At 60.6% G+C, this 57,671-nt stretch carries 49 protein-coding genes (2 of these 49 cut by a window edge); 34 read left to right on the forward strand and 15 right to left on the reverse strand.

Going from position 1 to position 57,671, the window contains the following annotated elements; all coding sequences use genetic code 11:
- On the forward strand, window positions 1-1,223 hold the 3' portion of the coding sequence (locus tag E4021_RS14110; protein ID WP_136460018.1) for an amidohydrolase family protein. The gene continues 73 nt to the left of window position 1, outside the view; only the last 1,223 of its 1,296 coding nucleotides appear in the window; the start codon falls outside the window, past its left edge; it ends in the stop codon at window positions 1,221-1,223.
- A 166-nt stretch (window positions 1,224-1,389) separates the two neighbouring features.
- The gene (locus tag E4021_RS14115) at window positions 1,390-4,011 is read left to right on the forward strand and encodes a DUF5686 and carboxypeptidase regulatory-like domain-containing protein (RefSeq protein WP_136460019.1); all 2,622 of its coding nucleotides are present in this window, start codon (window positions 1,390-1,392) and stop codon (window positions 4,009-4,011) included.
- A gap of 70 nt (window positions 4,012-4,081) precedes the next feature.
- On the opposite strand, the gene hisH is transcribed toward E4021_RS14115, so the two are convergent.
- The 3 genes from hisH to E4021_RS14130 all read right to left on the reverse strand — a co-directional run bounded on the left by hisH (window position 4,082) and on the right by E4021_RS14130 (window position 7,066).
- Window positions 4,082-4,672, reverse strand: a complete 591-nt coding sequence (gene hisH / locus E4021_RS14120; RefSeq protein WP_136460020.1) for an imidazole glycerol phosphate synthase subunit HisH — start codon at window positions 4,670-4,672, stop codon at window positions 4,082-4,084.
- Window positions 4,673-4,802: 130 nt separating this feature from the next.
- A complete protein-coding gene (gene kbl / locus E4021_RS14125) occupies window positions 4,803-5,993 on the reverse strand; it encodes a glycine C-acetyltransferase (RefSeq protein ID WP_136460021.1) in 1,191 nt (396 codons plus the stop codon).
- Window positions 5,994-6,100: 107 nt separating this feature from the next.
- Window positions 6,101-7,066 (reverse strand): NAD-dependent epimerase/dehydratase family protein, encoded by a 966-nt coding sequence (locus E4021_RS14130; protein ID WP_136460022.1) that lies wholly within the window; start codon window positions 7,064-7,066, stop codon window positions 6,101-6,103.
- A 162-nt stretch (window positions 7,067-7,228) separates the two neighbouring features.
- Between E4021_RS14130 and E4021_RS14135 the strand changes: the two genes are divergently transcribed.
- A complete protein-coding gene (locus E4021_RS14135; RefSeq protein WP_136460023.1) occupies window positions 7,229-7,726 on the forward strand; it encodes an Lrp/AsnC family transcriptional regulator in 498 nt (165 codons plus the stop codon).
- 120 nt (window positions 7,727-7,846) lie between these two features.
- Here E4021_RS14135 and mnmG read toward each other — a convergent pair whose 3' ends face one another.
- The gene (gene mnmG / locus E4021_RS14140) at window positions 7,847-9,712 is read right to left on the reverse strand and encodes a tRNA uridine-5-carboxymethylaminomethyl(34) synthesis enzyme MnmG (protein ID WP_136460024.1); all 1,866 of its coding nucleotides are present in this window, start codon (window positions 9,710-9,712) and stop codon (window positions 7,847-7,849) included.
- A 289-nt stretch (window positions 9,713-10,001) separates the two neighbouring features.
- On the opposite strand from mnmG, the gene E4021_RS14145 reads away from it, so the two are divergent.
- The 6 genes from E4021_RS14145 (at window position 10,002) to nqrF (ending at window position 16,625) form a co-directional block, all read left to right on the forward strand.
- Window positions 10,002-11,621, forward strand: a complete 1,620-nt coding sequence (locus E4021_RS14145; protein WP_136460025.1) for a Na(+)-translocating NADH-quinone reductase subunit A — start codon at window positions 10,002-10,004, stop codon at window positions 11,619-11,621.
- A 55-nt stretch (window positions 11,622-11,676) separates the two neighbouring features.
- Window positions 11,677-13,080: an NADH:ubiquinone reductase (Na(+)-transporting) subunit B gene (locus tag E4021_RS14150; RefSeq protein ID WP_136460026.1), complete on the forward strand. Its 1,404-nt coding sequence runs from the start codon at window positions 11,677-11,679 to the stop codon at window positions 13,078-13,080.
- An 18-nt stretch (window positions 13,081-13,098) separates the two neighbouring features.
- A complete protein-coding gene (locus tag E4021_RS14155; protein WP_136460027.1) occupies window positions 13,099-13,845 on the forward strand; it encodes an FMN-binding protein in 747 nt (248 codons plus the stop codon).
- Between the two features lie 8 nt (window positions 13,846-13,853).
- Complete coding sequence (locus E4021_RS14160) at window positions 13,854-14,618, forward strand: NADH:ubiquinone reductase (Na(+)-transporting) subunit D (RefSeq protein WP_136460028.1); 765 nt, start codon at window positions 13,854-13,856, stop codon at window positions 14,616-14,618.
- Window positions 14,619-14,674: 56 nt separating this feature from the next.
- Window positions 14,675-15,289, forward strand: a complete 615-nt coding sequence (gene nqrE / locus E4021_RS14165; protein WP_136460029.1) for an NADH:ubiquinone reductase (Na(+)-transporting) subunit E — start codon at window positions 14,675-14,677, stop codon at window positions 15,287-15,289.
- A 61-nt stretch (window positions 15,290-15,350) separates the two neighbouring features.
- The gene (gene nqrF, locus E4021_RS14170; protein ID WP_136460030.1) at window positions 15,351-16,625 is read left to right on the forward strand and encodes an NADH:ubiquinone reductase (Na(+)-transporting) subunit F; all 1,275 of its coding nucleotides are present in this window, start codon (window positions 15,351-15,353) and stop codon (window positions 16,623-16,625) included.
- Between the two features lie 326 nt (window positions 16,626-16,951).
- On the opposite strand, the gene E4021_RS14175 is transcribed toward nqrF, so the two are convergent.
- The 3 genes from E4021_RS14175 to fabG are packed head-to-tail and all read right to left on the reverse strand — an operon-like array spanning window position 16,952 to window position 20,045.
- Window positions 16,952-18,559, reverse strand: coding sequence for a glycosyltransferase (locus E4021_RS14175; RefSeq protein WP_136460031.1), 1,608 nt, complete (start codon window positions 18,557-18,559; stop codon window positions 16,952-16,954).
- 2 nt (window positions 18,560-18,561) lie between these two features.
- Window positions 18,562-19,266: a glycosyltransferase family 2 protein gene (locus tag E4021_RS14180; protein ID WP_136460032.1), complete on the reverse strand. Its 705-nt coding sequence runs from the start codon at window positions 19,264-19,266 to the stop codon at window positions 18,562-18,564.
- A gap of 47 nt (window positions 19,267-19,313) precedes the next feature.
- Window positions 19,314-20,045 carry a 3-oxoacyl-[acyl-carrier-protein] reductase gene (gene fabG / locus E4021_RS14185; protein ID WP_136460033.1) on the reverse strand — a complete coding sequence of 244 codons (732 nt, stop codon included), beginning with the start codon at window positions 20,043-20,045 and terminating at the stop codon, window positions 19,314-19,316.
- 90 nt (window positions 20,046-20,135) lie between these two features.
- Here fabG and E4021_RS14190 point away from each other — a divergent pair, with 90 nt between their 5' ends.
- The 5 genes from E4021_RS14190 (at window position 20,136) to E4021_RS14210 (ending at window position 26,012) form a co-directional block, all read left to right on the forward strand.
- Window positions 20,136-20,447: a YbaB/EbfC family nucleoid-associated protein gene (locus tag E4021_RS14190; RefSeq protein WP_136460034.1), complete on the forward strand. Its 312-nt coding sequence runs from the start codon at window positions 20,136-20,138 to the stop codon at window positions 20,445-20,447.
- A 38-nt stretch (window positions 20,448-20,485) separates the two neighbouring features.
- Window positions 20,486-22,381 carry a cation:proton antiporter gene (locus E4021_RS14195; protein WP_136460035.1) on the forward strand — a complete coding sequence of 632 codons (1,896 nt, stop codon included), beginning with the start codon at window positions 20,486-20,488 and terminating at the stop codon, window positions 22,379-22,381.
- A 280-nt stretch (window positions 22,382-22,661) separates the two neighbouring features.
- Window positions 22,662-23,066, forward strand: coding sequence for a hypothetical protein (locus tag E4021_RS14200; protein ID WP_136460036.1), 405 nt, complete (start codon window positions 22,662-22,664; stop codon window positions 23,064-23,066).
- A 34-nt stretch (window positions 23,067-23,100) separates the two neighbouring features.
- A complete protein-coding gene (locus E4021_RS14205; protein ID WP_136460037.1) occupies window positions 23,101-24,672 on the forward strand; it encodes an NAD(P)/FAD-dependent oxidoreductase in 1,572 nt (523 codons plus the stop codon).
- The gene (locus E4021_RS14210) at window positions 24,672-26,012 is read left to right on the forward strand and encodes a glycosyltransferase 87 family protein (RefSeq protein WP_168797612.1); all 1,341 of its coding nucleotides are present in this window, start codon (window positions 24,672-24,674) and stop codon (window positions 26,010-26,012) included. Before E4021_RS14205 ends, E4021_RS14210 begins: the two co-directional genes overlap by 1 nt.
- A gap of 256 nt (window positions 26,013-26,268) precedes the next feature.
- Here E4021_RS14210 and E4021_RS14215 read toward each other — a convergent pair whose 3' ends face one another.
- Window positions 26,269-27,687: a CCA tRNA nucleotidyltransferase gene (locus E4021_RS14215; protein WP_136460039.1), complete on the reverse strand. Its 1,419-nt coding sequence runs from the start codon at window positions 27,685-27,687 to the stop codon at window positions 26,269-26,271.
- Window positions 27,688-27,762: 75 nt separating this feature from the next.
- Here E4021_RS14215 and E4021_RS14220 point away from each other — a divergent pair, with 75 nt between their 5' ends.
- Window positions 27,763-29,610 carry a lamin tail domain-containing protein gene (locus E4021_RS14220; protein ID WP_136460040.1) on the forward strand — a complete coding sequence of 616 codons (1,848 nt, stop codon included), beginning with the start codon at window positions 27,763-27,765 and terminating at the stop codon, window positions 29,608-29,610.
- On the opposite strand, the gene E4021_RS14225 is transcribed toward E4021_RS14220, so the two are convergent.
- Window positions 29,553-30,872, reverse strand: a complete 1,320-nt coding sequence (locus tag E4021_RS14225; protein WP_168797613.1) for a serine hydrolase domain-containing protein — start codon at window positions 30,870-30,872, stop codon at window positions 29,553-29,555. The genes E4021_RS14220 and E4021_RS14225 overlap by 58 nt on opposite strands.
- 46 nt (window positions 30,873-30,918) lie before the next feature.
- On the reverse strand, window positions 30,919-31,698 hold the full coding sequence (locus tag E4021_RS14230; RefSeq protein ID WP_168797614.1) for an acyl-[acyl-carrier-protein] thioesterase: 780 nt from the start codon (window positions 31,696-31,698) through the stop codon (window positions 30,919-30,921).
- A 37-nt stretch (window positions 31,699-31,735) separates the two neighbouring features.
- Here E4021_RS14230 and E4021_RS14235 point away from each other — a divergent pair, with 37 nt between their 5' ends.
- From E4021_RS14235 to htpG, 8 genes are all read left to right on the forward strand, one after another.
- On the forward strand, window positions 31,736-32,221 hold the full coding sequence (locus tag E4021_RS14235) for a hypothetical protein (protein ID WP_246050308.1): 486 nt from the start codon (window positions 31,736-31,738) through the stop codon (window positions 32,219-32,221).
- Between the two features lie 286 nt (window positions 32,222-32,507).
- Window positions 32,508-34,094 (forward strand): DUF6089 family protein, encoded by a 1,587-nt coding sequence (locus E4021_RS14240; RefSeq protein ID WP_262712779.1) that lies wholly within the window; start codon window positions 32,508-32,510, stop codon window positions 34,092-34,094.
- A 311-nt stretch (window positions 34,095-34,405) separates the two neighbouring features.
- Window positions 34,406-35,350 (forward strand): tetratricopeptide repeat protein, encoded by a 945-nt coding sequence (locus E4021_RS14245; protein ID WP_136460044.1) that lies wholly within the window; start codon window positions 34,406-34,408, stop codon window positions 35,348-35,350.
- A gap of 64 nt (window positions 35,351-35,414) precedes the next feature.
- The gene (locus tag E4021_RS14250; protein ID WP_136460045.1) at window positions 35,415-37,355 is read left to right on the forward strand and encodes an OmpA family protein; all 1,941 of its coding nucleotides are present in this window, start codon (window positions 35,415-35,417) and stop codon (window positions 37,353-37,355) included.
- 19 nt (window positions 37,356-37,374) lie between these two features.
- Window positions 37,375-38,064 (forward strand): hypothetical protein, encoded by a 690-nt coding sequence (locus E4021_RS14255; protein ID WP_136460046.1) that lies wholly within the window; start codon window positions 37,375-37,377, stop codon window positions 38,062-38,064.
- Window positions 38,064-39,053: a succinylglutamate desuccinylase/aspartoacylase family protein gene (locus E4021_RS14260; RefSeq protein WP_136460047.1), complete on the forward strand. Its 990-nt coding sequence runs from the start codon at window positions 38,064-38,066 to the stop codon at window positions 39,051-39,053. Before E4021_RS14255 ends, E4021_RS14260 begins: the two co-directional genes overlap by 1 nt.
- 13 nt (window positions 39,054-39,066) lie before the next feature.
- On the forward strand, window positions 39,067-39,648 hold the full coding sequence (gene nadD / locus E4021_RS14265; RefSeq protein ID WP_136460048.1) for a nicotinate (nicotinamide) nucleotide adenylyltransferase: 582 nt from the start codon (window positions 39,067-39,069) through the stop codon (window positions 39,646-39,648).
- Between the two features lie 87 nt (window positions 39,649-39,735).
- Window positions 39,736-41,622 carry a molecular chaperone HtpG gene (gene htpG / locus E4021_RS14270; RefSeq protein WP_136460049.1) on the forward strand — a complete coding sequence of 629 codons (1,887 nt, stop codon included), beginning with the start codon at window positions 39,736-39,738 and terminating at the stop codon, window positions 41,620-41,622.
- 3 nt (window positions 41,623-41,625) lie between these two features.
- Here htpG and E4021_RS14275 read toward each other — a convergent pair whose 3' ends face one another.
- Complete coding sequence (locus E4021_RS14275) at window positions 41,626-42,207, reverse strand: VOC family protein (RefSeq protein WP_136460050.1); 582 nt, start codon at window positions 42,205-42,207, stop codon at window positions 41,626-41,628.
- A 64-nt stretch (window positions 42,208-42,271) separates the two neighbouring features.
- On the opposite strand from E4021_RS14275, the gene E4021_RS14280 reads away from it, so the two are divergent.
- The 3 genes from E4021_RS14280 to E4021_RS14290 all read left to right on the forward strand — a co-directional run bounded on the left by E4021_RS14280 (window position 42,272) and on the right by E4021_RS14290 (window position 45,997).
- A complete protein-coding gene (locus E4021_RS14280) occupies window positions 42,272-42,874 on the forward strand; it encodes a hypothetical protein (protein ID WP_136460051.1) in 603 nt (200 codons plus the stop codon).
- 198 nt (window positions 42,875-43,072) lie between these two features.
- Window positions 43,073-44,584, forward strand: a complete 1,512-nt coding sequence (locus tag E4021_RS14285; RefSeq protein ID WP_136460052.1) for an SUMF1/EgtB/PvdO family nonheme iron enzyme — start codon at window positions 43,073-43,075, stop codon at window positions 44,582-44,584.
- A 90-nt stretch (window positions 44,585-44,674) separates the two neighbouring features.
- Window positions 44,675-45,997, forward strand: coding sequence for a UDP-N-acetylmuramoyl-tripeptide--D-alanyl-D-alanine ligase (locus E4021_RS14290; RefSeq protein ID WP_136460053.1), 1,323 nt, complete (start codon window positions 44,675-44,677; stop codon window positions 45,995-45,997).
- Here the strand turns inward: E4021_RS14290 and E4021_RS14295 are convergent.
- Window positions 45,994-47,862: a cation:proton antiporter gene (locus tag E4021_RS14295; protein ID WP_136460054.1), complete on the reverse strand. Its 1,869-nt coding sequence runs from the start codon at window positions 47,860-47,862 to the stop codon at window positions 45,994-45,996. The two genes, E4021_RS14290 and E4021_RS14295, sit on opposite strands and share 4 nt — an antisense overlap.
- Before the next feature lie 83 nt (window positions 47,863-47,945).
- Here E4021_RS14295 and E4021_RS14300 point away from each other — a divergent pair, with 83 nt between their 5' ends.
- From E4021_RS14300 to ppgK, 3 genes are all read left to right on the forward strand, one after another.
- Entirely contained in the window at window positions 47,946-48,236 is a 291-nt protein-coding gene (locus E4021_RS14300) for a hypothetical protein (protein WP_136460055.1), read from the forward strand.
- Window positions 48,237-48,267: 31 nt separating this feature from the next.
- Complete coding sequence (locus E4021_RS14305; protein ID WP_136460056.1) at window positions 48,268-49,143, forward strand: peptidylprolyl isomerase; 876 nt, start codon at window positions 48,268-48,270, stop codon at window positions 49,141-49,143.
- A 65-nt stretch (window positions 49,144-49,208) separates the two neighbouring features.
- Window positions 49,209-50,006 (forward strand): polyphosphate--glucose phosphotransferase, encoded by a 798-nt coding sequence (gene ppgK, locus E4021_RS14310; protein WP_136460057.1) that lies wholly within the window; start codon window positions 49,209-49,211, stop codon window positions 50,004-50,006.
- A 31-nt stretch (window positions 50,007-50,037) separates the two neighbouring features.
- Here ppgK and cysS read toward each other — a convergent pair whose 3' ends face one another.
- The 3 genes from cysS to E4021_RS14325 all read right to left on the reverse strand — a co-directional run bounded on the left by cysS (window position 50,038) and on the right by E4021_RS14325 (window position 52,940).
- The gene (cysS, locus tag E4021_RS14315; RefSeq protein WP_136460058.1) at window positions 50,038-51,531 is read right to left on the reverse strand and encodes a cysteine--tRNA ligase; all 1,494 of its coding nucleotides are present in this window, start codon (window positions 51,529-51,531) and stop codon (window positions 50,038-50,040) included.
- Between the two features lie 149 nt (window positions 51,532-51,680).
- Entirely contained in the window at window positions 51,681-52,295 is a 615-nt protein-coding gene (locus E4021_RS14320) for a DNA-3-methyladenine glycosylase family protein (protein ID WP_136460059.1), read from the reverse strand.
- A 108-nt stretch (window positions 52,296-52,403) separates the two neighbouring features.
- The gene (locus E4021_RS14325; protein WP_136460060.1) at window positions 52,404-52,940 is read right to left on the reverse strand and encodes a flavin reductase family protein; all 537 of its coding nucleotides are present in this window, start codon (window positions 52,938-52,940) and stop codon (window positions 52,404-52,406) included.
- Window positions 52,941-53,116: 176 nt separating this feature from the next.
- Here E4021_RS14325 and E4021_RS14330 point away from each other — a divergent pair, with 176 nt between their 5' ends.
- The 5 genes from E4021_RS14330 to E4021_RS14350 all read left to right on the forward strand — a co-directional run.
- Entirely contained in the window at window positions 53,117-53,875 is a 759-nt protein-coding gene (locus tag E4021_RS14330; protein ID WP_136460061.1) for an MbnP family protein, read from the forward strand.
- The gene (locus E4021_RS14335) at window positions 53,876-54,940 is read left to right on the forward strand and encodes a cytochrome-c peroxidase (RefSeq protein ID WP_136460062.1); all 1,065 of its coding nucleotides are present in this window, start codon (window positions 53,876-53,878) and stop codon (window positions 54,938-54,940) included.
- 22 nt (window positions 54,941-54,962) lie between these two features.
- Entirely contained in the window at window positions 54,963-56,078 is a 1,116-nt protein-coding gene (locus E4021_RS14340) for a cytochrome-c peroxidase (protein WP_136460063.1), read from the forward strand.
- Between the two features lie 48 nt (window positions 56,079-56,126).
- Window positions 56,127-56,723 carry an LURP-one-related/scramblase family protein gene (locus E4021_RS14345; protein ID WP_136460064.1) on the forward strand — a complete coding sequence of 199 codons (597 nt, stop codon included), beginning with the start codon at window positions 56,127-56,129 and terminating at the stop codon, window positions 56,721-56,723.
- Between the two features lie 111 nt (window positions 56,724-56,834).
- Window positions 56,835-57,671 carry the 5' portion of an Sb-PDE family phosphodiesterase gene (locus tag E4021_RS14350; RefSeq protein ID WP_136460065.1) on the forward strand. The gene runs 300 nt beyond the window's last position, so the window shows 837 of its 1,137 coding nt (coding positions 1-837); it begins with the start codon at window positions 56,835-56,837; its stop codon lies off the right edge, out of view.

The following is a 57,671-nucleotide window of genomic DNA, read 5'->3' on the forward strand; positions in this document are numbered from 1 at the left end:
ACCCCACCCCCGCCCCCCAGCAGCGTGAACCGCTGGCCGTGACCGGCGCCACCCTGCACGTCGGCGACGGCACCGTGATCGACAACGCTACCCTGCTGGTGGCCAACGGAAAGATCGAGGCCGTCGGCACCGGACTGTCCGTACCCAACGGCTACCGTACCGTCGATGCCACCGGCAAGCACGTTTACCCCGGCCTGATCGCCCTGAACAGTCAACTGGGCCTGACCGAAATCGGTGCCGTACGGGCCACCAATGACCAGCGCGAGGTAGGCACTTTCAACCCCAACGCGCGGGCCTTGATCGCCTTCAACACCGATTCCCAGGTCATCCCCACCGTGCGCAGCCGCGGCGTACTACTGGCCCAGGCCACCCCCGAGGGCAGCCTCGTGAGCGGACGCAGCAGTATCATGCAGCTCGACGGCTGGAACTTTGAGGACGCGGCCGTACTGGCCGACGACGGCATCCACGTCAACTGGCCGAACCGCAACAGCTACAACTGGCAAACGGGCGACCTGCGCCCCAATGAGCGCTACGACGAGCAGGTACGGGAACTGGAGACCTTCCTGCAGCAGGCAATCGGCTACTGCCAGAACCCTGGCGAGGGAACGGCTCGGCTGCTGAAGTTCGAGGCTTTCTGCGAGGCGGTGAACGGCAACAGCAACGTATACCTGCACGCCGACGAAGCGCGGGACATCCAGGCCGGTGTGCTGCTCTTCAAGAATATCGGTGCCAAGCCGGTGATCGTGGGCGGCTACCAGGCCTACCTCGTCACCGACTTCCTGAAGCGGCATGAAGTACCCGTGATCCTGAGCAGTACCCAGGCGCTTCCTGACTCCCAGGACGACGCCATCGACCAACCCTACCGCAACCCCGCCCTCCTGGCCGAGGCCGGTGTCGATTTCGCCATCAGCCACGAAGGCTACTGGCAACAGCGCAACCTGCCCTTCGTGGCCGGACAGGCGGTGGGCTTCGGACTCGACTACGAAAAGGCCGTGCAAGCCATGACCCTGGCCCCCGCCCGCATCGTGGGCATCGACCAGGACTACGGCAGCATCGCCACCGGAAAGTCGGCCACCTTCCTGATCGTCTCCGGCGACCTGCTCGACATGCGCAGCAGCGAAGTGGAGGAGGCATTCATCGATGGCCGCTCCATCAACCTCGACAACAAGCAAGCGGAACTGTACCGCAAGTTCAAGGAAAAGTACCGGCGGGAAACCCGCTAGGGCCTCGCAAGATGCAACCGACCGGCAGCCCGCCGACCCGTACGGGCGGCGGGCTGTCTGTTTTGGTCGATGCTCCGACCCCGTACATCCATTAGGCAGCTGCCGGGCGAAACCGCATGGCCCGGGTGACCTATTTTAGACGACCAAGCCAACAACCCCCTCCCCTATGATCCGCTGCCTTACCCTTATTTTTCTTTTGGTGGGGGTCATGGCGCAGGCGCAGGTACTCACCGGCCGGGTAACCGACGAAGCCACCGGAGAGCCCCTGCCCTACGCTTCGATCTACGTGCAACAGACGGGCACCGGCGCTACCACCAACGCCGAAGGGCGCTACGAGCTTCGCCTGCGGCCGGGCAACAACACCATCGTCTTTCAGTACCTGGGCTACCAGACCCGGGTGGAGCAGGTGGGAAGCGGACGCGGCAGCCTCGACGTACAGTTGCGGACCGAGGCCCTGGACCTCCAGGAGGTGCAGGTGCTGAGCGGCGGGGAAGACCTGAGCTACAGCGTGATTCGGCGGGCCATCGCGAAGGCCGACTACCACCGCAACCAAGTGGACCGCTTCACCGCCGACGTGTACCTGAAGGGGATCGGCAAGGTGGACAAGATCCCGGGCATCATTCGCAAGCTGGCCCCAAAAGAGGATCGCGCCGAGATCGACGAGGTGGTCGGTCGCAGCTTTACCAGTGAAACCGCCAGCCGGATCACCTACGAACGCCCCAATACCTACACCGAAGAGGTCTTGTCCCGCTACGTAGTCGGGGAAGAGGACTTTGAGGTGAGCGGGTACGTGTTTTCGAGCTTCTACGCGCCCGAGGTGGGCGGGATAGTCAGTCCGCTTTCCCCCAAAGCCTTTGCCTATTACAAATTTGAGCACGATGGGGTCTTCGCCGATCAGGGCGAGTTGATCAACAAGATCCGGGTCATTCCCCGCAGCCGGGGCGAGGGCGTTTTTGAAGGGGATGTGTACATCGTTCAGGACGACTGGTCGCTGCATAGCCTGGACCTGAGGACCTACCACACCGGATTTACCATCGACATTAAGATCAACTACAACGAGGTCGAGGACCACATCTGGCTGCCGATCACCACCGCCATCGCGGCTCAGGGTGGCCTGCTGGGGATAAAGCTCAGCGTCAGCTACATCGCCTCTACCAGCAACTACGAACTGACCCTCAATCCCGACCTGGGGGGCTACGTCGAAGTGATCGACGAAAAGACCCAGCCGGAGGCCGCCGCCGTCACCCGCCGCGAAAACCGGGTCAGCGGCTACGAAAACACCCTCGAGGAGGGCGGCGAGCTTACGCGCAAGGAACTCCGCACCCTGATGCGGCAGTACGAAAAGGAAGAGCGGGAAGAACAGGAAGCTCCAGAAGTGGTCAGCAACTACACCTTCAAGGACGACAGCGTCAAGACCATTCGCGACTCCGCCGCCTGGGAAGCCATTCGGCCCATCCCGCTGACGGCCGAGGAGATCGCCGGCTACCGGTACCAGGACAGCGTGGCCCGGGTAGCCAAACTGGACAGCATGGCCGCATCGCGCGGACAACCCACGTCCGGTAAGGACAAGAAGAAAAAACAATCGCTGCCGGCGCTGCTGCGATGGGACGTAGCCCCTGACGTGGTCTTCAATCCGGTAGAGGGCTACGGATTAGGCGTGCAATTGACGCGGGCCATCAACCGGACGGTGACCCAGGATACCTCCACCTACCAGGTGCGCCGGGGAAACCTCATGATTCGCTCCCGCTACGGCTTCGCCTGGAAAAGACTGAGCTGGGAGGCGGGCTACAGCAATTGGAACAACGAAAAGGCCAAGGGCCGGTATTCCCTGCGGGGCGGCCGGTACCTCAGCCAGTTCGATGCCTCCCCGGCCATCGACCCCCTCATCAACAGTTTTACCGCGCTGCTCTACGGCAACAATTACGCCAGGCTCTACGAGCGGGCCTACGGGCAACTGGACTACCGCAAGCGCTTCAGCGACGCCTTCCGCATCAGCGGGGGCATCCGGTACGAAGACCGCCGAGCGGTGTCCAACCAGACGAATCACCGCTGGGGGGGCGACGAGGAGTTCGTGTACGCCACCAATAATCCCTCCAATGAGGAGCGGGGCGAAATCACCGACGTAAGCAACGCCGCCATCGTGCGGGTCGGCGCGGCCTGGCGGCCCGGACTGAAGTACACCGTCCGCAACGGCAAGCGGAACCTGGTTGCCAATTCAGCACCTACCCTGGAGCTGCTGGTGGAAAGCGGATTCCCGTCGGTGGGGGACAGTAAGTCCGACTTCACCCGACTGGAGGGCAGTTACCGGCACCGTTTTCAGGCGGGGCCGCGGGGTGCCGTGAATTTACTCTTGCGTGCCGGGGCTTTCGTGGATAAGACCTACGTGGATTTCCCCGACTTCCGTCACTTCGCCACTTCGGAGATCCTGCTCACCCGCCTCGATCCCATCGGCAGCTACCGGCTGCTCCCCTACTACCGGAACAGCACCGCGGAGGAGTACGCGGAACTCTACGCGCATTATCAGTTCAGGAAGTTGCTGCTCACCCGCATCTGGCAACTCCACCTGATGGGATTGAAGGAAGACCTGTTCGTTAATTACCTACATACCCCGACCTCCGGGCACTACACCGAATTGGGCTACTCGCTCGACAACATCCTGCGGGTACTTCGGCTGGAGTTCGTCACCGCCTTCCGCGACGGGCGCTACGACGACTTCGGCGTGCGGTTGAGTATTACCACCACCTTCTTTGGTGAGGGCGGGGATGACAGGGATGCGGCCGAATTTTAGGATATCAACCACCCGCGGATAACCTTGCCGGTAATCCGAATGAAGCACCCGTCCTGTCTACCCTCGGCCCCTACACCGCCAGGAAATCCCGGATAATGCGCTCCCCCACCGCGGCAGATTTCTCCGGGTGGAACTGGGCGGCGTAAAAATTGTCGCGCCGCATCATGGCCGCGAAGTCCATGCCGCAGTATTTCGTGGTGGCCACGGTATCCGGGCCGGTCTCTACGTAATAGCTGTGGACGTAGTAGCAGTGCTGTCCGTCGATCTCCGGCGAGAGCCACTCCCCCTTGCCATTTAGCCGGATCTCGTTCCAGCCCATGTGGGGCACCTTTTCGCCGGGGCCCGGCCGAAATTGCCGCACCCGCTCGGGGAAAATGCCGAGGCACTCCACATCGCCCTCCTCGCTGTGACTGCACAGCAACTGCATGCCCACGCACACTCCGAAGACGGGTTGGGTGAGGGAGCGGATCAGGTCGGCCAGGCCGCTTTCGTTCAGGTGGGCCATGGTAGAGGCCGCGTGGCCCACGCCGGGAAAGATCACCTTGTCGGCGGCACGGATCCGGCCGTGGTCGGCCGTCAGCTCGTGCTCCACGCCGATGCGCTCTAGTGCGTAGAGGACCGAGCGGATGTTGCCGGCGTTATAATTGATGACTGCTACCATACACGTATTAGCTAAAGGGGGCAAAGATACGGCAGGACGCGGCCGCGCCTTCAACGGCGGGCCAAGGCCACCTGGTGACGGGCCGCTACACGCGTGGTAAGGCGGTTCGGAACCGCCTTACGGCCAGGGCCTACTTGGCGAGTACCCCCAGTTCCTTACCTACCTCCACGAAGGCTTGGACGGCCCGATCGAGGTGCTCCCGCTCGTGGGCGGCGGAGAGCTGTACACGGATCCGTGCCTTGCCCTTCGGGACTACTGGGTAGAAGAACCCGATGACGTAAATGCCTTTTTCCAACAGGCGGGCGGCGTATTGCTGGGCCAGTGGAGCCTCGTACAGCATGACCGGTACAATAGGGTGGTCGCCGGGGATGATATCAAAGCCCGCTTCGGTCATGGCCTGGCGGAAGTACTTCGTGTTCTCCGTCAGTTTGTCCCTCAACTCGGTGGAGGCGCTGAGCATGTCGAGCGCGCGGATGGAGGCGCCCACGATGGCCGGGGCCAGGGTGTTGGAGAAGAGGTAGGGGCGGGAGTGTTGCCGTAGCAGGTCTACAATCTCCTGGCGTGCCGCGGTAAATCCGCCCGAGGCGCCGCCCAGGGCCTTTCCGTAGGTACCGGTGATGATATCCACCCGGTCCATGACGCCGCGGTACTCGTGTACGCCGCGGCCGGTTTTGCCGATGAATCCGGTAGAGTGGCATTCATCGATCATGACCAGGGCCTCGTACTTGTCGGCTAGGTCACAGATCTTGTCCAGCTGGGCAATGGTACCGTCCATCGAGAAGGAGCCGTCGGTAACGATGAGTTTCCGGCGACTTCCCTCGGCGGCTTTCAGTTGTTCTTCCAGGGATTCCATATCGTTGTGATCGTAGCGGAAGCGTTTCGCTTTGCACAGGCGAATCCCGTCGATGATGGAAGCGTGGTTTAAGGCGTCAGAGATGACGGCATCTTCGGCGGTCAGCAAGGGCTCGAACAGGCCCCCGTTGGCGTCGAAGGCCGCCGCGTAGAGAATACTGTCTTCCATGCCGAGGAAGTCGGCCGTCTTACGCTCCAGTTCCTTATGAATGTCCTGGGTACCGCAGATGAAGCGCACGGAAGACATCCCGAAGCCGTGGCTGTCGAGGGTTTCGTGGGAAGCCTTCAGGAGCTCGGGGTGGGAAGAGAGGCCCAGGTAATTGTTGGCGCAGAAATTCAGTACATCGGGGTTCTCCTCGGTGTCAATCTCCGCCCCCTGGGGCGTGGTGATGACGCGCTCCTCCTTGTACAGGCCGGCGGATTTGATATCGGCAATTTGTTCCTGGAGGGATTCTTTCAGATTATACATGTGGGGTAGTTTGTGACATTCATCGTTGAATGTGGAGGATACGAAAACTTGCGCTAAGGGGCTGGGTTCAGTGGCGAAAGTGGAAAGGAGGTTGCGGAGACTGGGCTTCAGTCCTTCACTTCGGAATTCGCCTCGGCCCGCTGCAGCAGGTTGTCCAGCATCGTAGCGCAGATGCGGTCCAGGTCGTAAGCGGGTTTCCATCCCCAATCGTTCCGGGCCGGGCCGTCGTCGATGCGGTCGGGCCAGTCGGCGGCGATGTTCTGGCGGAAATCAGGGGCGTACCGCACTTCAAAGTCGGGCAAAATTTTCTGGATCGCCTCCGCCACGTCGGCCGGCGAGAAACTGCAGCCGCTCAGGTTGTAACTGGTACGGACCTTGATCGATGCCGTCGGGGCCTCCATCAGTTCCAGGGTGGCCCGGATGGCGTCGTCCATATAGATCATGGGTAGGGTGGTGTCCGACTGCAGAAAGCAGGAATACGGCTGCCCCGCCGCGGCGGAATGGAATATCTCCACCGCGTAATCCGTAGTACCTCCGCCGGGGGCGGATTGGTGGCCGATGATGCCCGGGTAGCGGAGCGAGCGCACGTCCAGCCCGTAGCGCTCGAAGTAGTACTGCGCCCAGTTTTCCCCCGCCGCCTTGCTTATGCCGTATACCGTGGTCGGGTTGAGTACGCTGTGGTTTGGGGTGCACGACAGGTCGGCATGGTGGCCGAAAACAGCAATGGAACTGGGGTAAAATACCCGCTCGACACCCTCAGTGCGGGAAACTTCCAACACATTGAGCAGGGAATCCATATTGACCCGCCAGGTATGCAGGGGGTTTAGCTCTCCGTTGGCGGACAGGATGGCGCCGAGGTGGTAGATCTGGGTGACGCCCTCCCCGCGGACCAGCTGCCGCAGACTCTCTTCGTCGGTAGCATCAAGCAGGGAGAAACGGCCAGTGGCACCGGCGAGGGGCGGCCGGATGTCGGTAGCAATTACGTTATCGTGGCCGTAGCGCTCACGTAAAACCGGAACAAGTACGGTCCCCAGTTGGCCATTGGCACCGGTAATCAACACGGTTGGTAGCATAGAATCAGGTAGTTCCGAAACGGAAATTTTCGCTAAAGGTAGCGATGCACCGTAATTTCGACCCTAATAAAGCCTCCAGGAAGGAAATTTATGGGTATAGTCGCCAAAAACCGCTTTTTTTAGTGCGCAACCGTCGTGATTCACCTCTCAACCATAAAGTAAATGGCAGGATCCCCTCCCGATACCAAATACCACACCGCCGCCGACCTTGACGCAACGGATCTGGCCATCCTGCGCATCCTGCAAACGGACGCGAAGAAAACGGCCAAAGAAATCGCGGCCGGACTCAACCTCACCCCCAGCCCGATCTACGAGCGAATCAAGCGGCTGGAGGAAAGGGGCTTCATCAAGCAGTACGTGGCCATCCTCGACAAGTCCCGCTTCGATTACCCCGTCACCTCCTTCTGCCAGGTCAGCATGCGCTACCACGACAAGGAGTTCATCGAAAAATTTGAGGAACAAATCCAGGCCCTCGAGGAGGTACAGGAGTGCTACCATATGGGCGGGGAGGTAGACTTCATCCTCAAGATCAATTGCCGGAGCCTCGAAGACTACCACGAGTTCATCAAGTTCAAACTCTCCAAGATCGAGAACATCGGGGTGCTCACCTCCTCTTTCGTGCTGAAGGAAATCACTAACAGCGTTGCCCTGCCTATATAAGTGCGGGCGCGACCGCGGGTGCCGGGGTTAACCGGGTAAGGCTGGGTTCCGGGGAAGGCGGAGCTGACGTACGCACGCTTGGCGAACGCATCTTACTTCGCTGCCTGAGGTAACTTGGTGCTAGCGGCCGAGGTGTACTAGCAGGACGCTTACGTCGGCCGGACTAACCCCGCTGATGCGGCTGGCTTGACCGATAGTGACGGGCTTGAGTTGGTTCAGTTTCTGGCGGGCTTCCTTGGACAGGGCGGTGAGTTGCTCGTAGTCGAAGGCCTTGCCGAGTTTGATACCTTCAAGGCGACTCATCTTCTCTACGGCCTGTCGTTCGCGCTCGATGTAGCCCTCGTACTTGAGGGTGACCTCGGCGAGATTGACGGTTTCGGCGTCGTAGGGCGCGAGGAATTCGCGCAGGGCGGGTACCGCTCCGGCCAGTCCTTCCAGGCTTACGCCGGGGCGGGCCAGGATGGAATCGAGTTTCACGCCCTGTTTGAGGGGGGCGGTGCCTACTTCTTCCAGGTACCCGTTGATCTGCTCCGGGGTGATGCTGTGCTGACGCAATTCACCGGAGATCGCGGCTACGCCGTCCACCTTGTTTTGCACCCGCGCTTGCCGCCCTTCCATATTACCGACGCCGAGGGCGGCGGCCATGGGGGTGAGGCGGAGGTCGGCGTCGTCTTGCCGCAGCAGGATGCGGTACTCGGCCCGGCTGGTGAACATGCGGTAGGGCTCCTCGGTGCCTTTATTGATGAGGTCGTCGATGAGGACGCCGATGTAGGCGTCGCTGCGCTTCAGGATGAAGGGGTCGCGCTCCTGGACGGCGAGGGCGGCGTTCATGCCGGCGATGAGGCCCTGGCAGCCGGCTTCCTCGTAACCCGTAGTACCGTTGATCTGGCCGGCAAAGAAGAGGCCGGGTACCAGCCGCGTCTCCAGCGTGGGACCGAGTTGGGTGGGGGGGAAGAAGTCGTACTCGATGGCGTAGCCGGGACGGAACATCTTCATATTTTCGAAGCCGCGCACCTTGCGCAGGGCCTTGTACTGTACGTCCTCGGGCAGGCTGGAGCTGAAGCCGTTGACGTAGATCTCGCAGGTGTTGCGGCCCTCGGGCTCGACGAACAACTGGTGCTGGTCGCGGCCGGCAAAGCGGTCGATCTTGTCTTCGATGCTGGGGCAGTAGCGGGGCCCGAGGCCGCGGATGCGCCCGTTGAACATGGGGCTGCGGTCGAAGCCCTCGCGGAGGGTCTCGTGGACTTCCGGGCTGGTGTAGGTGACGTGACAGGGCAGTTGATCTACCAGGGGGGGAGTGTCGGTATAGCTGAAGCGGCCCGGGTTCTCGTCGCCTTCCTGGACGGTCATGACGCTGTAGTCGAGGGTGCGGCCGTCGAGGCGGGCGGGGGTGCCGGTCTTCATGCGGCCGGCCTCAAAGCCCAGTTCTTGTAGTTGCTCGGTAAGTCCCTTGGCGGAACGTTCACCGGCGCGGCCACCGCCGAACTGCTTTTCGCCGATGTGGATGGTGCCGTTCAGGAAGGTGCCGTTAGTGAGGACTACGGAGCGGGCGGGGATCTCCATGCCCAATCCGGTGTAGACGCCGCGGGCCCGGCCGTCCTTGACCAGGATGCCGGTGACCATCTCCTGCCAGAAGTCAATATTGGGGTGTGCCTCCAGCTTTTCGCGCCAATTGAGGGCAAAAGCCATGCGGTCGCTCTGCGCGCGGGGGCTCCACATGGCGGGGCCTTTGCTGCGGTTCAGCAGGCGGAACTGCACCATGGTCTCGTCGGTAACGATGCCGGAGTATCCGCCCAGCGCGTCGATCTCGCGGACGATCTGTCCCTTACCCACGCCGCCCATCGCGGGATTGCAACTCATCTGGGCGATGGTCTGCATATTCATGGTGGCCAGCATTACCTTGGCGCCGAGGTTGGCGGCAGCGACCGCGGCTTCGCAGCCGGCGTGACCGGCACCGACCACAATTACGTCGTAGGTTGGAAACATAGGATTCTCTTTGGGGGTGTCCAGGAAACGCCCTGCGAATCGGCAAAGTTACGGAGTGCCAGAGGGTTGTACCACATTTAGGTAAGGATAAACGTGCCGGCGAGCCGTGCTAAATGGATTCAATCTAAATAAGCCCGTCAACTTAACAACTAAAATGCATGGGTGGCCTAGATGTTGGCGATGTCGTAACTTTGCGGCCATTCATAAAGGCAGGCAGTGATTGCCGGCTTTTTCTACCGTCGGTCGCCTCCGGTGACCGAGTCATTTGTACAACCGCACGCTTCCGCGTATGAAAATCCTAAAGAGACCGGCCGGCTTGATTCTCCTCCTGCTGGCCGCGCTTTCGTTCCAGTCGCAGGACGGAGTGGCTGGCAGCAACCTGCTGTTTTACGGCCTTGCTGCCCTGGCCCTGATCATCTTCTTCTACATCGTTGTCAGCGTGGCCGATAACTTCATGGTTATCGAGTCCAAGCAGATCGGCGTAAAGGATACCGGTTCCATGGGATTGTTTCCCTCTTTCCGGGAGATCTTCCGCCCCAAGAAACCGGAGTACCTGGAGAAGGCCCACGTGTACACCCTCACCAAGGGATACGATATCCCGATGGCGGGTGAGCCCCGGGAAGAGATCCGCGAACCCAAGGTTACGCGCTTCGCCCTCACGCCACCCGATTTCTTCGGCCTTATGCCCATCCCCAAGATGCTGGTCGAGGAAGGAGACACGGTGAAGGCCGGCGATCCGATTTTCTTCGACAAGAAACTTAACCGCATCAAGTTTGCCACGCCCGTAAGCGGGGAGGTCATCGCCATCAATCGGGGCCTCAAACGGTCGATCGCCGAAGTGGTCATCCTGGCCGATAACGAGCAGCAAAGCCGCGATTACACTCTGCCGGCCGCTACCGCATCGCGGGAGGAGCTGGTGGAATTTCTGCTGGAAAGCGGTGCCTGGCCGGCCATCCGGCAGCGCCCCTACAACGTGGTGGCCGATCCCGACGTCGTGCCCCGCGACATCTTCATCTCCACCTTCGATACCTCACCCCTGGGTCCGGACCTGAAACTGACCGTTCGGGGACGCATGGATGTATTCCAGGCCGGTATCGATGTAGTGCGCCGCCTCACCAACGGTCTGGTTTATCTCGGGCTCGACGGACGCGGGGAAGACCCCTCGCCCTTTGAGGCGATCAACGGCGCCGAGAAGCGCTACTTCCGCGGTGCCCACCCGGCGGGGAACGTCGGTGTACAGATCCACCACATCCATCCCTGCGGGGCGGGTGAAAACACCGTATGGACGCTCGGCGTGGAAGAGGTACTCCTCATCGGTGAGCTGTTCAAGAACGGCCGTTACGACACCACGCGCCTGGTGGCCCTGACGGGTAGTTCCTTCAGCGATCCTTGCTACGTAAAGACCTACGCCGGAGCCAACATCGCTGAACTCCTTTCCGGTGCCGGTGAGGATATCGCGGAGAACGCCCGCGTCATCAGTGGCGACGTGCTTTCGGGTACGCAGAAGAGCACCGACGGTTTCGTAGGCTTCTTCGACAATCAGATCACTGCCATTCCGGAAGGCAACGAAGCCGAGATGTTTGGCTGGTTACTGCCTTTGAAGCCACGCGCCTCCATCTCCCCCACCATCCCGGTCCTGAGCGACGACATCGAGATCACGACCAACACCCACGGTGAGAAGCGGGCTTTCGTCGTAAACAACGACTACGAGCAGGTAATGCCGATGGATATCTACCTGACCCAACTCATGAAATCGATCCTCGTCAACGACCTGGAAAGCATGGAAGGACTGGGCATTTACGAACTGGTGCCGGAAGACGTGGCGCTGGCGGAATTCGCCTGCGTCTCGAAGCAACCCCTGCAGCAGATATTGCGTCAGGGTCACGACACCATGATTGAGCAAGGATAACTATAGAAATTGCCGGGCTGTTAGCATTCGCTAGTCCGCACACATAAAGCTTCCCATGAAAGCACTTCACGATTTTGTCACCAAGTTCGAGCCGGATCACAGCAAGTCGCCCTTCCTGGCAACGACCTACGACGCTTTCTACACCTTCCTTTTCCAGCCGCCGACCGTAACCAAGGGAGGCGTGCACGTGCGGGACGGCATGGACCTCAAGCGGCTCATGGTATGGGTGGTGCTGGCGCTGCAACTGCTCTACGTCTTTGGTACCTGGAACATCGGTCACCAGCACTTCCTGGCACTCGGCAAGTACTCCGGATTGCTGGAGGGCTTCCACCTGAAAGTGGTGTACGGCCTGATCCAGATCATTCCGATCTTCGTGGTCACCCACATTGTCGGCCTCGGCATCGAGTTTCTCTACGCCGCCAAGAAGGGCCATTCGGTCGAGGAAGGATTCCTCGTTTCCGGAGCCCTTATTCCCTTGATCATGCCGCCGGACATCCCCCTGTGGATTCTGGCCGTCTCCGTTGCCTTTGCCGTAATTTTGGGTAAGGAAGCCTTCGGAGGTACGGGTATGAACATCTGGAACATTGCCCTGCTTTCGCGGGTGTTCATCTTCTTCGCTTACCCGACCACCATTTCCGGTGACGAAGTGTGGGTTAGCGGCATCGAAAAAGTAGACGTGGGACTGTACGCCAGTGAGGCCTACAACTGGGCCCACCACGTGTTCGACTGGATCTTCGCCGGCTTTGGCTGGTCGACCTTCGGTCAGGGTGGTGAACTCGTAGCCGACGGCTGGACCGGCGCCACCCCCCTCGGCATTGCCGCCAAGGAAGGTTGGGAGGGCGTTGAGGCCGTCTACGACCAGAGCAGTATTTTCTGGGGCACCATCCCCGGATCCATCGGTGAATCGAGCGTACCCCTCATCCTGATCGGTATGGCCTTCATCATGTTTGCCCGCGTGGCCGACTACCGGATTATCGTAGGTGGCCTCATCGGTTTCATGGTCGGTGGCCTGATGCTCAACGCCATCGCTCCCGCCGAGCTTACCCCGGACACCCCGGGTATATTCAAGTTCATGGCCATCCACCCCCTGCGGCAGATGATCATGGGCAGCTTCCTGTTCGCGATCACCTTCATGGCGACCGACCCCGTCAGCAGCGCCGATACCCCCACCGGAAAGTGGATATACGGATTCCTGATCGCCTTCATCGGCCTCATCATCCGGGTACTCAACCCGGCTTACCCCGAAGGCTGGATGCTTTCCATCTTGCTGCTGAACACCTTCGCTCCCCTGATCGACCACTACGTCTACCAGGCCAATATCAAGCGCCGCGCCAAGCGGACCGCCGCCATGGCCAAAACCCGCGATGAGCTGATCACTAAGCGGAATGAGGATGTGGAGATCTTCACGCCCCAGAACGCCGAAGGCTACCGACCCGTCGGAAACGTTGGCAACTACTAATCTAAACTCCACTCAATTATGAGTACGAAATACATCTACACCTTCGGCGTCATCATGACCGTGGTCGTGGCCCTTACGCTGGCCGGATTCCGGACGGTGACGGCCGAGTCCGCCGCGCGCAACGAGGACATCTTCAACAAGCGCGAGATTCTGGCTACCGTAGCCGAACCCCTGGCCGAAGCGGGGTCGCCGATCAGTACCCTGACCGACGAGGAGGTACTCGAGATCTTCAACGAGCAGGTAGAGCAGATCGTCGTTAACTCCTCTGGAGAGGCGGTGGCCGACGTTGAATTCAGCGCCATCGACCTGGCCAAGGAATACAAGAAACCCGAGGAACAGCGGCTCTACCCCATCAATATTTTCAACATCGACGGCGATCGCTATTACGTGTTCAGCGTAAGGGGAAACGGACTCTGGGACGCCATCTGGGGCAACATTGCCCTGGCTTCCGACCTGAATACCGTGACGGGAGCCAGCTTCGACCACGCCGGTGAAACCCCTGGCCTCGGTGCCGAGATCAAGGACAATGCCGGCTGGAAGTCCCAGTTCAAGGGCAAGAAGATCTACAACGGCGACGAATTCGTGAGCATCCTCGTGCGTAAGGGCGGTGCTATCGATCAGGAGCATGAGGTTGACGGCCTCAGCGGAGCCACCGTTACCGCTGATGGCGTGACCAAGATGCTGTACAACGGCCTGAAGGCCTACCAGCCCTTTATTGAAGAGCAGCGTGCGGAAGCGAATGCTACCAGCATGAACCTAAAGTAAATCCTACCATGGCAGAATCTACTGAACTCAAAACCGGCGTCGTAGCTGACCCCAAGAAGCCGGCCGGGGAGAAAGACCCCTTATTCGGTAAGAAGGAGAAGATCCTGATCACCGACCCCCTGCTGGACAATAACCCCATCACCATCCAGGTGCTCGGCGTGTGCTCGGCCCTGGCCGTGACCTCCCTGGTCTACCCCTCGCTGGTAATGGCCGTCGCGGTGGTTTTCGTAACCGCCTTCTCCAGTTTGGCTACCTCCCTGATGCGCAACATCATCCCGAAGGCAGTACGTCTGATCGTTCAGCTGGTCATCATCGCCACGCTGGTAACTCTGGTGAACGAAGCCCTTAAGGTGCTTGCTTTCCCCGTTTACAAGCAGCTGTCGGTGTACATCGGCCTGATCATCACCAACTGTATCGTGATGGGACGCCTGGAGGCTTTTGCCATGGCCAACAAGCCCTGGCGCGCCTTCCTCGACGGAGTGGGCAACGGCCTGGGTTACGGACTTATCCTGGTGGCCGTGGGCGTGGTACGCGAACTCTTCGGCAAGGGTAGTCTCTTTGCCGGATCGCCGATCGCCATGAACATCATCGGCCCCAGCGGCGACACCACCCAGTACTGGATCAACACCGCCGCGGACAGCGGGCTGGGAAGCTTCTTCGGCTGGTACGCCAACAACAACCTCATGGTACTGCCGGCGGCTGCCATGTTCGTGATTGCCGTCTTCATCTGGATCCAGCGGAGCTACAACTCCAAGCTGGTCGACGTTTCCTAGACGGGGGATATTCCCGCCATCCTCCCCCCTCTTCCACACTTTAAATTCCTCACCCCATGGGCGAATTTCTGAATATCTTCATCAAGTCGGCCTTCATCGAGAATATGGTCCTGGCCTACTTCCTCGGGATGTGTTCCTTCCTGGCCGTCTCGAAGACCCTCTCCACGGCTACCGGTCTCGGCATGGCCGTCATCTTTGTACTCGGCATTACGATGCCCATCAACTGGCTCATTAACGAGTACATCCTCATTCCCGCCGAATTGGAGTTCCTGCGCTTCATCCTCTTCATTGCCGTAATTGCTTCTACCGTACAGCTGGTAGAAATGGTGGTGGAGAAGTTCAGCCCCGGCCTCTATGCGGCCCTCGGTATCTTCCTTCCGCTGATCACGGTGAACTGCGCCATCCTGGGCGGCAGCCTCTTCATGGTAAGCCGGGAGTACAACCTGAGCGAGTCGATCGCATTCGGACTGGGCGGCGGCTTCGGCTGGTTCCTGGCCATCATTGCCCTGGCGGCTATCCGGGAGCGCATCCGCTATAGCAACGTGCCCCCCGCTATGCGCGGACTGGGCATGGCCTTCCTGATCACTGGCCTGATGGGCATTGCCTTCCTGAGTCTTACCGGTATCGACCCTGCCGTCTTTGCCGGCTGGAGCGGTAATGTCGCCGAATAGTTTTACCCAGAACTGATGAACCGTCGGCCCGCGGGCTGGCTTACCTATAAAATACGGTCTCATGATAACCATAGGATTAGCGGTAGTAGTTTTCACCATCATCGTGCTGGCCCTCATCACGATGTTGCTGGTGGCCCGCCGCCGCCTCGTCCCCCAGGGAGAGGTCAGTATTATCGTAAACGGTGATAGAGACAACCCCCTCCGGGTACAGCCCGGCAATACCCTGCTGACGGCCCTCTCCGACAAAAGCGTCTTCCTCCCCTCTGCCTGCGGCGGTGGCGGAACCTGCGCCATGTGCGAATGCCACATCACCAAGGGCGGCGGCGACGTGTTGCCCACCGAACTCAACCACCTTACCCGCCGCGAAGTAGCCGAAAACAAGCGCCTCGCCTGTCAGGTAAAGGTGCGCCAGGATATGGAAATCCAGATCCCGGAAGAGATCTTCGGCATCAAGAAGTGGGAATGTACTGTTGACCGGAACTACAACGTGGCCACCTTCATCAAGGAATTCGTGGTGCGGCTGCCGGAAGGAGAAACCCTCGATTTCGAATCGGGCGGTTACATCCAGGTTGACGTACCCAAGTGTGAAGTGCACTTCAAGGACTTTGACATTACCCCCCACCCGGTCTTCCACAAGGGAGCCCCGGCCGACAAGTTCAAGCCTGACTGGGACAAGTTCGGCATGTGGGATTTCGTCATGAAAAACGACGAAGAGCAGTTCCGCGCCTACTCCATGGCCAACCACCCGGCGGAGGGCGACATCATCATGCTCAACATCCGTATCGCGCCCCCGCCCTTCGACCGGCAGAAGAACGCCTACATGGACGTGAACCCCGGCGTGTGCTCCAGCTACGTCTTCAACCAGAAGCCCGGCGACAAGGTGACCATCTCCGGTCCCTACGGTGAATTCTTCATCAAGCCGACGGAAAAGGAAATGGTATACATCGGCGGTGGTGCCGGTATGGCCCCCCTGCGGAGCCACCTCTTCCACCTATTCCATACCCTCAAAACCGACCGTAAGGTCAGCTACTGGTACGGCGGCCGCTCCAAGGCCGAGCTCTTCTACACCGAGGAGTTCCGCGCCATCGAGGAGGATTTCCCCAACTTCAAGTACCACATCGCCCTCAGCGACGCCCTGCCCGAAGACAACTGGGACGGTATGACCGGATTCATCCACCAGGCCGTGCTCGACAACTACCTCAAGGATCACCCCGAACCCGAAGAGATCGAATACTACCTCTGTGGTCCGCCCCTGATGCTTCAGGCCGTCCAGAACATGCTGGACGAACTCGGCGTACCCGAGGAGAACATCGCCTTCGACGACTTCGGCAGCTAGTACAAAGCTGCCTCCGGCAGCGCCAGTAAAATGCTGCCTCCGGCAGCGCTGACGACAGCCCGCCAAGATCTTTCTTGGCGGGCTGTCGTGATTCAGGTCAGGAAGTGGGGGCAATGGTTTTCCAACCGCGTTGGAACCCTGCACTTCAGGTAGCGCCGCGTTTTAAGCTGGCCTGGGCATCACCCTGCGGCTTCACCGGGGACACGCTTTGTGGTTTCGGGCTGGTGGGCTGTTGGGGCTTGCTTTGGTCGCTTCGTTAATTCAAACGGTACCCTTCCGCCGCTGCCTGAGGCAGCGTTGTACTTGCGCTGCCATGAGGCAGCATCCTACTTAGCCAACCCCAAATGCTTCACGCTATAGTAAAAGATGGCCCCATAACCCAGTGCCAGCAGCGCGTGAAAAACAATGAAAGTGGTATTCTGAATGTAAAGGCCACCGGCAACCGCAAACAGGAAATACAGGGAGAGCACGCCTTCCCCCACGGTGACCCAGTTGAACTGGCCGGAAAGGTATTTGCGGGCCTGTAGCTTGTCGCGCACGGAACTGATGTTGAACTTGGGTGTGCGGACAAACGGGCTCTTCTTGCCGCGGTAGCCCTGCAGCACGGCTACGGAGTTATGCAGGGAAAGACCCATACTCAACGCCAGGAACAGCGGAAAGAGAAAGAGAAATTTCAGGGCCGCCTTGCCGTATCCCGCTTCCTTATTGGCGACGCTCTGTACGTTGGCGGCGTAGTACACCCCAATTACCGAGAGCAGACCGACCAAAAAGACCACGAAGAAGTTCTTGTTGAACCCCACATCGGCCAGTTCGCCGAGCAGGAAGAGCAGCGGTACGCTGAAAACGCCGCACAGAAAAACGAAAAGGAAGATGGAGCTCGCCAACAGGTGGGCTGAGGCGTGCACCTTGTGTCGGAATGGCAGGCCACTCGACCACACGGCGGGGAGCATCTTGCGGGCCGTTTCGGCACCTCCTTTCATCCAGCGGTGCTGTTGACTCTTGAAGCTGTTCATTTCCACGGGCAGTTCGGCCGGGCTGCCCACGTTTTCCAGGTAGCGGATCCGGTACCCCGCCAGTTGGCTTCGGATGCTCAGGTCGAGGTCTTCGGTGAGGGTGTCGGGTTGCCAGCCGCCGCCGGCTTCGATGGCTTCCCGCCGCCATACGCCGGCCGTTCCGTTGAACTGCAGCAGGTGCCCGCCCTTCATGCGGCCCACCTGTTCCACGGTAAAGTGTACGTTGAGTTGCAGGGCCTGCAGGCGGGTGATCAGGCTATAGTCCTGGTTCAGGTGCTCCCAGCGGGTCTGCACCACGCCCACCCGCTTGTCGGCAAAGTGCGGAATGGTGCGGCAGAGGAAATCGGGCTGGGGCACGAAGTCGGCATCGAAGATCGCCAAAAATTCCCCCTTCGCCTCCGACATGGCATCGCGCAGGGCACCGGCCTTGAACCCCTGTCGGCGGGGTCGGATGATTTGCCGGATCCGGTAGCCGCGGGCCCGATAGGCCCTGACCTTTTCGGCCACCAGTTCGACGGTTTCGTCGGTACTGTCGTCGAGAATGTGGATCTCGTACCGGTCACGGGGGTAGTCAAAGGCGGCCACGGCATCGATAAGTCGACCGATCACGTAGTATTCGTTGTAGATCGGCAGCTGAACGGTCACGAAGGGGTAATGGGGCGGCGCCGGCGCGGGTGCCAGGGCAACATCCGAACCGCAATGGGCGCCGGCAGCGGAGGTGCCGGCATAGGAAGAGGCGGTCGCCAGCCGTGGCGCGGCCTTGCGTCCGTTGGCCAACTGAGCGAAGGATACCGGACGGTCGGTGGGGTCCTCCCCGTGCTTGTAGTGGTATAGCAGGTTGAACTGCAGCAGGCAGTACACCGTGATGTAGAGCAGACTGATCGTATAGATACCCAGAACCACAAAGGCAAGCACGGTCATGATCAGATGAGTTTAAAGATGGTCCAGAGTATCTTATGTCCGGCCAGGAAAGTCCCCCGCACCGTGCCCGATATCTTGGACGTGCCGATGCGGCGGCGGTAGCGAACGGGCACTTCAGTGCACTTCAGGCCGGCTTTCGCCGCGCGCACCTGCATTTCCACCGTCCATCCGAAGTCGGGATCCTGCATGCCCAACGCCCGCAGGGCCGGGTAGCGGATAGCACGGAAGGGACCCAGGTCCGTAAACTCATAACCGTAAAACAGGCGAATAAGATTCGTAGCCAGCCAGTTACCGAAGATCTGGGGGAAGGTCATGCTGCCGGATTCCACCTGGCCGCGGGCGCGCGAGCCGATGACGAGATCGTAGCCTTCGTCCATGATCGGGGCGATCAATTCGGTGAGGTCCTCGGGGTAATCGCTGTGGTCACCGTCAAGAAAAACCACGATATCCGGCTGCTCGGCCGGGGGGCGTGCGGCAATGTGGCGCATCCCGCGCAGACAGGCGGAGCCGTAGCCCGCCCGCGGTTCGCTGACGACCGTTGCACCCGCGGCCGCGCCCACCGCTGCGGTACGGTCGCGGCTGTTGTTGTCGCATACGATGACCTCCCGCAAGAGGTGATGGGGGAGTTCCGCTACCACCAATCCAATGCTGGCCTCCTCATTATAGGCGGGGATAATAACGTCGATAACGGGGGCTGGCGCGGGCAAATTCACTATTTCCGCAAAGATACGACCCCGGTGACGGCCCGGTTTTCCTAGCTCAGTCCACCGTCCACGCTGATCACCTGCCCGGTGACGTAGCTGCTCAGGTCAGAACCCAGGTAGATGCAGGCGTTGGCGATCTCTTCCGGCGTGCCGAAGCGCTTGAGGGGGATGTTGGAGAGGTAACCTTCGCGGACCTTTTCCGGAAGCTCGTCGGTCATGTCGGTCTCGATGAAGCCCGGGGCGATCACGTTGCAGCGGACGTTGCGGCTGCCCATTTCCTTGGCGATCGACTTGCTGAAGCCGATGATGCCGGCCTTGCTGGCGGCGTAGTTGGCCTGTCCGGCGTTGCCCTGGATGCCGACGATGCTCGACATATTGATGATGCTGCCCCCGCCGCGCATCATGGTGCGCAAGGCGTGCTTGGTGAGATTGAAGACGGACTTCAGGTTGTTGTCCATGACCGTGTCCCACTGCTCCTCGTTCATGCGCAGCATGAGGGTGTCGCGGGTCACACCGGCGTTGTTGATGAGGATGTGCAGGCCGCCCATATCGGCGACGACGGTCTTGATGAGTGCTTCGGCCTGGGCGTAATCGGCCGCGTCGCTCTGGTAGGCTTTGACGTTTTCGCCGAGTTCCTCGACCAGGGCGTTGGCCGGTCCGGCGGAACTGCGATAGGTGAAGGCTACCCGCGCACCGGCGGCGGTCAGGGAACGGACCAGGGCGGCACCGATGCCACGTGATCCTCCGGTGATGAGGGCTACTTTTCCGTCGAGTAAGCTCATGGGGGCGTATCTTTTTTTGGTGGGGGCCAAAGGTAGGGTAAACTTAAGCGAGCGCCCCGGCCTTTTAGTAGCTCACCAAATAGTGCAGCCATGTTCGGAGATATGATGAAGCAGATGGAAGAGATGCAGGCCAAGATGCAGGAGCAACTGGCCCAGCAGTCCTTCGAAGCCGAGGCCGGCGGCGGCGCGGTACGGGTCAAGTGTGACGGTACCCGCACGATCCAGAACGTTAGTATCGACCCCGAGCAGGTAGATCCCTCTGATCTGGAGGCACTCGAAGACCTCATCGTGGTCGCCACCAACCGCGCGCTGGAGAAGGCCGCGGAGTACGAGGCCAAGCAAGCCGGTGGCATGATGGACAATATGCTGCCCGGCGGGCTGGGTAGCCTCCTTGGCGGATAAGTCTTACTTTTCAGGGAGAAAATCCCACCGGATAATTTATGGAAGAACTTGCGGGGATCATCATACTTGGAATTTTCGCCCAGTGGTTTGCCTGGCGCGTAAAGATTCCCGCTATCCTGCCCCTGATCGTTATCGGGTTACTGGTGGGTCCCCTGTCGACCCTCTTTACGGCCGACGGCAGCAAACTGATCAGTCCCATTTTCGAAGTCGGGCTGAACGAGGAGCCGGGGAGGGGACTCTTCCCGGGGGAGTCGCTGTTCTATTTCGTAAGTCTGGCCATCGGAGTCATCCTCTTTGAAGGGGGATTGACGCTGCAGTTTCGCGAAGTGCGGGAAACCCAGCGGTCGATCCTGCGGCTCATCTCGCTGGGCAGCCTGATCACTTTCGTGGGTGCAGGACTGGCCGCGCACTTCATCATGGATCTGGGCTGGAGCATCAGTTTTCTCTTCGCGGCCCTCATCATCGTTACCGGGCCGACCGTGATCGCGCCTATTCTGCAGAACATCCCGCTGAACCGCAACGTCAGTACGGTCCTGAAGTGGGAGGGTATCCTGATCGACCCCCTCGGGGCCCTGGTGGCGGTGCTCGTGTTTGAGTTCATCAGCTCTACGGAGCACGGCATCGGCTTTACGACCGAGGCCCTACGCACCTTCGTACAGATCGTCATCTACGGTGGCACCCTCGGTTTTCTGGCGGGCTACGGCCTGTTCCACATCATCAAGCGGGAGTTGGTGCCTCACTATCTGCTCAATGTATTCATCCTGGCCTACGTCCTATTCATCTTCGTGCTCAGCGACCAGCTGGCCCACGAATCCGGACTGCTTGCCGTGGTGGTCATGGGACTGGTGCTGGCCAATAAGGACGTGCCGCGCATCAAGGAGATTCTGTCGTTCAAGGAGTCGCTGAGCGTACTGCTGATATCGATCCTCTTCATCCTCCTGGCGGCCAACATGAATATGTCGGAACTTCGGCTGCTCACGGAAGACTGGCGTCCCCTGGCCCTGTTCGGCTGCGTCATTCTGGTACTGCGGCCGCTGAGCGTCTTCATCAGTACGGCCCGGGGCAACCTGAGTACCAACGAAAAACTCTTCATCAGCTGGGTGGGCCCGCGGGGCATCGTAGCGGCGGGTATAGCCTCCCTGTTCGGACTAAAGCTGGCGGCCGACGGTGTACCCGGGGCCGAGTACATCACTCCACTTGTCTTCATGATCGTACTCGGAACGGTGTTGATCAACGCCACCACCGCCCGCCTGGTCGCGCGCCTGCTGCACGTGATCCAGGACACCTCCAGCGGGGTGCTGGTACTGGGGGCCAATGATTTCGCCATCACCATCAGTGAGTACCTCAAAAAGCAGGGTCGCGAAGTTTTCCTCGTAGACAGCAACAGCAGCAACATCCGCCGGGCGCAGGAGAGAGGACTGCGCGGTATCGTGGGCAACATCTACAATTCTGATCTCAGTGACGAATACGACCTGCTCGACGTGGGGTACATGCTGGCCCTGACCGGTAGCAACGACGTAAACTCCTACGCCATCAACCGCTATGAAGACATCTTCGGTGAGCGGGGCGCCTACCGCCTGATCACGGCCGATGAGATGAAGTCGCCGGGCGCTACGGCCGACCACGAGCACATTTTCAGCCACACCGACGACTTCATCAACCTCAGCGAGGCTCACCGCGAGGCCGGCGTGATCCACGAACGCAAGTTGTACAGCCAGCGGGAGCTGGTTGATCTCCTCCTGATCGCCGCCGAGGAAAAGTATTCCATTCCGCTATTCATCAAGTCTCCCGACGGGTCGCTGAACGTGGTTCCCTACGACCCCGAAACCCTGGATGTGGACTCCGGCGGCTACCAATTGGTTTATCTGGGCGTGGAGCTACCGAACGTCAAAACCAATCAGCAGACGGTCACGGAAGAGCAGGGCAAGCTTTAGAACTTGTTTGGGCTTTACCATTTGACCTAATAAACGGTCCCTTTCCGCTTTGTCCTTCGTTGCTGAAAATGCCTATGTAGGTGGGCTACGATCTACTTTAAGCGCCTCGGCAACCCAAAGAGTGACTCCTTTTCAATCAGAGAAGGAAAACCCGTCCAAGCTCTATTTAGTATCTTCGGGGTTTAGCACCTAAAGAACTGTGGTCCGGAAGCACCAAACCAACTCCGCCCGCCGTTCCTGACCTACCTACCTGGAGTTTAGCCATATGCAATACATAATTATGTTAGTCCTTATGGGCTGCGCCTCGGTTTCCTTTGCACAGGATCCCGCGGACATATTCCATAAGACCGTCGATGTCGACGCCGTCAACCAAATTTCCTTTGACGTATATCCCAAGGATCAGGTGGAATTCCGATCCTGGCCGGGAGATGACCTGCTCATAGAAACGACCGTGCAGATCAAGAACGTCAAGCAGGATATCCTCGATTTCTACATGCGACAGAAGCGGTACGTCCTCAAACCGCAGGTCACCGGCGATGAGATGCAACTCGTCAGCTACGATAAGAACCGCCGCATGGTCAAGGGGACGGAGGGCACCGCCGCCGAAGAGGTGGTCATCGTCGTCTATCTCCCGGAAGACTTCACCCCGGCCGGTGACCGACAGTATACCCGCATAAGCCGGTAACCAGGCCCGGTGGGAGTGCGTAACTTTGCCCTCCATGCCGACCACCCTCGAAATAAAGCTTCCCCCCGCCGACCTGCAGGACCCGGCCGCGCTCCGGCGTGCCGTCAGCCGGCAGGGCAAGATTCCCGAGCAAGCCATTGCGGACATTGCCGTCAACCGCCGCAGCATCGATGCCCGGGGGGCTACGCCAGTTTTCCGGCTTCGCGTCGACGTATGGCAGCAGGGGGAGGAAGTAACCCCTGAATCCCCTCCCGCCCTTCACCTGCGCGACGTATCGAAAGCGCCGGCCGTGGCCATTGTAGGCTGTGGGCCAGCGGGAATGTTCGCGGCCCTGGAACTGATTGAACTTGGTCTTCGACCGATTATCCTTGAGCGGGGAAAGGACGTACGCGAACGCCGGCGCAGCCTGCGGGCGATTCAGCAGGAGGGGGTCGTGGATCCCGACAGCAATTACTGCTTCGGGGAGGGCGGCGCCGGAACCTACAGCGACGGCAAGCTCTACACCCGCAGCCTCAAGCGGGGCAACTACCTCAAAGCCCTGCAAACCCTCGTCGCCCACGGGGCACAGGAGGATATCCTGATCGACGCCCACCCCCACATCGGCTCCAATAAACTACCGGGCGTGGTGGCAAATATGCGGCAGACCATCCTCGACCACGGTGGGGAAATCCGCTTCGGTCACCGCGTCGATGACCTGGAGTACACCGATGACCTGACCGCCCTGATCGTAACCAACCCCGAGGGGGAATCGTACCGCTTCAGCGCATCGGCCTACATCCTGGCCACGGGGCATTCGGCCCGGGATATGTACACCCTCCTGCACCGCCGGGGCCTCCAGCTTGAGGCCAAGCCTTTCGCCCTCGGCGTACGCATCGAGCATCCGCAGCCCCTGATCGACCGGATTCAGTACGGGCAGGAGCAACGAGACGAAAATCTGCCCGCCAGCAGCTACAAGCTGGTGACCCAGGTCCGCGACCGGGGGGTATTCAGTTTTTGCATGTGCCCGGGCGGACTGGTCGTACCCGCCGCCACGGCCCCCGGCGAGATCGTGGTCAACGGTATGAGTCTCTCGCGCCGCGACAGCCCCTACGCCAATTCCGGCACCGTGGTGGCCGTGGAGATAGAAGACCTGGCGCCCTACGCCGCGGAGGGCATCTTCGCCGGTATGGCTCTCCAGCAAGCCGTGGAGCGGGCCATGTTCGCGAGCGGCGACGGCAGCCAACGGGCGCCGGCGCAGCGACTTACCGATTTCGTACAGGGCCGGGTATCGCGCGACCTTCCGGACACCAGTTACATACCCGGACTGCATCCCGCCCCCCTGCACGAACTGCTGCCCTCCAGCATTTACGACCGCCTACAGGAGGGCGTTCGCGCCTTCGGTCGAAAGATGCGGGGCTACTTCACGGAGGAGGCAAACGTCATCGGTACCGAAAGCCGCACCTCATCGCCGGTACGCATTCCCCGCGACCGCAAGACCTACCAACACCCCCAGGCGGCCTCACTATTTCCGTGCGGGGAGGGGGCGGGCTTCGCCGGGGGCATCCTGAGCGCCGCCATGGACGGACAGAACGTGGCCCGCGCCGTGGCCGCAAAGGTATTGGCGTAGTGCGGGCGGCGGCCCGGCTGCTGGGGGCGGTGCTGCTTACGCTGGGGGTGGTTTACCTGGGTTTCGCGGTGGACCGCACGGATTTCTGGTCGCTGTTCGGAGCCTTCACGGTGGCATTCGCCGGCTACTTGCTGGTGGTTCGCTTCGTGGGGGAGGATCGCGTGACGTCCTGGATTGTTCTAGGTATTCTGCTCCGCGTGGCTTTGGTTTTCGCCTTTCCCCGCCTGAGCGACGACGTCTACCGCTTCATCTGGGACGGCCAGCTTCTGGTAGCCGGGGAGAACCCCTTTGCGCACCCCCCCGCTCATTATCTGGAGGACACCGCGGCGGCGACCGGCCCTGATACGGCCCTGTTCAGTCGGCTGAACTCTCCGGATTACCATTCGGTATACCCGCCCGTCGCCCAAGCGGTCTTTACACTGGCGGCCTGGATCAGTCCGGGAAGTTGGTACGGTGCCGCCGTGGTCATGAAAGTGGTGCTGTTGCTCGCCGAACTGGGCACGCTCTGGCTGCTGCTGCGATTGTTGTCGGGGTACGGGCTCCCGCGTTCCCGCCTCTTGCTTTATTGGCTCAACCCGCTGATCCTCGTCGAGATTGTGGGTAACCTGCACTTTGAGGGGGTCATGCTCTGTTTTCTCTTGCTTTCGCTCTACCTGCTCACGCGCAGCAGGTACGGCGCGGCCGCGGGTGCAATGGCCTTCTCCGTGGCCAGCAAACTCCTGCCGTTGATGTTGCTCCCCTTCCTGCTGCAGCGCCTGTGGAAGCGACCGTTCTGGACCTATTTCCTCACCTTCGGGGCGGTTACTATGGCCCTTTTTCTGCCCTTGCTGATAGGAGGCGGGTTCCTGAGCGGATTCGGCAACAGCCTGGACCTCTACTTCCGCAAGTTTGAGTTCAATGCCAGCCTGTATTACCTGCTGCGCAGCTACGGGTTCTATGAAGTGGGGTACAACCAGATCGCCCGTTTCGGCCCCCTGCTTGCCCGGGTGGCGGCCCTGACCATTCTGATCATAGCGCTGGCCGACCGAAAGACCGACTGGCGCTCGCTGCCCGGAATGTGGCTGGCGGCCTTCGTGATATACCTGCTCTGCGCCACTACCGTACACCCCTGGTACCTGGCCGCGCCGATCGTACTGTGTTGCTTTACGCCCTGGCGTTTTCCGCTTGTGTGGTCGTACCTTATAATGTTAACTTACACCAGTTACACCACCGTACCGTACCGGGAGAACCTCTGGCTGGTGGGGGTAGAGTACTTGCTCGTGGCCGCATTCTTCCTCGTGGAACGCGGGTACCGCACAAAAGAAAGGCCCGCGCGAATCTCGCACGGGCCCCGATTGTAGCTTTCAGACTACCGGAATAACTGGAATTTAGTGCGCGTAATGCGCAGGGATATAGTACAAACCTTCAAAACGCGGCGGTGGGAAAACCAACAATCCCAGTCGCCATAAATAAGTGAACACGCTTTTTGGAAAAACTCGAAGGAGATGTTGCACCATCTCTTCGATATGACAAAGATAGGCGTGGGGGTGGGGGGTGGACCACCCCACGACCGTGGGGTGCCCGCAAAAATTATTGTTAAAATTTAGCTAAGAGCCGCTAGTCTTCCACCGGGTGCAGCGACATTCCGGCCGCCACCTCAATCATCTTCGCGTAGGCCGCGGCGTACTCATTGGGAATATCGCCGTCCAGGATAGCTTCCCGCACGCTGTCCTTGATCGCGCCCACCTCCCGGCTGGGGGGGATTCCGAAGGTTTCCATGATCAGTTCGCCCGAGATGGGGGGTTGCCAGTTGCGCAGGTGGTCTTTTTCCTCGATCTCCCGCATGCGCTCCCGCAGTTGCTCGTAATTTTCGAGGTAGCGCTGCACCTTTTTGGCATTCTTGCTGGTGATGTCGCTCTCGCAGAGGGTCATCAGGTCTTCAATATCCTCGCCGGCGTCAAAGAGGATGCGGCGTACGGCCGAGTCGCTGATCTCTTCCTGGGTCAGGGAGATGGGTCGCTGGTGCAGGGCCACCAGTTTCTGAACGTACTTGAGTCGGTCGTTGGGCAGCCGGAGGCGGCGGAAGATCTTCGGAACCATCCGTTCGCCGACGGCATCGTGGGCGTGGAAAGTCCAGCCGGCTTCGGGCTCCCATCGTTTGGTGCGGGCCTTGCCAATGTCGTGCAGCAGGGCCGCCCAGCGCAGCCAGAGGTCGTCGCTGCGGTCGGCCAGGTTGTCGACCACCTTGGTGGTGTGGATGAAGTTGTCCTTGTGCTTGCGGCCGTTGCGGCTTTCCACTCCGCGCAAGGCGGCCAGCTCCGGCAGGATGAAGGCCAGCAACCCGCTCTCGTCGAGCAGGCGCAGGCCCACGCTGGGCGTGGAGGCCAGCAGGATCTTGTTCACTTCGGTGGCGATGCGCTCCCAGCTAATGATCTTGATCCGTTCGCGGTGCTCCTTGATGGCCCGGAAGGTGACCGGATCAATGCGGAAACCAAGTTGGGTAGCGAAACGGATAGCCCGCAACATACGCAGGGGGTCGTCGCTGAAGGTCTTGCCGGGCTCCAGGGGGGTGACGATGCGCTTGGCTTCGAGGTCCTCCAGTCCGTTGAAGGGGTCGATGATGCTGCCGTAGTCACGCTCGTTCAAACTGATCGCGAGGGCGTTGATCGTGAAATCGCGGCGGTTCTGATCGTCGCTCAGGGTGCCCGATTCTACAGTAGGCTTGCGGCTATCGGAACGGTAGCTCTCCTTACGGGCCCCGACGAATTCGATCTCAAGGTCGTGGTGCTTCAGGGCGGCAGTGCCGAAGCGCTTGTATACGGTTACCCGGCTGCGGGGGTGCAGGTTTTCGCCCACCCGCTTGGCCAGTTCTATGCCACTGCCGACGCAGACGATATCAAGGTCCTTACTCGGCCGCGCCAGCAGCCGGTCGCGCACGTAACCACCTACCACGTAAGTGGGGTAGCCGAGGGCCGCGGCGGACTGCCCGATAACCTCAAAAATCTTGCGTTCGTCTTCCCTGATCTGAAATATCATACCGGGGGCGAAGATAAGACTTAACACTACTCCACCCCCAGTAGAGTGGGCCGCTCTACCTATGCGCAAAAACTAATGAACGCACATCTTTACCCCTGCCTGCTCGTATTGCTCCTTACTGCCTCGCCCGGCACCCGCGGCCGCGCCCAAGACACGATAGCCCGCCAAAATTTCGAGCCCGTCGCGCAGCCAGTCCTTACCTACACTACCGAAACCGCCCCCTACGGCTCGGGCGGGATACCCACCTGGAATGTGGTCGACCGCATCCGGGGCATTGAGGATGCCGCCGATGGAACCCGGTTCTGGGCCGCGCGCGACGTGGAAAACACCATCTCGGGTGCCCCCCGCAGCGCCATCACCTTTGACGCCGGCAATATCTGCTCCCTGACCAGTGCCCGCTTCGTGTTCGCGTACCGCGTGGTGGGCTACGACGGCGGCGACGATTTCGGTTACGTGCTGCATCTCGACGGCTTCCCCGAACCGGAAGTGATCCTGATCGACGGGCGCAACGGGGGCGGCATTTCCACCGACGGTTGGGTATACGATACCGTGGCCATTCCCGGCACCGCCCAAACCGCGGCCCTAAGCCTGTTCTTCGACCAGAACGGCGACGACGTGGCCGCCATCGACGATGTCCAGCTCCTGGCGACCGGAAACCAGGGGAGTTGCCGGCCCATCTGTGGCATCCGGCTGGGGGAGCCCGTCGTAAGCTGTGAGAGTTTCACCCCGGACGCCGACGAGCTTCAACTGCGCATCCCCTACTCCGGGGGCGAATCGGGCGTAAGCGTGACCAGCAGCACTGGAATCATCGGCGGAGACGACCCGGCCTCCCAGGCCGACGGCACCATCACCCTCGGCCGACTTCCCGAAGGGGAGGTACACGTATTGCGGGTGAAGGGCGGTGACTGCGACCTGACCCTCCAGCTGGCGTACCCGGCAGACTGGTGCACGCCCAGCGACCTGGTCATCAACGAAGTGCTGGCCGACCCCGGCGAAGACATCAACGGCGACGGGGTCATCAACGGAGCGGACGAATTCGTGGAGATCTATAACCGGGGAACAGTAGACCACGACCTTGGTGGGCACACCGTGCACGAGGGGTCCAACTCCGGTGCCCGCTTCACCTTTCCCGCGGGAACCGTTTTGGCACCCAACGCCACCTTCCTCGTGCTGGCGGGGGGCGGAAGCTTGAATCCCGACTGCGCCCACGGAATCGCCAGCGGTTTCCTTGGTCTGAATAACGACAGCCCGGAGACCGTGACCCTCCGCGACCCGGACGGCAAGGTGATCGCCCAGTTTTCCGTCGAAGACGCACCCGCGGGCGAATCGCTCGTGCTGTCGCCCGACGGAAACCTCGACGGTGGATACCAATTGCACACCGCCGTGGCCGGCACGCCGTCCTCGGCCTGCGTGGAGACGGCCCGCCTGCCGGTGGTCCTGCAATCCTTTACCGCCACTTCCCTGCACGATGCGGTACGGCTGGACTGGCGGACAACCCAGGAAACCGATAATGAGGTATTCGTGGTGGAGCGGAGCAAATCCGGTCGCAGCTTCAGGGAAATCGGGCGCGTTCCCGCCGGTAACGGACGGTACTTTTTCGTGGATTACGCGCCCTTCCCCGGGCAGAATATCTACCGGCTGCGACAGTTGGATACCGACGGACAGGAAACGGTCTTCGGGCCCCGGCTGGTCCGCCTCGACAGCGGAACCGTGCGTGTGTACCCCAATCCGACCAGCGGAAAGCTGTTCCTGAGCGGTGAGATTGAGCCCGACGCGGTTGCTTCTGTACACCGGCCCGACGGCCGGCGGGTACTTTCCTTCCGGGGGGGTGCGGTGAATGTGCGCGCGCTACCCGCGGGTGTGTATTACCTGCGCATCCGGCGGGCTTCGTCTTCCGAATCGTTCCGCTTTATAAAGGAATAGATCATCTCGTGGATCCGCGGCCGGATCGAGAGCTCGTAAATACCCCGGCGGTTTCGGCTCGGGTGCACCCGGTTGCTTAGGAAGATGTAGAGCAGGTCGTACTCCGGGTCCGCCCACACAAAGGTGCCGGTATATCCACTGTGCCCGAAACTAGCCGGGGAGGCGTCCTTGGCCACCGAACTGGTCGCGGCGTCGTACTGTAGCAGGGGCTTGTCGAAGCCCAGGCCGCGGTGGCTCCCTTCCTCGGGATATTGGTAGCGGGTGAATTCCTGCACGGCCTCCTCGGTGAGATAACGCCGGCCCTGATAGGTGCCGCCGTTCATGAGCATCTGGTACAGCTTGGCCAGGTCTTCCGCCGTTGAGAAAAGTCCGGCGTTGGCGCTTACCCCGTTCATCAGGGCCGCGCCCTCATCATGAACTACCCCGTGCAGGGTATCCATGCGGAAGAAGGTGTCCACCTCGGTCGGCACGATGCGGTCGAGCGGAATGCCGCGGTCCAGGGGGCGGTAGCCCAGTTCGTCCGCCCCCAAGGGGTCGTAGAAGTTTTCCCGGAGGTAGCTGCGGTAGTCCTGCCCGGTAGTGCGCTCCACGTACTGCGGCAGCAGGTAGAAGAGGAGCCCGGAGTAGACGTAGTCGCCCGGTGGTTTAAGGGGCGATTTGCGGATCGCGCGGTAGATGTCTTTTTCCCGGTAATTATGGTGGAGCCACAGGTCGTCGGTGAGCCGGATGGGGAAGCGGCGGGAGCTGTCGCGGCGGATCGTGCGGGGGCGGAACCGGTAATCGTTGGTGCGGGTAGCGTCCCAGCTTTTGCGCCAGGGGTAGCGGGCGTTCCCGCGGAGGGTGGACTGCCAATACGGTACCCAGGGTAGGAGGCCGGCGCGGTGGGCCAGCACGGAGCGTAGGGGGATTTCCTGCTTATCCGTCCCCTTCAGTTCCTCAAACAGGAGGCCGAGCGGGGCATCGAGGTCCAGGCGGTGCTCCCCGTATTGCTGCATGAGCACCAGGAGGGCGGTGGAGGTCTTCGTTACGGAGGCCAGGTCATACACGTCGTCCGGTCGGGTGGCGCGCTCCTTATCGTAAGTATGGTAACCTGCAGTAACGTGAACCAGGGGTTGGCCGTGGTGCCACACCAGCACCTGCGCACCGGGAAAGGCGCCGGCCGCTATGCCCTTTTCGAGCACTGAGCGGATGGAGTCCTCCAGGGTATCCTGGGCCGTGAGCGGTCCAAGCAGCAGGACCAACAGGGGCAGTAGAAGTCGCATAGGCATAGGGTTTGGGCGGGTGCGCGGGTGCCGTGCAAAGTACCGATTAAAGCGGAGTCCAGTGGGTCTCCATCGTCGCCAGCACCTCCGACCCGTCGCGGTAGAGGGCGTGAGAATGGGCGCCGCTTGCCGTTTCCGTTTGCGCCGTGAGCCGGTCGCCGTAGCGGGCTTCGCGGTGGTAGGCGATGTCGGCGCGGCGGGGCAGGTGGGCAGACAGGAATTCCGCCCCCAGCGGCTCCAGCATTAGTTCCGGGAAGGCGGGGTTGGTCAGGTGGTTGTTGAAGTCCAGGTGCGAGAAGGCCACCCGGAACTTCATTTCTCCCGTCGGATGTTCCGGCGCGACCAGCTTTCCTTCCGGGCGGGGCAGGTGGGTGGCGGGGTCCGGCAACTCGCCGAGGCGCTCCACCACCTCATCCGGGATGGGGCGGATGCGCCGAGCATCGAGGCTCATGACCGACCAGGACGAGGTGGAGCGGATGATGGGGGTATGATCCTGGTCCAGCAGGTAAAAATCCCGATAGGTGATCAGTCGGCGCTCAATGTGGGTCGGCAGGGTGACCACATTCACGGGTTCACCAAGCGTGGGCCAGCGCTCCGCTTCGATGACCTGTCGGTGCATGACCCAGGTTAGGCCATGGGAAGCCAGCAGGTCGGTGCTGGATACGCGGAGGCGGTCGGTATTCTGAATGGCGGCTTCCTGGAACAGCCGGATCAGGTGGGGCAGGGTAAGGTAGCGGTGGGGCCCGACGGTAGACGCTGCGATCCGGGCCGCGACGGTTTCCCGCAGGGGCGATTCGGGGCCGCGAAATGGAATTGGCTGTAACAACTTTTTGTTTATTTTTGCCAAACTCAAAACATACAGTATGGCATTACGGGCGGTTACCCGCAGACCCGTGTTTATCGCCTCCTTTGGTCCGTCGCCGGTGGAGCGGACGGTGGTTGACGGTGGGGGCGGTGGCGCGGAAGATACTCCGACGCCGACATTCCGGCTGCGCGACCGTTTTCCCGAAGCCGGGGCCGAAGCGCAGGGAGGGGTTTCCGATGGTTACTGCTTCCGCATCACCTTTGCCGCGGGCCGGCTCGGCCAAACGTTGGAACTGCTCCGCGCCTTCCTGGCGGAAGAGGGCTACGGGGATATTCCCCTGCCTGCAGATGCCGAGGAGCTGAAGAAATTTCGCCTGCCGCCCAAGCTTCGGCACCAGTTGTCGCTGTTCGGGGAAGACGGCTACGTCCACAACCCGGTGAAGGTACTTTTCCCGCCCCCGGGGGCACGCCGAGGAGCGCTGACGTTGGAAATTTACAACGAGCACGCGCCAGGCCACCTGCTCCGCTTTCACCGGCGGAGTTAGGGAAAAGGGGGAAAACGGACGGTTTTCCTAAGGGTTTGGCCCAAAAGTTATCTAGGTAAGGGTTTATTGTCCTAAAATTGCACCCCGTAACATATCGCCCTGAACAAAAAGCGTTTGTAGGCGATAAACCGGTAGGTGTTTCCACGCGATGGCGGGGAGGCAGTCTGCACAATATGTAATTAACCCAAACGTCAAACCCGCAAATATGCTCAAGCAGTTACTTCTAGTTTTCGCGGCACTCTCCTGTATAAACTTATATGGTCAGGATGTTCCGGCCAGCACAGAAATGCCCGAAAGCCCTTATCCGTGGGAATTCGGAATTAAGGTAGGAACCGCAGCCCTCGGCGGTGATATGATCGAAGACGACCTCGTTTTCTTCAACCAGGCGCACTTCGGTGCCGGCCTTTACCTCAGTCGCCGACTGGGTGCCGCCGCGTCCCTCCGCGCCGGTCTCATCTACGGATCGCTCCACAGCGATGACGCCAAAAGCGAAGATCCCACTATGGTTTCCCGCGGCTACAGTTCGGAAGCTACCGTCATCGAACCCAGCCTGAGCCTCGTGCTCGAGCCCTTCTACGGTACCCGCTTCTCCGATGACTTCCTCTTTCGGGGCGGTCTGTCTCCCTACATCTCCGCCGGTGTCGGCTACGGCATCTGGGGCGATGTAACCACCAACTTCAACGGCGACACCGGATCGGACGTCCAGGCCGACATTACCGCCGAAGCCGATGACTCGGGTGGGGTTGTATTCCCCCTCGGCGTTGGTCTCCGCTACCACCTGTCGCCCAAGTCCTCCATCGGCATCGACTACAACGTACGCCTTACCGGATCTGACCTCATCGATGGGGTTTCTGCTTCCGGTAATCCCGACAACGACGACACTTACGCCCTCTTTGGCCTTACCTACTCGGTAGGCTTTGGTGCCCGCGACGCGGATAAGGACGGTGTTAAGGACCTCGTTGACGAGTGTCCTACCGAAGCCGGTCCCGTTGCTACCAACGGCTGCCCCGACCGCGACGGTGACGGCGTTGCCGACAAAGACGACCGCTGCCCCGACGAAGCCGGCGTAGCCAACCTCGCCGGTTGCCCCGATGGCGACAGCGACGGCGTTGCCGACCGCGACGACGATTGCCCCACCGAGCCCGGTACCGCAGCCACCAACGGTTGCCCCGATGGTGACGGCGACGGCGTAGCCGACAAAGACGACCAATGCCCCGACGAAGCCGGACTGGCCAGCCTGAACGGTTGCCCCGATGGTGACGGCGACGGTATCGCCGACAAAGACGACGAATGTCCCTCCGAAGCCGGTCCCGCCTCCACCAATGGCTGCCCCGACCGCGACGGTGACGGTATCGCTGACAAAGACGACGAGTGCCCCGACGAAGCCGGTGTTCCCGAGCGCAACGGCTGCCCGATGCCCAACGAACGTCCCGAGAACCTGGAGGAGCGCATCGCCCGCTATGGCCGTATCCTTGAAGGACAGGACTTCCAGCACATCCGTATCGACTCCGTCAACGGAACCATCGAGATCGACCGCATCTACTTCCCCACCGATGTATCGAGCCTGAACCGGCCCGACCGCATCATCATCCAGGAGATCGATCGCTTCATGGCCCTGCCCGGTGCCGAGGACTTCAACATCCGCTACGAAGGTCACGCCGACCGCCGTGCCTCGGATGAGTACAACATGAACCTCTCGCAGCGCCGTGCGGAATCCGCCAAGGAATACACCCTCCGCCAGGAAGGTGCCCGCGAAGCCAACCTGAGCACCATCGGATTCGGTGAGAACCAGCCCGTGGGTGAGACCCTCCGCGAGAACCGCGTGGTCATTCCGGTAGCTACCGAGCCTACCCGGATGATGCCTAACAACTAGTCAGGCTCATCCCGGTAAACCCCGATGACAGGGGGTGCTTCCGTCAGGAGGCACCCCCTGTTTTTTCGTTCCCTTTCGCGGGGAATGGTTCAGAAATCTTGCCCCCCATCCGCACTTTTAACAGTTCAGGGTGTTGCAAAATGCTGATTAGCAGCTAATAAAGAGGGGGCGGTCTTGGTCCATAGTTTTTCAGCCTACATGTGTCTCACCACCAGGTAACGCTATCCAATGTCCCATTCACTCCGGGAAAGTCCAACGATTACGGGGAATTTTGTGCTATTTGTTCAGTTTACGATAAAGTTGTTAGGGAAATGTCTGAGTACAAGGTGATCATCGCGGGGCAGCTCGAATTCGGTTCGGAACGGGCGTATAATCAGGTCATGGAGCAGTACGCGCACCGGATGGAGAATTATTACAAAAATGATATCCTTCTGAAGCCGGAAACCATCTTCAAGGAGGATGAACTTACCCTGGACGTCCCCCGCACGGTGCTCCCAAGTACCGAACGGCTTTGGCTCAACACCCTAAACCTGCTCGAGAGAGTAGTAACCTTCAGCATCGCGGGTAGCCTTAACCTGTGGCGACTGGACGCGGGCGTCATGATCGATCACTACCAACTGGAACCCAAAAGCGACCGCACCACGGTACAGCTGTTCAACCGGGGCCGGGAAATGGTCGACCAGCGAGACAACGAGGAAGAAGCCCTGAAGATGATGACCAAAGTGGTCTCCCGCTTCGAGCGCCACGCCCAGGCCTACGAGCGACGCGGCTTCGTGAATTACCGGCTCGGCAACGACAAGGACGCCCTGTACGACTACACCAAAAGCATATCCATTAACCCGCTCATGCCCGAAAGCTATTACGGCCGGGGGCTGGTCCACTCCCGCCAGAACAACATGGCCGAAGCAGCGGCCGACTTCGAGGCGGTAACCAAGAACAGCATCCCCCACCAGGCGATCTACTGGATGGCCCAGGTGGCCCTTGGCGATGCCTACCTTACACTGGGACGCCTGGCCGATGCCATGCGTATTTTCGGCATGTTCACCAAACGCAAGCAGCGTATCGCCAGCCTCGACCGCTACGACCGCCGCGTCGCCTTCCAGCTCGGCAACCTCTACGCCAAGGCCGGCCGGAACCGGGATGCTGTGGCCGCCTACGAACGGGCCCTCAAGTCGGAAGCCGACCACAAGGCCCCAACCGAGGAAAAAATTACCCAGGAGCTGGACAAGCTGAAGGCCGCCTCCAGCGAGGCCTGACCCATTAAGGCGTACTATCCGACGCCGCCGACCGTTCTTAGGGTATACGATAATCCCGTAGGTCATGCTCGCGCGCTTTACATCCCTCCTGTTGTTATTGCTCGCGTTTCTTTTCGTCGCCCCGGTTGGCAGTCAGTCCACGCCGCGTGAAATGAAGAAAAGCGAGCTGCGGGAACTGGCCGCTACCCAGTCCTTGCTTACCCTGCGGAAGTATCCCGAAGCACGGGAGAAACTCAATCGCTTACTTAAACGCCACGGTAACCTGGCCGACCTCCACTACTTGCAGGCGGAGATCTGTCGCGGTGAAAATGACTACGCCGGCGCCCTGGCCGCCCTGAAAAAAGGAGTGGAACTAGAAGCTGAATCGGCCTCCATCGCCTACCGGGAAATGGGGGAATTGCATTCCCTTATGGGCGATTACGCCGCGGCCCTGACTGCCTATGAGCAATACCTGGCCTCCCTCAAGCGCGCCGGGCGCAGTCCGGACCAGCTGCAACAGGTGGAAGCCCGCGTAGCCGACGCCCGCGTGGCCGCCCAACTGGCCGCCGACCCCCTGCCCTTCTCACCCGAACCTCTCGGGCCCGGGATCAATACCCCCCAACACCTCGAGTATTTTCCCAGTCTGAGCGTGGACGGCCACCAGATGATCTTTACCCGGCGTGTCAATAAGGAGCAGGAAGATTTCTACCAGAGCGACCGCCTCCCCGACGGTACCTGGGACCGGGCCGTACCGCTCAGTGGCGTGAATACTCCCATGAACGAAGGAGCCCAGACCATCACGGCCAACGGGAAGTACCTCATCTTTACCGGCTGCGGTCGCCGCGACGGGGCCGGCTCCTGCGACCTTTACTTCAGCGAGCGGATCGGGGACCGCTGGACGGAAGCCGAGAACCTCGGTCCGGCCATTAATACCCGCGCCTCGGAAAGCCAGCCGAGCCTGTCGCGCGACGGCAAACTGTTGTTCTTTACCAGCAACCGGGCCGGTGGATTGGGCAACGACGATATCTACGTATCCGGTCGCGACGCCAGCGGCAACTGGAGCCGACCGGTGAACCTGGGTCCGACCATCAATACCTCGGGCAACGACCGCTATCCTTTCTGGGCGGCGGACAACAAGACCCTGTACTTCACCTCCACCGGGCGGCGCGGTATGGGCGGTGCCGACCTCTTCAAGACCTCGGTCGACGAGAACAACAAATGGGAAACACCCGTCAACCTCGGTTATCCCATCAACACCGCCGGAGAGGAAACCAACCTGTTCATTGCCCTCGACGGCAAGACGGCTTTCTTCAGCAAGGGGGTAGGCGACGATATTGACATCTACTCTTTCATCATGCCGGAAGGCATCCGCCCCGCCGCCGCCACCTACGTGGAGGTGAGCGTGGTCGATGACAATACCGACCAGCCCCTCGTCGCTACGGTACGCCTGCAGACCCAGGACAAGCAGGGTCTCGTTTCTTCCAGCCAGACGGACAGCCGCGGTTGTTACCTGACCGTGTTGCCGACGGGACAGGATTACGGATTTTCGGTAGAGAAGTCCGGCTACCTCTTCTATTCCGATCGCTTCGAACTCACCGGCGAGCACTCCGTAAGCGAGCCGTTCAAGCTCAAGATCCGCCTCCAGCCCATTGAGGAAGAGTCGCTGTCAGAAGCGGCCGAAGCAGACGGCGCGATTGTACTCCGCAACGTATTTTTCGAGACGGCTAGTGACGAGTTGCTCGAATTGTCGACCGAAGAACTCGACCGCTTGGTCGCTCTGCTGGAAAGCAAGCCCGGGCTCGGAGTGGAAATCGCCGGGCATACCGACGATGTGGGCTCCGACGAGGCCAACCAGCGCCTGAGCGAGCGCCGCGCCGCCTCCGTCAAGGCCTACCTGGAGAGCCAGGGCATCGCGGCCGACCGCATCCGCTCGGTGGGGTACGGGGAGAGCCGGCCGGTCGCACCCAACGATACGGAAGAGGGGCGGGCCCGTAACCGACGGACCACCTTCCGGCTGCTCTTCTAGAAGTCCGTATTTTTGCGGCATGTCCGCCGAAGCACAGCTCACGGAGGCCCCACGCACGAAATCCTACCTGGCCCTGGCCATCAGTGGGTTGTTTCACCCGTTGTTGGTCCCTACCTACATTTTTCTGATCCTCGCCGGGGTCAATCCCTACCTTTTTGGCACCTCCGACCTGGGTGAGCCGCGGGCCATGAGCAACCTGATCCTCATCTTCCTGGACACCTTCGTCATTCCCGTGGTGGCCGTCCTTATCATGGTCAAGCTGAACATGATCAACAGCGTGATGATGCACGAGAAATCGGAGCGTATCGGTCCGCTGTTGCTCGTCATGGTGCTCTACTTCTGGATCTTCTACAACTTCAGCCAAAGCAATCAGACGCCAACGATCTTTTCCTCCTTCCTGCTGGGCGTAATCATTGCATTGGTGGCCAGCTTCGTCATCAACCTGCTGGACAAGATCAGTCTGCACGCCACGGGCATGGGTGGACTGGTAGCCGTAGCGGTTATCATGCTCGCCCTCTTTGGCCCGAACGGCATTGAAGTGGGCAGCGCCACGATTGGCCTTCCGGTGCTGCTGATCTTCACCGTATTGATCGCCGGGGCGGTAGGTTCGGCCCGCCTGGCCCTGGGCGCCCACGACCGCATGCAGCTCTACGCGGGTTACCTTTTGGGCTTCGTTTCCCAGTTCGTCGCCCTCAAATTTTATTTCTGATGCTGAGGTTACCGGAGACCGACCCACACGATCCGCTCGGGGAGTCACCCCGCGTGATCGGCCATTACATTGGGGAAGAGAGCGGACCGCTGGTGGTGGCCATAGGCGGCATTCACGGCAATGAGCCGGCCGGCGTGACCGCCCTTGAGCAGCTCTTTGACCTGCTGCGGGAGGAGCCCCTACTCAATCCCGGCTTTTCCTTCCGCGGCGAACTCCTCGCCCTGCGCGGCAACCTGGAAGCCCTGCGGCTCGGGAAACGCTACATCGATACCGATCTGAACCGGATCTGGAAGCACGTGGTCCGTGGTACCGACGACAGCTACGCATCCGCCGAGGCCCGCGAACTTGATGGAATGCTCGCCGCCATCGATAACGCCCTGATAGATTCTTCGGCCCGGGAGATCGTCCTGTTGGACCTCCACACCACTACGGCGACCGGCGGCGTATTCGCCATTACGGGCGACGATGCCCCGAGCCTGTCCCTGGCCGCCGAACTCGGCGTGCCCGTGGTCAAGGGTATGCTCAGCGGCCTGCAGGGCACCACGCTGAGTTACTTCCGTTCCGGGCAGTACGACCTCGACCGCCCCTGCCGGGCCGTAACCTTTGAGGCCGGGGCCCACACCGAGGAAGAATCTGTGGACCGCGCCCTGGCCGCCACCGTCAACCTGCTGCGGTCGGTAGGCTGCGTCAGTGATGAAGATGTAAGCACCCACCACGAAGAGAAACTCCGCGCCGCCAATCCCGGCGTACCCCCCCTTTTGGAACTGGTGTACGTGCACCGCCTGGAATCCGGTGGCGATCACGACTTCGTAATGCGGCCGGGCTTCACCAACTTCACCCCCATTAGTGAGGGCACCCTGCTGGCCGACGACCGCAACGGGCCCATCGCCGCCCCCTGTGGCGGCTACGTACTCATGCCCCTTTACCAGGACCAGGGCGGGGAAGGCTTTTTCATCGTGCAGCGCTACGACAGCTCCGCGACCTACTAACCCCACCGCACTTATGAGCAGGCGACAGGTCGGACTCTTCTTCGGCTCCTTCAACCCCGTCCATATCGGACACATGATCCTGGCCAATTTCATGGCCACGCGTACCACCCTGGATGAGGTCTGGCTCGTGGTCAGCCCCCACAACCCCCTGAAAAAACGCGGCAGCCTGGCCCGCGACCACGACCGCCTGCACCTGGTTGAACTGGCCATCGGTGATGCCCCACACCTGAAGGCCAGCCGCGTCGAATTCGATATGCCCCAGCCCTCGTACACGATCGATACGCTGGCCGTACTGCGGGAGAAATACCCCACTCACGATTTCTCCCTCATCATGGGCAGCGACAACCTGATCTCTCTGCCCAAGTGGAAGAACTACGAACTGATCCTCCGCGACTTTAGCATCCAGATATACCCCCGCCCTGGTTACCCCGGCGGAGAATTGCTGGAGCATCCCGGTGTCACCCTCCACGATGCCCCGTTGATGCACCTTTCGGCAACCTACGTGCGCGACGCGATCCGCGCGGGCCACAGCATCCGTTACCTCGTACCCCCGGCGGTGGAGGAGGAATTGCAGAAATCGGGACTGTACCGCTAAAATGTCACCGACATTTTGACAGGGCAGGTCTGATGGAATGATAGTTGCCTTTTTGCTCCAGGACTATCCGCAACGAAATAAACAGCTATGCAAAAAGGTAACATATCCGTACAAACGGAGAATATCTTCCCCATTATCAAGAAGTTTCTCTACTCCGACCAGGAGATCTTCTTGCGTGAATTGGTTTCCAACGCCACCGACGCCACCAGCAAACTAGCCACCCTGGCCCGCAAGGGAGAGGCCAAGGGCGACTACACCGACAAGACCATCGATATCCTGGTCGACAAAGAAGCCGGTACCCTGACCATCCGCGACCGCGGCATCGGCATGACGGAAGAGGAAGTGAAAAAGTACCTCAACCAGGTGGCCCTTTCCTCCGCCCAGGAGTTCGTGGACAAGTACCAGGACGACGCCTCCATTATTGGCCACTTCGGTCTGGGCTTTTACTCGGCCTTCATGGTGGCCGACAAAGTGGAGGTCGTAACCAAGAGCTACCGGGAGGATGCCCCCGCCGTGCGCTGGATCTGTGAAGGTGACCCCAGCTACGAAATCGGTGAAGCCGAGCGCGATATGCAGGGAACCGATGTGATCCTCCACATCGGCGAAGACAGCAAGCAGTACCTCGAAGAAGAGGAGATCGAAAGCCTACTGCTCAAGTACTGTCGCTTCCTGCCCTACCCCATCCGCTTCGGCACCAAGACGGAAACGACCTACGAGGAAGTGGAAGCCACCGGAGAGGAAGGCGAGGAAAAACCCAAGCCCAAGAAGATCGAGACGGAGGTCGACAACATCATCAACAACACCGACCCCCTCTGGAAAAAGACGCCTACCGACCTCACCGACGAGGATTATAAGGCCTTCTACCGGGAGCTCTACCCCATGGGAGAGCCGCCCATGTTCTGGATCCACCTCAACATCGACTACCCCTTCAACCTGACGGGTATCCTGTATTTCCCCAAGGTGAGCGGTAAGCTCGAACTCCAGCGCAATAAGATTCAACTCTACAGCAACCAGGTCTACGTCACGGACAATGTGTCCGAGATCGTGCCGGAATTCCTGACGTTGTTGCACGGGGTCATCGACTCCCCCGACATCCCCCTGAACGTATCGCGCAGCTACCTGCAGGCCGATACCAACGTCAAGAAGATTACCGGCTACATCACGAAGAAGGTTGCCGAGAAGCTCAGCAGCCTCTTCAAGGAGGACCGCGAAGCCTACGAAGCCAAGTGGCCGGACCTGGGCGTATTCGTGAAGTACGGCATGATCTCCGAGGACAAGTTCTACGACCGCGCTACCAAGTTTGCCCTGCTGGAGAATACTGAAGGCAAGTTCTTCACCCTGGAAGAGTACCGCGAACGCATCAAGGAGAACCAGACCGACAAGTACGACCGCCTGGTGGCCATCTACACCGCCGACGCCGATCGCCAGCACACGCTGATCCAGTCGGTGCAAGACCGCGGCTACGACGTCCTGAAGTTCGAGCATGCCATCGACGCCCCGACCATCCAGACCCTGGAGCAGAAGGAGGAGAAACTGAACTTCGTCCGGGTGGATTCCGCCACGCCTGACCAGCTGGTCCAGAAAGATGAGGAGCAGGAAAACCTGCTGAGCGAAGAGGAACAGGAGAAGGTCACCAAGGTGTTTACCGAAGCCGTCGGAAAAGGCGGTTCGGTGGAGCTGAAGCCCCTTGGCGTGCAGGATGCCCCCGTTCAAATCGTACGCAACGAATTCATGCGGCGCATGAAGGAGATGCAGATGATGCAGGGCATGGACGCCAGCATGTTCCCCGATTCCTACCAGGTGGTGGTCAACGCCAACAGTCCCCTGGTGAAAGAGCGGCTGCTCGAGGTGGAAGACGAATCCGCCCGCGCCGAGAACGCCACCTACCTCTATCAGTTGGCCAAGCTAAGCCAGCAGATGCTGAGCGGCGCCGAGCTGAAGGCCTTCATCGACCGCTCGCTTAAGTTGATGTAATCTTCACAAGTGCAGCGTTCCCTGTGGTCCGCGGAGCACCGCCCCAATCTTCGGGGCGGCTCCGCGGATTGCTTTTTGGGGCAGGCCCATCCGTTCCAGGCTTGTATTTACGGCGGCGGGGCGCGGGTGCTCTAGTTGGAGGGTCTGCAGCCGCAGCCCGTGGTCTGGCAGGCGTTCGGCCGGGTGGAAATCCGATCCGTTCCATTCGATCACGAACGGTACCACGTCAACTGCCGGGCGCACGCCCGGATCGGAGAGTCGCCAGCGCAGGGTCCGACCGTCGGCCAGCTGCCGGGAACCACCGTACAGGGCACCCGGGAAGTTTACGGCACCCGCGTGTACCGCCCAACGGGTGATCGCGGGGCCTTCCACCAGATCAATGCCCATCCAGCGGGGCGGGGCTACCGTCGTCTCGGGATCCACGGCCAGCAACTCCAGGTAGGAGCGGGGCCCGAGGCGCAGCAGTGCGTTGTAGGTGCCGCGGTCCGAATGACGGCCACCGGGAGCGGGGGGATAGCCGGCGGCGGTGAATCGGTCGATAGCCGAATCGAGATCAGGAACGACGTATACAAGGTGATCCAACATTTGCCAAAGGTATGCACTAACTTTGCCCCGCTTTCGGGCTGGACTACCCCATAACCTCTTGAATATGCGTAGCTTTCTGTGTTTTGTGTTTCTGTTATTCAGTACAGCTCCCTTCCTTGCCCAGCAGAGTGGCAACTCCGCTCAGGACGGCGACGGATCCCTGGAATCGCAGTTTGAGACCATACTGAGCCAGTCAAACCGCTACCGGGAGGGCAGCCGTGAATTCAAGGTTGTGCCGCGCGACCGACTGGACGCTTTCATGAAGAACGTGAGCGACTCGATCGCCACCTACACCACGCGCATTGGCGAACTGGAAAGTCAGCATGCGGCCCTGCAGGCCCGCATCGACGATACCTCCTCCGAGGTGGCCGACCGCGACGCCCTGATCGCGGAGCTCAACGAGGAGCGGGATACCGTAGGGCTGCTTGGCATGCAACTCGACAAGGGGACCTACAGCCTGATCATGTGGTCGCTCGTGATCGGACTGCTGATCGCCCTGCTCATTGCCCTGGGCAGTACCCGCATCGCCGCCGGCAACAACTCCGCCCTGAAGCGGGAGCGCGACAAGCTCGCCGAGGAACTCGAGCAAAGCCGCAAAAGCCGTCTGACCGTGGAGCAGGACCTGCGCCGGCAGTTGCAGGACGAAATCAATAAGCGGCTGCCCTGATGCCGGAGCCTCGCTACGGCAAGGTAGCCGACAGGGTAACGGACCGGCCGGGCCGGCGGGAAATATTAAGATTTCGAACACAATAGTTCTTCATCCGATTCGGTTAAACTAGCCGTAGGTCGATGACTGGTCCCGTGAACAGCGGTGCCCGGTTCCGCCGACCGTGTTTACGTAAACTCTTTGGACTACCACCGCAACATGAAGATATTGCTCAAGACGCTGCCCTACCTCTGCCTGGTACTCCTGGTGGCGAGCTGTAATCGCAACAACGACCGCTCCCGCACCACGAACTGGAAGTACAACGACGAGAAATGGGGCGGCTACGAAAGAAACAACGACTTTGAAGGGCAGGAAACCCCGCCCAACATGGTCCTTATTCCGGGGGGCACCTTCGTAATGGGCTTCACCGAAGAGGACGTGCCCTACGACTGGGATAACATCCCGCGGCGCGTTACCGTATCCAGCTTCTATATGGACCAGACGGAGATCAGCAACGAGGATTACCTGCTGTACCTGCACTGGACGGAGGACGTATACAGCGCCTACCCCGAAGTACTTCAGGCCGCGCTGCCCGACACCCTGGTGTGGCGCGACGAACTGTCGTTCAATGAGCCCTACGTTACCGGATACCTGCGTCACCCCGCCTACGCACAGCACCCCGTGGTGGGTGTGAGCTGGGTACAGGCGCGTGAGTACAGCCGCTGGCGCACCGACCGGGTGAACGAGGCGATCCTGATCGACCGCGGCATCCAGGAGCAACGCCCCGACCAGGAGGGTTCCGATGTTTTCGTCACCGATGCCTACCTGGCCGGCCAGTACGAAGGCGTTGAGCGCAAGGGCATGAAGGACATGAAGACCGGCGACACCCGCCCGGTACGTCTTGAAGACGGTATCCTCCAACCCGACTTCCGTCTGCCCACCGAGGCCGAGTGGGAGTACGCCGCCCTGGCCCTGGAAGGCCTGCAGGCCAACGAAAAGGACGAGAACTACACCGACCGCCGGATCTACCCCTGGAGCGGTACCAGCATGCGCTATCAGAAGCACGACCGGAACCAGGGCAAGATGTACGCCAACTTCAAGCGGGCCGGTGGTGACTACAGTGGTATCGCCGGAAAGCCGAACGACGAGAACATGATTACCAGCAACGTCTTCGACAACTACCCCAACGACTTCGGCCTGTACAACATGGCCGGTAACGTCAACGAATGGGTGCTGGACCTCTACCGCCCCCTGACCACCCAAACGCTGGTTGACGTGGAAAACCACGACCTGAACAGCTTCCGGGGTAACGACTACATGAACGTCAAGCGCGACCAGGACGGCCGCGCCACCGAGAAGGATAGCCTGGGCCGCCTGATCTACGTACCCGTCGAGGACGAGGACGTCGCCGACCGCGACAACTACAACCGCGGCCGGGTATACGACTACCTGGACGGCGACGAGGAAAGCGGTGCGGAGTACGCCACCAACCAGCACACCCTGATCAGCGACAAGTCGCGCGTCTATAAGGGCGGCAGCTGGGCCGACCGCGCCTACTGGCTCAGCCCTGGCACCCGCCGCTTCCTGGACCAGGACCGCGCCTCGCGCACCATCGGCTTCCGCTGCGCGATGGTTCGCGTGGGCAACAGCCAGGGAGACGACGAGGCTTCGATGAACCGCTTCGGTGTCCGCCCCGGAAAGCAACTGAACCGCCGGCGTTCCCGGCGCTAGCCACCGGCTAAACACCTACAATTCTGGAATGCCCCACCCAAATTTTGGGTGGGGCATTTCCGTTTCCCCTCCCGCTCTTAGCTTTGTGGAATGAAGCTGACCTACGCTGACCTTCCGGACTTGTACCGGGTATACCTCCAGCACCCCCAGGTGAGCATTGACAGCCGCAAGGTGGCTGCCGGAGGACTCTTTATCGCCCTGCGCGGGCAGTCCGACGGAAACCGCTTCGCCGCCGCCGCCCTCGATGCCGGCGCCGCCTACGCCGTGGTGGACAATCCGGGCGTAGTAGTACCGGAAGACGATCGCTACCTGCTGGTGGAAGACAGCCTGCGCACCCTGCAGCAACTCGCTCAGCGGCACCGGGCCGCTTTCCGTATGCCGGTGTTCGCCATCACCGGGAGCAACGGGAAGACGACCACGAAGGAACTCATCGCGGCGGTGATGTCGCAACAGTATCGCGTCCACGCCACGCCCGGCAACTACAACAATCACATTGGCCTGCCCCTGACCCTCCTGTCCATGCCGGCGGGGACGGAGTTCCTAATCCTGGAAATGGGGGCCAACCACAAGGGGGAGATCGCGGAGTTGTGCGGTATCGGTCGGCCCACCCACGGCCTCATCACCAATATCGGCGAGGCCCACCTTGAGGGGTTCGGGGGCAAGGAAGGCGTAAAAATTGGAAAGGGGGAACTGTTCGACTTTCTGCACGCCAACGGTGGGGTAGCCTTCGTCAATACCGATGAGTCGGAACTGGCGGAGATGTCGCAGCGGCTCGCGCGCTGTATCGCCTATTTCAGTAGCGAGAACCCTTCGCTGACGGTTGCCGGACTGGAAATAAAGACCGTGGCTACGCATCCGCACCTGCGGGTAGCCTTCTTCAGCGAAGCCCGGGAATTGATCGAAACGGATACCCAGCTTTCGGGAGAGCATAACCTGCAGAACGTCAAATCGGCCATTGCGGTAGGACGCTACTTCAAGGTGCCGGGGGCGGGCATCTGTACCGCCTTGGCGAATTACCGTCCCGCAAACCACCGCAGCCAGTGGCTCAACCACCGCGAGGTAGCCTTCTACTGGGATGCTTACAACGCCAATCCGAGCAGCGTGGCGGCCGCGCTGAACAGTTTCGCCGCCGATCACGAACCCGCAGACAGCGTGGTAATCCTCGGCGAGATGCTGGAACTGGGAGAGGCCGCGCCGGCCGCCCACCGAAGGGTGGCGCTGCGGGCGGGACAGGTAGCCAGAACGGTGCTTCTGGTGGGCGAGGAAATGAAGGAAGTGGCACGCGAATTTGACCGCCCCTGGTTCGCCGACAGTCGCCAACTTGCAGAGTGGTTCTGGCTACAGGACTGGTCCGGCAAGACGGTCTTCGTAAAGGGCAGTCGGGGCAATCGCCTCGAGCGGCTCCTCGACTAGGCTTCGACCTCCTTCGGGAGCTGACGGGCGGCCGACTTGTTGATTGACGGGAGCGGCTCACCGATATAGTAGAGGGTATCGCCGGCACTGACGCTCAACTTCTGGTCTCCACCGGCGGGTATAAAGGTGATGTCACCGTACTCCGTGCAGCGCAAATACAGGGGAACCGCGCGTTCCTCCCGCAGACGTGCAATCAGGGTAGGAAGTTCCTTGGGGTCCAGCAGCTCGATGGCATTGACGGTGCCGAAATTGCGTGCGGCGCGGTTGAACAGCAGGTAACTTACGTGGTGGCCGAACAGGGCCTCCTGACCGTAGCGCTGCGCCTGGATCTCTTTGCGCGTGACGAGGCGAAAAGCACCCCGGATGCCCTCGCGGCTGCGGTAGTTGTTGAGCAAGTAGAAGTTGTCTTCGTCGTTACCGGTCAGGGCCAGGACGTACCCGATGTCCGTCAGATCAAGTTGACTGTCCAGCAAGTCGGAATTAAGCTGTACCTGCAGAACGGTAAGGTGCTGTTCCTCGGCGATGTCGCTCTCCGCCCGGTTGGGGGTTACCAGGGTGACGTCGCGCCCGCTTTCCACTAGGGAGTGGGCCAGTTGGCGCGCACCCTCGGACGCACCGAAGATGAGGACCCCGCTGCCCTTGGGCAGGCTGACCTTCAATTTGCGGGCCAGGAAACCGGCCAGCGTTGCGTTAAGCAATACGGTGCCAAGGACGATGAGGAAGACCAGGGGCGTGATGTACTCCGCGTCCGTGATACCTTCCTTGGCCAGTTCAATCCCGAACAGGGAGGCGACACCAGCCGCCACGATCCCCCGGGGGCCTACCCAACTGACAAATGCCTTGTCGCGCCAGCCCAGGCCCGATGTATTAAGGCTCCAGAATACGCCGAGGGGGCGGGCCAGGAAAACCACGATCAGGAAGACATATAGGCTTTCCTGGTTCATGACCAGCTTGATCTGCTCGACGGTCATATTGGCCGAGAGCAGGATGAAAAGTAGTGAGATCAACAGCAGGGTAAGGCTTTCCTTGAAGTCCAGGATATCGTGCAGGAAAGGCACTTCCCGGTTGGCCAGGTAGGCACCCATCACTACAGTAGTCAGCAGACCGCTCTCGTGGGCGATGGCGTCCGAGATCAGAAAGGCTCCGACCACGAAACCCAGCGTCACGATGTTGAGCAGGAACTTGGGAATGTACAGCCGGGATATCAGCACGAACAGCAGGTGGCCCAGCACGAACCCCAGGCCGATGCCTACCAGGCCCGACTGCAGGAATTTGATCAGGGAATTGTACACCGTGGCTTCCGGATCGTAATAGGCCACGATGAAATTGTAGAAGAGAACGGCCAGAAAAGCTCCGACGGGGTCGATAATGATACTTTCCCACTTCAGGATCGTAGCGACCTGTCGTTTGACGTTGATCTGCCGCATGATGGGCGCGATGACCGTGGGGCCGGTCACGACAATGAGCGTGGAAAACAGGAAGGCGATCTGCCAGTTGAGATCGAGGATGTAGTGGGCGGCCAGGCCGGCGACCACCGTGGTGGTCAGGGCGCCGTAGGTGGTCAGTCGCAGGATGCTGTCGGCCATCCCCCGGATCTCCTTGAGCTTGAGCGTCAGGCCACCCTCGAAGAGAATCAGTCCGATGGAGAGGGAGACGAAGCTGTACAGCAGGTTGCCGGGGAAGAGTCCGGTGCCGGATTCACTGTCGAAGCGGGGACTCAGCAGCCGGTGGCCGGTGTATAACTCCCAGCCCGGGCCGATCATAATTCCGGCTAGAATAAGGGGCAAAATGGCCGGCACCTTAAGTCGCCAGGCGATCCACTGCGCGACAACTCCGAGAATAATCAGGCTTCCGATTTCGTACATAGCAGTAAATCGCCCGAGGATGAAAGTTGTTTATCGTCCCCTTGGGGTATCTTCGCTGCCCAACCAGTTATAACCTTTCGCCCTTGACCCGCCAGGAATTTGATCAATCACTATCCGACGCCCAGCCCCCCGCAGACGCCGGCGTAGAGCTAACCTCGCTGTGGTGGATCAGCAAAAACCAGTGGGAGAAAGCCCATTTGCTCATCGACCGGGCCCCGGGCTCCGACTGTGCCTGGGTACACGCCCACCTGCACCGCATTGAAGGCGACGATGCCAATGCCAGCTACTGGTACCGCCGGGCCGGGCGCGATAAACCCAACTACGGACTGGTCAAGGAACGCGAGGTGCTCCTGCAGCATTTTCTGGACCAGTAGCCCTCATTCGGCCCGACCACAACCCTCCATCATGCGCCCCTTACTTCTGCTCCTGCCCCTTCTGAGTCTTGCCTACTGCGCGCGTCCGGTGGCCGGCTTCACGGTCGCACCAGCGAGCGTAGTGGCCGCCGATACCCTTCGCTTCAATAATACCTCGGAGCGGGCGGTAAACTACCAGTGGGACTTTGGTAATGGCACGACCAGTACCGAAGCCGAACCGGCCGTCCGCTATTTCCGTTCGGGCGACTACCGGGTCGTACTTACGGCCACCAACGAAAAGGGAAAATCCCGTACCACCGCACAAACCATCAACGTGACTCCACCTAAAGAATGTCTCATCCGCATCGAGACGCCGCTCGGTAATATGTTGGCCCGCCTGTCGGATCAGACCCCCCAGCACCAGGACAATTTCGTCAAGCTCGTGGAAGAGAACTTCTACGACAGCCTCCTTTTTCACCGGGTCATTGAAGGGTTCATGATCCAGGGTGGCGACCCCACCAGTAAAAATGCGGGTCCGAACGACCGGCTGGGCAGCGGCGGCCCCGGCTACCAGATTCCCGCGGAGTTTGACCCCTCACTTGCGCACGTCAAGGGAGCCATCGCCGCGGCGCGGACGAATAACCCCGAAAAGAAGAGTTCGGGCTCTCAGTTTTACATCGTCCAGGGCCGGCCGGTAACCGAAGCCGAGCTCAACCGTCAGGAAAGCCAGACCGGCGTGCGCTACCCCAGCGACGTACGCGCAACCTACCTCGAAATGGGCGGCGTGCCCTTCCTGGACCAGAACTATACCGTCTTCGGGCAGGTGATCGAGGGAATGGACGTTATCGACAAAATCGCCGCTACGGCCACCGGCGCGGGCGACCGGCCGCAGGAGGACGTACCCATGAAGATCAGTCTCGTCCGGTAACCGGCACCGGACCGGTGAGGCCGGACGGGAAAGCAATTAGCCGACAAAATCCTATCTTGACCCCCATGGCAAATTCGAGCGGAAGCAACAGTACTACCATTCTCGGCGTCGACGTCGGCGCCACGGGATTCAAAGGCGGATTGGTCGACGTGAAAACCGGCACCATGCTTACGGAAAGGTTCCGTTTCGATACCCCCCAACCGGCCACGCCTTCCGCCATGGCCTACACCTTCCGCAGCCTGATCGATCATTTTGATTACAGCGGGGTAGTGGGCGTGGGTTTTCCCGCCACCGTACACCGCAACGTGGCCGGAAGCGCCTCCAATATCGATAAAGCCTGGATCGGAACATCCATCTCCGAGACCTTCGGAAGGATGCGCGACGTCTCCATCTACGCCCTCAACGACGCCGACGCGGCCGGCATCGCGACTATGAACTTCGGTACCGGTCGTTCCCACAAGGAAGAGGGTACGGTGGTCATGATCACCATCGGCACCGGACTCGGGGGAGCCATGTTTCTGGACGGGCAGCTGGTGCCCAATTTCGAACTCGGTCAGCTCTACCTGAAGGGTATGGACATCGTCGCGGAAAAGTACATCTCCAACAAGGTGCGTAAGGACACCAACATGGACTGGAAGACCTTCGGCAAGCGACTCAACAAGTACCTCACCTTCGTCAATTCCATCCTCAATCCTGATCTCATCATCCTCGGGGGCGGCGGCAGTAAGTACTTCACCGACTACAAGAAATACCTTAAGGTTCCCTGCGCGGTCAAACCGGCCGAAATGCGCAATACCGCCGGAACGGTCGGGGCGGCCGTATACGCTTACCAGCGGCACCACCGCAAGGTGGCCTCGGTCTAAATCCTTCGATATTACTGGATAAGGCTCTTGCCTACCCGATGGTCCATTCGGCCCCGTCCTTCCCGTCTTTCACGGTGATGCCGGCCCCGGAAAGGGCGTCCCGCAGTTTGTCGGACAATGCCCAGTCCTTGTCGGCGCGCGCCTGCTGCCGCAAGTCGAGGACAATTTGCATCACCTTGTCCAGGGCTTCCTGCTCGGCCCCCGCACCGGCAGCCTCGTCGCGGAGCCCGAGCACGTCGAACAGCAGGTTGCCCAGTCCTTTCTTGAACGATTCCAGACCTTCGGCACTTACCTCTTCTAAGGAGAGTTGTCCTCCCTTGAGGGCGTTTATCCTGGTGACCAGTTCGAATATGCGGGCAACGGCGCGGGGAGTATTGAAATCGTCATCCATCTCCTCGTAGGCAGCCGCCAGTCCGGCGGCCAATTCCTTGCCGACCGTTCCGTTCTGCGCGCCCCCCTTAGCTTCCAGGGAACCCAGGGTGGTCCAGGCCTCCATGAGCCGTACGTATCCCTTCTTGGCGGCCTGCAGGGCATCGTCGCTGAGGTCCATGGTGCTGCGATAATGCGTTTGCAGCATGAAGAACCGGATCACCATCGGGCTGTACCCTTCGGAGACGTGCTCGCTCTCGCCGGTGAAAAGTTGTTCGGGCGTGATGGTGTTGCCGTCGGATTTTGACATCTTCTTGCCGTTCATCAACAGCATATTGGTGTGCAGCCAGTAACGGGCACCGGCGTGGTGGCACGCGCCGACGTTCTGGGCGATCTCGTTTTCGTGGTGGGGAAACTTGAGGTCGTTGCCGCCGCCGTGGATGTCGAATTGCTCACCCAGGTATTTGGTACTCATGGCGGAGCATTCCAGGTGCCAGCCGGGAAATCCTGGTCCCCAAGGGCTGTCCCAGCGCAGGATGTGGTCGTCGGAGGCTTTCATCCAGATGGCAAAGTCGGACGGGCTCCGCTTTTCATCCTGGGCCTTCAATTCCCGGCTCTCGGCCAGGAGTTCGTCGATGCGGCGGCCGGACAGCTCCCCGTACCGCTCGTCGTTGGCGTTGTTGTAGGCCTCGACGTCGAAGTATACCGAGCCGTTTACCTCGTAAGCGTACCCGTTGCGGAGTATCTCCTGCACCATCTCGATCTGTTCAATGATGTGGCCTGTGGCGCGGGGCTCGATGCTCGGGGGCAGCGCATTGAAGGTGCGCATCATGTCGTGAAACTGATTGCTGAACTTCTGGGCCACTTCCATGGGCTCGAGTTGCTCCAGTCGGGCACCCTTGCTCATGCGGTCCTCCCCGTCGTCGGTGAGGTGACCTACGTCGGTGATGTTGCGGACGTAGCGCACCCGGTAGCCCTTAGCCATCAGGTAACGGTAGATGATGTCGAAGCTCACGAACGTGCGGCAGTTACCAAGATGGACGGGGTTGTACACCGTCGGGCCGCAAACGTATAGTCCCACGTGTCCCTCTACCAGCGGCTTGAAGGTTTCCTTGCGGCGGGTCAGGCTGTTGTAGAGGATAAGATCGGTGGGCATAAGCATACTGTTTCGGGCGGCAAAATTAAGGTATTCCCAGGAGTAGGGACCGTCCAACCGCTTAAACCGTTGGACGGTCCCCCCACCGTCCAACGGCTCACCTGTCCAACCGCAGGTGGTCCGACCACTCAGCAGCAGGACCAACCTAGCTAAAGTTCCGTATCCCCCATCTCCCACAAGTAACGGCTGGCGTAGCTGCGGTACGGGCGCCAGGGCTCCGCGGCGGCCTCCATGGCCTGCAACAAGGCTCTGCCCTTCAGGTGGTGGAGGTCGAAAAGGGCGATCAAATTGCGGCGCACCACGAGGTCGTCGAGCGGCAGCAGGTCCGGGCGGTGCAGAACGAACATGAGCACCATCTCCACGGTCCACTTCCCAACCCCCTTGATTCGGGTAAGCAGTTCTATGATCTCCCCGTCGGAAAGGATGCTCCATTCCTGGTCGATCAACTTGTGTTCCAGCCAGAAGCTCGCCACGTTGTGGAGGTAAGCGGCCTTGGACCGGCTCATGCCCACCGCCCGCAGGTCTGCCACGGAGAGTTCCAGGAGCCTGTCGGGGTGGGGGTAGCCGTCCGGAAAGACGTCCATAAAGCGGCCAAATATGGTCCCCGCCGCCCGCCCGCTGAGCTGCTGGTAGGTGATCGAGCGGAGCAAGCCGAAGTAGACATCGCCCCCGAAATCGGGCCGCTCCTGCAACTGGTGGCGGGCTACGATAGGTGCCAGGCGGGGCTCCTGGCTCAGGTGGGCGATGATGGCGGGGTCGGTCATGGGATAGGGTAACGCAAAAAGGTCCCCGACGGTCGACCGTCGGGGACCCCGGCATGCGGTGTCAGCGGCCGTTGCCCCGCTGGGGCCGGCCGGCGACGGTGCCTTGGTTTAGCTTTGCGGACTGGTGCCCTCGTAATGCTTGCGGGTATCGGCCTCGGTGATGGGCTGCCCGTCCTTGCTGATGGCGTTGACGATGCGTCCCACGAACAGCAGATGATCGCCGGGGGTCGTCAGAGCATCTTCGAGTTTGCATTCCAGGGTGGCGATGCCGCAGTCGAGGAGGGGCGCGCCGGTCTTTCCCTCCTGGTAGGAAATGCCGTTGACGGACCGGTTGCTATAATCCACCTCGTGCTGCTCGGCGAACTTCTGAATGAGCTTCTCGTCGCTCTTGCCTAGCACGCTGAGCGAAAAGGACTGCGCCCGCTGGATCGTCTCGTTGAGGTCGCTGTCCTTCTGTACGGCGATGGTGATGAGGGGCGGTTCAAAACTGGACTGCATCGCCCAGCTCACGGTAGAGGCGGTGACCCAGTCTTCGTCGCGCGACGAGAGGTCCTCCCCGCCCTTGCGGGTGGCGACGATGTAGAATCCGTACGATAATTGTTTGAGGGCTTTGTCTAGTTGCTGGTCGGCTTTCTGTTTGGCCATGGGGTATGATGGTTTTCGTTTACAATGCGTTAGTGCAACGGTACCCTTCCGACGGTTGTTCAGCCAGTTTGTCCGCCGCAACGCCGAGAATACGCCCGCAGCCGTTGGGCTTATCACTCGCCTGCCGCGTTATATTGCTTTGGGGTAAAGCCCCTGCACCCGCGTCCGCGCCGCCTATGAAATACCTCCTTCCCCTGCTTGTGCTTCTCCCCCTGTTGGGATGTCTTGACGACGACGACCAACTCGATCCGCTGCGCGATGTACAGTTTACCCTGAACTACCGCGCCACCTACGGCGGTGACCCCCTCGGCATCCAGCGGGAAACCTACGGATATCCCACGGGCGATTCCCTCAAGGTGCTCCTGTTTCAGTACTACGTGTCCGACCTGGAGTTGCTGCCGGCCGACGGCGATGATGCGGTACGCCTTGCGGAGATTGACCTGATCCGGTGGATGTCGGCGGCCGAGGACGCCACCCAGCAGCGCACCTATCTGGTGCCCCCCGGCGATTACCGTGGCCTGCGCTTTGGACTGGGCGTGAAACCCTCCCTGAACGCCCGCGACCCAAGCGAATTTGCGGCCAACTACGTCCTCAACGAAGCGGAATTCTGGGGGCCGTCCACCCGCTACGTATTCGCCAAGATTGAAGCCAACGCCATGCTGGAAGACGACGGCCGCTTCGACACCGGCCTGAGCTACCACATGGGAAGCGACGCGCTGTACCGGACAGTGTCCCTGGAGCAGCCCTTCACGGTCGGAGGCAACGAAACGCCCACGCTCACCCTAACCGCCGATGTGCTGCGGGCGCTGAGCGGCAACGGACAGACCTTCGACATCACCTCCCCCGACAAGCAGACTGTACACGGGGGCAACCAGGAAGTAGCCACCGGCATCTGGAACCGGCTTGCCGGACAGTTCACCCTGTCGGTGGAGTAAATGTGCCGGTGGTGGACCATACTCCCCCTGCTCTGCCTGGCCTGCGTGGAGGAATCCGCCGCCCCGGCAGATTTTGCCGCCATCCTTTACCCGGCGGGTAACCCCTCCACCGCAGCGGGCGTAGAACTGGGAGAACGGCTGTTCTTCGACCCCATTCTTTCGGCCGATTCCACCGTCAGTTGTGCAAGTTGCCACCGGCCGGAGCGGGCCTTTGCCGACGGCACCGCGGTGAGCCTCGGACTGGGTGGCCTGGCGGGAACACGCAATACGCCAGGTCTTACCAACGTCGGATATTTCCACCACCCCCTGTTCTGGGACGGGCGCGCCGACAACCTGGAAGCCCAGGCCGGACATCCCGTCGGCACCCCCCACGAAATGGGCGGCACGTGGCCGGAAGCGGTAGCGCGCCTGGCGGCCTCGGACACCTACGGGGCGCTGTTTGCCCGGGCGTTCGGCTCTCCGGATATCGACTCCTCCCGCGTGGGGCACGCCCTGGCCCAGTACCAGCGCACCCTCGTCTCCCGCAACAGCAAATACGATCGCGTGCGCCGCGGAGAAGCCACTTACACCGCCCTGGAGGCACTCGGCCACGCCCTGTTTTTCGACTTCGGCGACGATCCGGAAGGTGCCTACGCGGGCCTGCCCACCGCCGAATGCGCCCACTGCCACACCCCTCCCCACTTCACCAACCAGCGCTACGAAAACAACGGTCTCGACGAAGCAATGGACCTGCAGACCTTCCCCGATCCCGGCCGCGGAGCCGTCACGGGCATCCCCTACGACAACGGGAAATTTCGTAATCCCGGCCTGCGCAACGTGGCGCTTACGGCCCCCTACATGCACGACGGCCGCTTCGCCACCCTCGAGGAGGTGGTCGACCACTACAATTCCGGCGGCCGGTACGCGGAAAACCGCAGCGCGAACGTTCACCCCCTGCACCTGGATGCACGACAAAAGGCGGCCCTGGTCGCCTTCCTGCACACCCTTACCGATACCTCGTTTGTTGTGTCGTTCAGTACGAAATCCGATAGGCTGATCGAGGGCGCCGGCGCGCGGGTGCAATAGGCAGCAAAAAGAGCAAGCGAATATGGTTCGTCAATTCCTCATCACCGGCACACTGATCCTCCTCGCGGCTATGGGCTGCCAGGAAGAGCCGACGGGTGAGGTAACCATCGACGAAGGCGCGATCACCGGCCCGGCCAGTCCGACGCCCTACGCCCTGGAGGTGCCCGCTTACTTTCCCGCGCCTATCGATGATCCCGAGAACCCCCTCTCGGAGGAGGGCATTGCGCTGGGTCGTCACCTCTTTTACGATGCCGGCATCTTCAGTACCGAAGGCACCATGTCGTGCGCCACCTGCCACAAGCAGGAACTGGCCTTTACGGACGGCTTCGGACGAGCGATCGGCGTGCGGGGCGAGCCAGGACTGCGCAGTGCCATGTCGCTGGTGAACCTGGCCTTTAATCCGAATGGCTTCAACTGGGACGGCAGCGAGGAGAAGTTGTGGCGGCAGGCCATTCACCCCGTGGAGGACATGCTGGAGCTTGACAACGACTGGGAAGAGGTGATCCACAAGCTACGGGAACACGAGGACTATCCCGCCCGGTTCCGGGCGGCCTTCGGGATCGATAATAAAGAGGAAATCAACCAGGAACTGACCGTGAAGGCCCTGGCGCAGTTCCAGCGGACCATCATCTCCGCCAACAGCAAATTCGACCGGGTCTTCTACCAGAATACCGACTTCTTCACAGAGGAGGAACAGCTGGGGGCCGACAGCCTCTTCTTCGTGGAGAATGTACCGCCGGGTACCCTGCACCCTGGTTGCGGGCACTGCCACAATGCACCGCAGTTCGGTGATAACAAGTTCAAGAACAACGGCATCACGGACGTGGCGAGCATCTACGACTTCGTAGACAAGGGCCGCGGCGACATTACCGGTAACCCCTTTGACAACGGCAAATTCCGCACGCCTACCCTGCGCAACATCGCCCTCACCGCACCCTATATGCACGACGGCCGCTTCGCTACCCTGGAGGAGGTGATCGACGATTACGCCGCCGGCGGCCACGGCGTTGAAAACGAGGACCCCAACATTACCGGCTTCACCCTGACCGACCGGGAAAAGCGGGCCCTGCTTGCCTTCCTCAATACATTGACGGACGAGTCGCTGCTTACTGATCCCCGCTTTGCCCCGCCGGAGTAAGCCAGCTTGGTGATGCTGTGAAATTGACCGCACCACCTATATTCAGGCATGCAAAACCTGAAGTACCCCCTCACCTTCACCTTCAAGATCGGCACCCTGGCCAACGACTTTACCGCTACCGACGCCACGGGGCGGGTGGTGGCCTACGTGCGGCAGAAGATGCTGCGGCTGAAGGAGGATATACAAATCTACAGCAACGAAAGCCGCAGCCGGGTACTCTACAACATTCGGGCCGACCGGTGGCTCGACTGGTCGGCCGCCTATGCCTTCTACGACGAACGGGGCACCCAATTCGGGAAGGTCGCGCGCAAGGGATGGCGGTCCATTTGGAAAGCCGAGTACGAGATCGTAGACCGCCACGACCAGCCCCAGTACAAGGTGCAGGAGGAGAACGGCTGGGTGAAGGTCATCGATTCCCTGGTGGGTGAGGTGCCGGGACTCGGTCTGCTGACCGGCTATTTCTTCCACCCCAGCTACGTGGTGACCGACCGCCGGGACCGGGAGGTGGCGCGCCTGAGCAAACTGCCCTCGTTCTTCGGACGAAAATTTCGGGTCGACAAACTGACCGAGGTCGAGGACGAGGACGACGACCGCATCATGCTCGGCCTGATGATGATGATTCTGCTGGAACGGCGGCGGGGCTGAACCCCTTTCCAAACACCCATTCCGAGAATTGCCGGAGCGCCCAAGTGCGCCCGGAAGTTTAGCTTTAGGCCAAGCCCTTCATGGGCGGGCACCAATCCTCAACGCCTCAGTATGCGCATCCTGTTTTTCATTCTGGCTTCCTTTCTGTCGGTAACCGGCTTGTTTGCCCAGCACGGTCATGCCCATCCACATTCCCACGGGTCGGACCGCTCCATTGACTTTCCGGACACGAAAGAATTCCTCACCCTCATCTGTGATTTCCACCAGCATACGGTCTTCAGCGACGGGAGCGTGTGGCCCGACATCCGCATTCAGGAGGCCCAGCGCGACAGTATCGACGCCGTAGCGATGACCGAGCACCTGGAGTACCAGCCCCACCGGGAAGACATTCCCCACCCCGACCGGAACCGCAGCCATGTACTGGCCACCGAGTACGCGGAAGCTACGGGCATCATCGTGATCCAGGGCGCGGAGATCACCCGCGACCTGCCCCCGGGCCATGCCAACGCACTCTTCATCGACGACGCCAATGCGTTGCTGCACGAGGACAGCCTGTCGGGCTTCACCGCGGCAAGGGAGCAGGGGGCCTTCATTTTTTGGAATCACCCCAATTGGATCGCCCAGCGGCCCGACGGGGTAGCCGAACTTACGCCTTTCCACGAATACCTTATCGCCAACGACCTGCTGCACGGCATCGAGGTGGTCAATGAGTTCACCATCAGTAAGGAGGCCTTGCAAATCGCCTTGGACCACGACCTCACCATCATGGGCACCTCGGACATCCACGGCCTGATCGACTACCAGTTTGGCGTAGCCGAAGGCGGCCACCGGCCCGTTACCCTCGTTCTGGCCAGAGAGCGAACTGCGGACGCCATCCGCGAAGCCCTCTTCGCCGGCCGCACCGTAGCCTGGTTCGAGAATACCCTAGTGGGCAAGCCGGAAAATGTG

Source organism: Neolewinella litorea (genome assembly GCF_004803465.1).
In the GTDB taxonomy this organism is placed as follows: domain Bacteria; phylum Bacteroidota; class Bacteroidia; order Chitinophagales; family Saprospiraceae; genus Neolewinella; species Neolewinella litorea.

What these genes read in the sequence shown, in the direction of transcription:
- E4021_RS14150 (WP_136460026.1), top strand. Translation starts at nt 11,677, where the DNA reads ATGAAAGCACTTCACGATTTTGTCACCAAGTTCGAGCCGGATCACAGC.
- E4021_RS14220 (WP_136460040.1), top strand. Translation starts at nt 27,763, where the DNA reads ATGAACGCACATCTTTACCCCTGCCTGCTCGTATTGCTCCTTACTGCC.
- mnmG (WP_136460024.1), bottom strand. Translation starts at nt 9,712, where the DNA reads ATGTTTCCAACCTACGACGTAATTGTGGTCGGTGCCGGTCACGCCGGC.
- E4021_RS14340 (WP_136460063.1), top strand. Translation starts at nt 54,963, where the DNA reads ATGGTTCGTCAATTCCTCATCACCGGCACACTGATCCTCCTCGCGGCT.
- cysS (WP_136460058.1), bottom strand. Translation starts at nt 51,531, where the DNA reads ATGCCCACCGATCTTATCCTCTACAACAGCCTGACCCGCCGCAAGGAA.
- E4021_RS14225 (WP_168797613.1), bottom strand. Translation starts at nt 30,872, where the DNA reads ATGCGACTTCTACTGCCCCTGTTGGTCCTGCTGCTTGGACCGCTCACG.
- E4021_RS14145 (WP_136460025.1), top strand. Translation starts at nt 10,002, where the DNA reads ATGAAAATCCTAAAGAGACCGGCCGGCTTGATTCTCCTCCTGCTGGCC.
- E4021_RS14330 (WP_136460061.1), top strand. Translation starts at nt 53,117, where the DNA reads ATGAAATACCTCCTTCCCCTGCTTGTGCTTCTCCCCCTGTTGGGATGT.
- nadD (WP_136460048.1), top strand. Translation starts at nt 39,067, where the DNA reads ATGAGCAGGCGACAGGTCGGACTCTTCTTCGGCTCCTTCAACCCCGTC.
- E4021_RS14260 (WP_136460047.1), top strand. Translation starts at nt 38,064, where the DNA reads ATGCTGAGGTTACCGGAGACCGACCCACACGATCCGCTCGGGGAGTCA.
- E4021_RS14335 (WP_136460062.1), top strand. Translation starts at nt 53,876, where the DNA reads ATGTGCCGGTGGTGGACCATACTCCCCCTGCTCTGCCTGGCCTGCGTG.
- E4021_RS14205 (WP_136460037.1), top strand. Translation starts at nt 23,101, where the DNA reads ATGCCGACCACCCTCGAAATAAAGCTTCCCCCCGCCGACCTGCAGGAC.
- kbl (WP_136460021.1), bottom strand. Translation starts at nt 5,993, where the DNA reads ATGTATAATCTGAAAGAATCCCTCCAGGAACAAATTGCCGATATCAAA.
- E4021_RS14290 (WP_136460053.1), top strand. Translation starts at nt 44,675, where the DNA reads ATGAAGCTGACCTACGCTGACCTTCCGGACTTGTACCGGGTATACCTC.
- nqrE (WP_136460029.1), top strand. Translation starts at nt 14,675, where the DNA reads ATGGGCGAATTTCTGAATATCTTCATCAAGTCGGCCTTCATCGAGAAT.
- E4021_RS14115 (WP_136460019.1), top strand. Translation starts at nt 1,390, where the DNA reads ATGATCCGCTGCCTTACCCTTATTTTTCTTTTGGTGGGGGTCATGGCG.
- fabG (WP_136460033.1), bottom strand. Translation starts at nt 20,045, where the DNA reads ATGAGCTTACTCGACGGAAAAGTAGCCCTCATCACCGGAGGATCACGT.
- E4021_RS14345 (WP_136460064.1), top strand. Translation starts at nt 56,127, where the DNA reads ATGCAAAACCTGAAGTACCCCCTCACCTTCACCTTCAAGATCGGCACC.
- E4021_RS14245 (WP_136460044.1), top strand. Translation starts at nt 34,406, where the DNA reads ATGTCTGAGTACAAGGTGATCATCGCGGGGCAGCTCGAATTCGGTTCG.
- E4021_RS14275 (WP_136460050.1), bottom strand. Translation starts at nt 42,207, where the DNA reads ATGTTGGATCACCTTGTATACGTCGTTCCTGATCTCGATTCGGCTATC.
- E4021_RS14285 (WP_136460052.1), top strand. Translation starts at nt 43,073, where the DNA reads ATGAAGATATTGCTCAAGACGCTGCCCTACCTCTGCCTGGTACTCCTG.
- ppgK (WP_136460057.1), top strand. Translation starts at nt 49,209, where the DNA reads ATGGCAAATTCGAGCGGAAGCAACAGTACTACCATTCTCGGCGTCGAC.
- nqrF (WP_136460030.1), top strand. Translation starts at nt 15,351, where the DNA reads ATGATAACCATAGGATTAGCGGTAGTAGTTTTCACCATCATCGTGCTG.
- E4021_RS14155 (WP_136460027.1), top strand. Translation starts at nt 13,099, where the DNA reads ATGAGTACGAAATACATCTACACCTTCGGCGTCATCATGACCGTGGTC.
- E4021_RS14235 (WP_246050308.1), top strand. Translation starts at nt 31,736, where the DNA reads ATGGCATTACGGGCGGTTACCCGCAGACCCGTGTTTATCGCCTCCTTT.
- E4021_RS14325 (WP_136460060.1), bottom strand. Translation starts at nt 52,940, where the DNA reads ATGGCCAAACAGAAAGCCGACCAGCAACTAGACAAAGCCCTCAAACAA.
- E4021_RS14305 (WP_136460056.1), top strand. Translation starts at nt 48,268, where the DNA reads ATGCGCCCCTTACTTCTGCTCCTGCCCCTTCTGAGTCTTGCCTACTGC.
- E4021_RS14190 (WP_136460034.1), top strand. Translation starts at nt 20,136, where the DNA reads ATGTTCGGAGATATGATGAAGCAGATGGAAGAGATGCAGGCCAAGATG.
- E4021_RS14160 (WP_136460028.1), top strand. Translation starts at nt 13,854, where the DNA reads ATGGCAGAATCTACTGAACTCAAAACCGGCGTCGTAGCTGACCCCAAG.
- E4021_RS14200 (WP_136460036.1), top strand. Translation starts at nt 22,662, where the DNA reads ATGTTAGTCCTTATGGGCTGCGCCTCGGTTTCCTTTGCACAGGATCCC.
- E4021_RS14250 (WP_136460045.1), top strand. Translation starts at nt 35,415, where the DNA reads ATGCTCGCGCGCTTTACATCCCTCCTGTTGTTATTGCTCGCGTTTCTT.
- E4021_RS14175 (WP_136460031.1), bottom strand. Translation starts at nt 18,559, where the DNA reads ATGACCGTGCTTGCCTTTGTGGTTCTGGGTATCTATACGATCAGTCTG.
- E4021_RS14295 (WP_136460054.1), bottom strand. Translation starts at nt 47,862, where the DNA reads ATGTACGAAATCGGAAGCCTGATTATTCTCGGAGTTGTCGCGCAGTGG.
- E4021_RS14195 (WP_136460035.1), top strand. Translation starts at nt 20,486, where the DNA reads ATGGAAGAACTTGCGGGGATCATCATACTTGGAATTTTCGCCCAGTGG.
- E4021_RS14215 (WP_136460039.1), bottom strand. Translation starts at nt 27,687, where the DNA reads ATGATATTTCAGATCAGGGAAGACGAACGCAAGATTTTTGAGGTTATC.
- E4021_RS14320 (WP_136460059.1), bottom strand. Translation starts at nt 52,295, where the DNA reads ATGACCGACCCCGCCATCATCGCCCACCTGAGCCAGGAGCCCCGCCTG.
- E4021_RS14130 (WP_136460022.1), bottom strand. Translation starts at nt 7,066, where the DNA reads ATGCTACCAACCGTGTTGATTACCGGTGCCAATGGCCAACTGGGGACC.
- E4021_RS14255 (WP_136460046.1), top strand. Translation starts at nt 37,375, where the DNA reads ATGTCCGCCGAAGCACAGCTCACGGAGGCCCCACGCACGAAATCCTAC.
- E4021_RS14135 (WP_136460023.1), top strand. Translation starts at nt 7,229, where the DNA reads ATGGCAGGATCCCCTCCCGATACCAAATACCACACCGCCGCCGACCTT.
- hisH (WP_136460020.1), bottom strand. Translation starts at nt 4,672, where the DNA reads ATGGTAGCAGTCATCAATTATAACGCCGGCAACATCCGCTCGGTCCTC.
- E4021_RS14280 (WP_136460051.1), top strand. Translation starts at nt 42,272, where the DNA reads ATGCGTAGCTTTCTGTGTTTTGTGTTTCTGTTATTCAGTACAGCTCCC.
- E4021_RS14240 (WP_262712779.1), top strand. Translation starts at nt 32,508, where the DNA reads ATGCCCGAAAGCCCTTATCCGTGGGAATTCGGAATTAAGGTAGGAACC.
- htpG (WP_136460049.1), top strand. Translation starts at nt 39,736, where the DNA reads ATGCAAAAAGGTAACATATCCGTACAAACGGAGAATATCTTCCCCATT.